Annotated in this window: 36 protein-coding genes and 2 pseudogenes; 12 read left to right on the top strand and 26 right to left on the bottom strand. The window is 36.6% G+C overall.

Annotation, left to right across the window (positions count from 1 at the left end; all coding sequences use genetic code 11):
- Positions 1–672 precede the first annotated feature (672 nt).
- The 4 genes and pseudogenes from AC2VNP_RS11595 to AC2VNP_RS11580 form a co-directional block, all read right to left on the bottom strand.
- Positions 673–1701 (bottom strand): GGDEF domain-containing protein, encoded by a 1029-nt coding sequence (locus tag AC2VNP_RS11595; RefSeq protein ID WP_486917476.1) that lies wholly within the window; start codon positions 1699–1701, stop codon positions 673–675.
- 148 nt (positions 1702–1849) lie between these two features.
- Entirely contained in the window at positions 1850–2050 is a 201-nt protein-coding gene (locus tag AC2VNP_RS11590; protein WP_486917475.1) for a hypothetical protein, read from the bottom strand.
- A 156-nt stretch (positions 2051–2206) separates the two neighbouring features.
- Positions 2207–4042 (bottom strand): annotated as a pseudogene (locus AC2VNP_RS11585) (putative bifunctional diguanylate cyclase/phosphodiesterase).
- Positions 4043–4164: 122 nt separating this feature from the next.
- A complete protein-coding gene (locus AC2VNP_RS11580) occupies positions 4165–4446 on the bottom strand; it encodes an MASE3 domain-containing protein (RefSeq protein ID WP_486917474.1) in 282 nt (93 codons plus the stop codon).
- A gap of 373 nt (positions 4447–4819) precedes the next feature.
- Between AC2VNP_RS11580 and cyoE the strand changes: the two genes are divergently transcribed.
- Together cyoE and AC2VNP_RS11570 are read left to right on the top strand one after the other, a co-directional pair.
- Complete coding sequence (gene cyoE, locus AC2VNP_RS11575; RefSeq protein ID WP_486917473.1) at positions 4820–5737, top strand: heme o synthase; 918 nt, start codon at positions 4820–4822, stop codon at positions 5735–5737.
- A gap of 165 nt (positions 5738–5902) precedes the next feature.
- On the top strand, positions 5903–6109 hold the full coding sequence (locus AC2VNP_RS11570) for a heavy-metal-associated domain-containing protein (protein WP_486917472.1): 207 nt from the start codon (positions 5903–5905) through the stop codon (positions 6107–6109).
- A gap of 64 nt (positions 6110–6173) precedes the next feature.
- Here the strand turns inward: AC2VNP_RS11570 and cysI are convergent, their stop codons facing one another.
- The 3 genes from cysI to AC2VNP_RS11555 all read right to left on the bottom strand — a co-directional run bounded on the left by cysI (position 6174) and on the right by AC2VNP_RS11555 (position 11222).
- Positions 6174–7895, bottom strand: a complete 1722-nt coding sequence (gene cysI, locus AC2VNP_RS11565) for an assimilatory sulfite reductase (NADPH) hemoprotein subunit (RefSeq protein ID WP_486917471.1) — start codon at positions 7893–7895, stop codon at positions 6174–6176.
- A gap of 24 nt (positions 7896–7919) precedes the next feature.
- A complete protein-coding gene (locus tag AC2VNP_RS11560) occupies positions 7920–9749 on the bottom strand; it encodes an assimilatory sulfite reductase (NADPH) flavoprotein subunit (RefSeq protein ID WP_486917470.1) in 1830 nt (609 codons plus the stop codon).
- 381 nt (positions 9750–10130) lie between these two features.
- Complete coding sequence (locus AC2VNP_RS11555) at positions 10131–11222, bottom strand: citrate/2-methylcitrate synthase (RefSeq protein WP_486917469.1); 1092 nt, start codon at positions 11220–11222, stop codon at positions 10131–10133.
- Positions 11223–11334: 112 nt separating this feature from the next.
- Between AC2VNP_RS11555 and AC2VNP_RS11550 the strand changes: the two genes are divergently transcribed.
- Positions 11335–12213, top strand: a complete 879-nt coding sequence (locus AC2VNP_RS11550) for a LysR family transcriptional regulator (RefSeq protein ID WP_486917468.1) — start codon at positions 11335–11337, stop codon at positions 12211–12213.
- A gap of 180 nt (positions 12214–12393) precedes the next feature.
- The gene (locus AC2VNP_RS11545; protein ID WP_486917467.1) at positions 12394–12789 is read left to right on the top strand and encodes an SET domain-containing protein; all 396 of its coding nucleotides are present in this window, start codon (positions 12394–12396) and stop codon (positions 12787–12789) included.
- A 159-nt stretch (positions 12790–12948) separates the two neighbouring features.
- On the opposite strand, the gene AC2VNP_RS11540 is transcribed toward AC2VNP_RS11545, so the two are convergent.
- Entirely contained in the window at positions 12949–13953 is a 1005-nt protein-coding gene (locus tag AC2VNP_RS11540; protein ID WP_486917466.1) for a helix-turn-helix transcriptional regulator, read from the bottom strand.
- A 153-nt stretch (positions 13954–14106) separates the two neighbouring features.
- Between AC2VNP_RS11540 and AC2VNP_RS11535 the strand changes: the two genes are divergently transcribed.
- Entirely contained in the window at positions 14107–15171 is a 1065-nt protein-coding gene (locus AC2VNP_RS11535) for a DmpA family aminopeptidase (protein ID WP_486917465.1), read from the top strand.
- 130 nt (positions 15172–15301) lie between these two features.
- Entirely contained in the window at positions 15302–15676 is a 375-nt protein-coding gene (locus AC2VNP_RS11530; RefSeq protein ID WP_486917464.1) for a hypothetical protein, read from the top strand.
- A gap of 66 nt (positions 15677–15742) precedes the next feature.
- Here AC2VNP_RS11530 and AC2VNP_RS11525 read toward each other — a convergent pair whose 3' ends face one another.
- From AC2VNP_RS11525 to AC2VNP_RS11475, 11 genes and pseudogenes are all read right to left on the bottom strand, one after another.
- On the bottom strand, positions 15743–16870 hold the full coding sequence (locus tag AC2VNP_RS11525; protein ID WP_486917463.1) for a DNA adenine methylase: 1128 nt from the start codon (positions 16868–16870) through the stop codon (positions 15743–15745).
- Positions 16871–16981: 111 nt separating this feature from the next.
- The gene (locus tag AC2VNP_RS11520) at positions 16982–18157 is read right to left on the bottom strand and encodes a TraB/GumN family protein (RefSeq protein WP_486917462.1); all 1176 of its coding nucleotides are present in this window, start codon (positions 18155–18157) and stop codon (positions 16982–16984) included.
- Positions 18158–18475: 318 nt separating this feature from the next.
- Entirely contained in the window at positions 18476–19387 is a 912-nt protein-coding gene (locus AC2VNP_RS11515) for a dihydrodipicolinate synthase family protein (RefSeq protein ID WP_486917461.1), read from the bottom strand.
- Between the two features lie 9 nt (positions 19388–19396).
- A complete protein-coding gene (locus AC2VNP_RS11510) occupies positions 19397–20392 on the bottom strand; it encodes a C-terminal binding protein (protein WP_486917460.1) in 996 nt (331 codons plus the stop codon).
- A 126-nt stretch (positions 20393–20518) separates the two neighbouring features.
- On the bottom strand, positions 20519–20839 hold the full coding sequence (locus AC2VNP_RS11505) for a DUF3870 domain-containing protein (protein ID WP_486917459.1): 321 nt from the start codon (positions 20837–20839) through the stop codon (positions 20519–20521).
- A 186-nt stretch (positions 20840–21025) separates the two neighbouring features.
- Positions 21026–22243 carry an acyl-CoA dehydrogenase family protein gene (locus AC2VNP_RS11500; RefSeq protein ID WP_486917458.1) on the bottom strand — a complete coding sequence of 406 codons (1218 nt, stop codon included), beginning with the start codon at positions 22241–22243 and terminating at the stop codon, positions 21026–21028.
- Between the two features lie 12 nt (positions 22244–22255).
- Positions 22256–23436, bottom strand: a pseudogene (locus tag AC2VNP_RS11495) (CaiB/BaiF CoA transferase family protein).
- Between the two features lie 334 nt (positions 23437–23770).
- The gene (locus tag AC2VNP_RS11490; protein WP_486917457.1) at positions 23771–24610 is read right to left on the bottom strand and encodes an ABC transporter permease; all 840 of its coding nucleotides are present in this window, start codon (positions 24608–24610) and stop codon (positions 23771–23773) included.
- On the bottom strand, positions 24610–25590 hold the full coding sequence (locus tag AC2VNP_RS11485) for an ATP-binding cassette domain-containing protein (RefSeq protein ID WP_486917456.1): 981 nt from the start codon (positions 25588–25590) through the stop codon (positions 24610–24612). The genes AC2VNP_RS11490 and AC2VNP_RS11485 overlap by 1 nt, the downstream gene beginning before the upstream one ends.
- A gap of 251 nt (positions 25591–25841) precedes the next feature.
- On the bottom strand, positions 25842–26816 hold the full coding sequence (locus AC2VNP_RS11480) for an MBL fold metallo-hydrolase (RefSeq protein WP_486917455.1): 975 nt from the start codon (positions 26814–26816) through the stop codon (positions 25842–25844).
- Positions 26817–26909: 93 nt separating this feature from the next.
- The gene (locus AC2VNP_RS11475; RefSeq protein ID WP_486917454.1) at positions 26910–27986 is read right to left on the bottom strand and encodes a M42 family metallopeptidase; all 1077 of its coding nucleotides are present in this window, start codon (positions 27984–27986) and stop codon (positions 26910–26912) included.
- A 142-nt stretch (positions 27987–28128) separates the two neighbouring features.
- On the opposite strand from AC2VNP_RS11475, the gene AC2VNP_RS11470 reads away from it, so the two are divergent.
- The 3 genes from AC2VNP_RS11470 (at position 28129) to AC2VNP_RS11460 (ending at position 30710) form a co-directional block, all read left to right on the top strand.
- A complete protein-coding gene (locus AC2VNP_RS11470) occupies positions 28129–29295 on the top strand; it encodes a M20 family metallopeptidase (protein WP_486917453.1) in 1167 nt (388 codons plus the stop codon).
- A 184-nt stretch (positions 29296–29479) separates the two neighbouring features.
- Positions 29480–29983 carry a MarR family winged helix-turn-helix transcriptional regulator gene (locus AC2VNP_RS11465; RefSeq protein ID WP_486917452.1) on the top strand — a complete coding sequence of 168 codons (504 nt, stop codon included), beginning with the start codon at positions 29480–29482 and terminating at the stop codon, positions 29981–29983.
- Positions 29984–30188: 205 nt separating this feature from the next.
- A complete protein-coding gene (locus AC2VNP_RS11460; RefSeq protein WP_486917451.1) occupies positions 30189–30710 on the top strand; it encodes a CBO0543 family protein in 522 nt (173 codons plus the stop codon).
- A 205-nt stretch (positions 30711–30915) separates the two neighbouring features.
- Here AC2VNP_RS11460 and AC2VNP_RS11455 read toward each other — a convergent pair whose 3' ends face one another.
- From AC2VNP_RS11455 to AC2VNP_RS11445, 3 genes are read right to left on the bottom strand one after another with little or no spacing between them, the layout of a single operon-like run.
- Positions 30916–31974: a phosphotransferase family protein gene (locus AC2VNP_RS11455; protein WP_486917450.1), complete on the bottom strand. Its 1059-nt coding sequence runs from the start codon at positions 31972–31974 to the stop codon at positions 30916–30918.
- Positions 31975–31991: 17 nt separating this feature from the next.
- Positions 31992–32972, bottom strand: a complete 981-nt coding sequence (locus AC2VNP_RS11450) for an NADPH:quinone oxidoreductase family protein (RefSeq protein ID WP_486917449.1) — start codon at positions 32970–32972, stop codon at positions 31992–31994.
- Positions 32973–32999: 27 nt separating this feature from the next.
- Entirely contained in the window at positions 33000–34166 is a 1167-nt protein-coding gene (locus AC2VNP_RS11445; protein WP_486917448.1) for a CaiB/BaiF CoA transferase family protein, read from the bottom strand.
- A gap of 344 nt (positions 34167–34510) precedes the next feature.
- Between AC2VNP_RS11445 and AC2VNP_RS11440 the strand changes: the two genes are divergently transcribed.
- Entirely contained in the window at positions 34511–35098 is a 588-nt protein-coding gene (locus tag AC2VNP_RS11440) for a TetR/AcrR family transcriptional regulator (RefSeq protein WP_486917447.1), read from the top strand.
- A 75-nt stretch (positions 35099–35173) separates the two neighbouring features.
- Here the strand turns inward: AC2VNP_RS11440 and AC2VNP_RS11435 are convergent, their stop codons facing one another.
- The 4 genes from AC2VNP_RS11435 to AC2VNP_RS11420 form a co-directional block, all read right to left on the bottom strand.
- Entirely contained in the window at positions 35174–38248 is a 3075-nt protein-coding gene (locus tag AC2VNP_RS11435; RefSeq protein WP_486917446.1) for a PAS domain S-box protein, read from the bottom strand.
- Positions 38249–38284: 36 nt separating this feature from the next.
- Positions 38285–39280: a diguanylate cyclase gene (locus AC2VNP_RS11430; protein WP_486917445.1), complete on the bottom strand. Its 996-nt coding sequence runs from the start codon at positions 39278–39280 to the stop codon at positions 38285–38287.
- A gap of 125 nt (positions 39281–39405) precedes the next feature.
- Positions 39406–39708 (bottom strand): hypothetical protein, encoded by a 303-nt coding sequence (locus AC2VNP_RS11425; RefSeq protein ID WP_486917444.1) that lies wholly within the window; start codon positions 39706–39708, stop codon positions 39406–39408.
- 298 nt (positions 39709–40006) lie between these two features.
- Positions 40007–40738 (bottom strand): MerR family transcriptional regulator, encoded by a 732-nt coding sequence (locus AC2VNP_RS11420; protein WP_486917443.1) that lies wholly within the window; start codon positions 40736–40738, stop codon positions 40007–40009.
- A 370-nt stretch (positions 40739–41108) separates the two neighbouring features.
- On the opposite strand from AC2VNP_RS11420, the gene pepF reads away from it, so the two are divergent.
- A complete protein-coding gene (pepF, locus tag AC2VNP_RS11415; RefSeq protein WP_486917477.1) occupies positions 41109–42899 on the top strand; it encodes an oligoendopeptidase F in 1791 nt (596 codons plus the stop codon).
- 217 nt (positions 42900–43116) lie between these two features.
- The gene (locus AC2VNP_RS11410) at positions 43117–43482 is read left to right on the top strand and encodes a hypothetical protein (protein ID WP_486917442.1); all 366 of its coding nucleotides are present in this window, start codon (positions 43117–43119) and stop codon (positions 43480–43482) included.
- The last annotated feature ends 841 nt before the right edge of the window (positions 43483–44323 follow it).

The raw sequence follows: 44323 nt of genomic DNA, 5'->3' as shown, positions 1-44323 counted from the left end.
GGATCAAACTCTCCATAAAAGTGTTTGATATAGCTCACTTCCACAGGATGTGGTGGCTTCGATGTTGGCGATTGTCATCGCGTTCTTAATCGAAGATTTTTCATCACTGTGACGTTTTAAAACATTGACGAGATACCATGTATCTCATTTATTTCGCTTGGCTTTTTGTTCAGTTTTCAAAGAACTTTTTGTCATTGTCAGCGACAAGAATTATATCTTATCATACTAGAAACATTTAATCAATAACTAAATTTTGGTAAGTTATTTTTTGTCACACTTCTAAAAGCAACATTCACTAACTTAACACAAAAATCGACTTCAAGCAACATTTTTTCAATCACTTTCTATACGACTTATTCATTTAAATCAGCGCATCAATCAGAAGCGACAAGAAATAATATAACAGAATTAATCACAGTACGCAATACTTTTTCATTATTTTTTTCTATATCGTTTTAATTTATTTTAAAATAATTCTATATAATGCATTTATATATAAACTAACTACCTATATATTTTCAGTAAAACCCTTAATCTCAAGTAATAATTTTTCTCACCATTTAATGAAGAAATGTATTAAGCACAAAAAAATCACACAAATAAAAGCTACCGCAAACAAAGCGTAGGGTAGCTTATTACTTCTTTAATATCTTACGTTATAAACAAAGATATCTAGTTTCGTTTATTTTCATTTTGATAAAAACAATACTGATTTTTCCCCTTTGCTTTCGAACAATACAACGCGGTATCTGCATTTTTATATAGTTCTGCGGGGGTTGTACCATGTTCTGGCGCATGTGCTATCCCTATACTCACGGTTACTCGTTCCCCATCAAGTTCTATTTCTTCACAGATATCTCGAACAGCTGCAATCATCTGATCTGCGACCGTTTTTATTTCTTTTAGGTTGGCCGAACGAATGATCATTGCAAACTCGTCTCCACCGAGCCTAGCCGATACATCCTTTGCACCAGTAAAAGTTTTTAACGTCCTAGCTACGTCTTTTAATAACATATCTCCTTTATCATGACCGTGATAATCGTTCACTAACTTAAAATTATCTAAGTCAAGCATCACTAATGACAATTCATCGTTCTTTTCATGTAAAGCAGAACGCAATAACTCATCAAATGCTGCCCTGTTTTTTAAACCTGTTAAACTATCATGAATAGCTAAGTACATCAGCTTAGCTAACCACCTTTCAATAAGTAGTGCAATGACGACAGCAACCATCAAGATAACAAACAACTGTATATAGAACGTTCTCTTATTCCGGGTTAAAACATCCTGTAAGTTTTTCTCATTGTACACAATTTCTATGACCTTGTTCTTGGTTATCCCTCCATCATATTCTGATATATATGGGATGTATCGGTAAATAGCAGTTTCTCCATTAAATTCTCCTCTCAACTCCGTCCTCCCCTGCGTTGAAAGCGCCTGTTCAAATGCACCTCTTCTTTCACCTGTCAAGTGCATTTCCTCAATTGGGACTCCTAACAAATTCCCACCAATATTAAGAACATTAATATTATCTACGGAAGGATACCGTTTTTCTAAATTCTCGATCGTGTCTAAGAAATTAAACTCCTGAAAAATAACCCCATCTTGGAGTGAATACCCAAGTTGTATCATGTAGTTTTTATCAGATGTCGCCATGTAACTGTACTTTTTTACTAATCCAGTTTGTTGTTCAATATCCATCCCATCATCATAGAAGTTTCCAGATTGTCTTCTATCTTCTAAAACACTAGCGAGTTTCCGACAACAAGCCGTAAAATCAAGTCCGATGTCCTTCTGAAAACTACTATGTGTAATGACAAAATCTTCATTAATAATTTATATTCAAACTCTAACATTTTTTTAACTCTTGAAAGTCCCATTGATCAAAATTAGGTTGTTCTCCATACTTAATCATCAGTAATTCTGAACTCGCTTTCATTTTTGACGCAGTCTCGGCTTCAAATAAAAAATACGCTTTTTCTATTGTATTAAGAGCATATTCAACTATATTTTCAATTTGCTCTATCTGAAATTGTTCATTCTTTTTCAATTCTTTTTTTTAGCGTTGATGGTCAATTAAAGTAATTACAAACGAAATTAATATTGCGAATACTATCATAATTATAGATAATTTTAGTCTAAATCCATACTTCACTTTCCCACTCCTCTTTAAAATCCGATTTGTTTGTGAAGTTACTTTTTATTCTCACAAAGTTTCTCCACTTTCTTTTGCAAATTGCTGTTCAATTTGTTGAATCTTCCCTATTATTTCTTCTGGTTTTAAAGGCTGACTAAACAAATATCCTTGAATGTGATAACACTCTTTTTCATTTAACAACTCAACCTGACCTAAAGTTTCCACTCCTTCAGCTATTACTCTCATATGTAAAAATCGTGCCATAGAAAGAATCATAGAAATAATAGTCAAATCACTGTGATTTGTAGCATCGAGATTTTTAATATACGAACGATCAATCTTAATCAAGTCAAAAGGTAAATCTTTTAAATAACTTAGCTAACAATAGCCAGTTCCAAAGTCATCAATAGCTATTTGAATTCCTAGTTCTTTCAATTTGTGAAGAACCCTGATGGAATGTTTGAGATTAACCATCGCCATACTTTCAGTAATTTCCAATTTCAAGAAATGGGCAGGAACATCATGTTTCCGGAGTATACTTTCAACCGATTCTACTAAATTCTCTTGGTAAAATTGCCGTGTTGAAAGGTTAACAGAGACAGCTAAATCCAAACATCCTTGTTCATGCCATGTTTTTAATTGCTTACATGCAGTATTCAATACCCATCCCCCAATTGAAATAATAAGACCACTTTTTTCTGCAATGGGAATGAACTCAGCTGGTGATATAAGACCTCGTGTCGGGTGTTCCCAGCGAATTAGCGCCTCCACTGCAAACACCTTACCTGTTTTACTATCTACTTGAGGCTGGTAGACCAAGTAGAATTCTTCCTTAGAAAGGGCCTTATGCATATCACTTTCTAACACTATTTGATCTAATATTTTTTCTGAAAGTACAGCATCGTAAATTATACAACTTTTTGATAAATCCTCTGCTTGGTACATTGCAGTATAAGCATTTTTCATCAAATCATCGACCTGTTTAGCATGTTGCGGATAAAATGACACTCCAACGTTAGCCGAGACTTTTAATAGTAGATCTTCAACTTGAATTGTTTTTTCCAATGCGGTATGTATTTGTTTGCACACCTCTGAGTACTCTTTTTCATCTGACACAGGAGATAATAAAATAGCAAATACATCTCGATCGATCCTTGAAAAAAGGGTCCTCTTTGAAATGAACTGATGGAGCTTTTGAGTAAAAGTTAACACAAGTTTGTCTGCGACGACTTGCCCAAATGCTTCATTTATATTTTTCATTCCATCGATTTCAAACAACAAAACCGCTATTTTCTCCTCAGGGTTATTAGCTATTTGCTGCTTCACCTTTCGCTTGAAATAACGATTGTTTGGCAACCCTGTAAGCTCATCGTTATAAGCCATATATTCGATTTTCTTTTTATCTTTTCTTTGCTGACTAATATCACGAAAAACTATGATGTTCCCAACTACCATTCCACCGTCTTCATTAGGGGTAATGGTAATTGAAACCGGAACTGAACTTCCATCTTTCCTTATAAACCAATCCTCTTTTACTCTCCGGCTTTGTTTTTCAAATAGGTTTGTCTCTAGAAAATCTTGAGTTGACTTTTCGCTTCTTACTCCTTTTAACTTAACAAACCCAAGAAATTCCTCACCCTGGATCTCCTCGCTCTTCCACTGCAAAATGGCCTCTGCTTCTTGATTGATAAGTGTCACTTGCCCATAGCGGTCTAAAACAACAACACCTTCGCCCATATTAGACATAACTGTATTAAGGAACCTTTCTTTTCTCTTTACATCTTCTTCAGCTTTTCTCTTAAAAATAAAGGGTTCCTCTACCGCTGTATAATAGAGCGCTCGTAAAAGATAATAAAACCTAAATATTTGAAATATATGACCTAAAAAGTTTTCAAAGCCAAACACACATTAATATAGGAAGTAAACATGACATCACTAAATATCATGTAAAGTGATGCAAGCACGAGCGTGATATAAAATACTTCTCTTAACAGTTTCCTATAAACCATTACAAAAATACCTAAGGCTTAAATAAACAAAGCTGCATATTGCAAACCATTCTTTAGTGATGTTGTACCTACCCCTTCAATTACAAGATCAGGCAACAACTGAACAGGAGCATAAACAACCACTAGAATTACAAAAGAAATGAATAACCCTGTTCCATAAGCTAGAAATCTCCTAATTACAGGCATTTTCCTTTCCTTCATTAGTACGAGAGCAAGTACCCCTAATGCCAGAAACAATCTACTAATCATATAGAACCACGTAGCTTGATAAGGTGAACTCTCTACAAAGAAAAATGGCATCCCTTTTCCCCTAATCCCCACACTACTAGTCCCATCTAGCCTCTTTTTAGTTCATTCTAACTAAAACTTTAGGATCAATCTATAGATACCTTACAATTTTCACCAATCTTTCATGAATTCCATTTGGCTCTTTTACGCTGTGCGTGAGGGGTTAAAAATAAACTGCAATTAATTAACCATTCAACTCCTTTTAATATAAGAACATTACTCGACATCTCTTGACAATTACGCCAGAAATCACTAATATTCCCTATAGTATATAAATTCCTACTAGAGTCCAAATGTGTTATGATTTGTATTGGAATCTCTTTCATATATCAGCCAATGATGTAAGGTCGCTTGAGATCATCTAGTAAAAGGGAAGAGGGAAATAATGCAAGGGGAACAAAACTTAACAACTCCGAAACAGAGCCTATCAACTAATTTAGCTCTCACTGTCAAAACTGGTATCATTAAATCCAATCTTGTTACGATGTTTGCTGGGTTAACGTTGGCTCTGTACACATACCAATATAGTCTTTTTGATAAAATACCGGAAATTATTTTTGCTTTAGTAGGATCCATTCTTGTTATGGGTGCTGCTGGCTCATTTAATAATTTATACGATCGGGATATTGACTCCATTATGGAGAGAACGAAAAACAGGCCAACTGTTACTGGTGAAATTAAGCCTACTACTGTTTTATGGCTTGGGATTGTAATGTCAATCTCCGGGGTCCTCGTGCTCGCTCTAGCTACGCCTTTAGCTGCACTCCTAGGGTTTCTAGGATTGTTTTTTTATGTCGTACCATATACGATGTGGAGTAAAAGAAGGACTATCTACAATACAGAGATTGGCAGTATATCTGGGGCTATGCCACCTCTTATCGGTTGGGCTGCCATATATCCAGACATTACCCATCCTGCTATTCTCGGCCTTTTTGTTATAGCTGTTGTATGGCAAATGCCGCATTTCTATGCGATCGCTATACGAAAACACGAAGAATATAAGGCAGCTAAAGTTCCAATGCTTCCTGTCGTAAAAGGCATTAGAAGAACGTATCTACAGACAAATGTTTATTTAGTCATTTTAATTGCTACAAGTTTCCTGCTCGGGTCACTGAGCCTTGGTCTTATGTTAGTCGCAATTCTTTTAGGTGTTATATGGCTGATCTTAAGTATTTATGGCTATAAAAAGATGGATCCAGAAAAATGGGCAAAATCACTGTTTATTTTCTCTCTTATTCATATGACAGTCCTATTTTCAACTGTAATCATCTATTCAGTTATCGGGATTCTGTTTAAACTGTAATTAAATGCATCAACGATAAAAAAGCCATTCAACCATCCCTGATTGTTTGGCTTTTTATTATCTCAACTTAGTGTTCAACCTCCATTTTCCAATCCACTCAAGCTTTTTCTTGTATAAAATTAACCCCTTTGCTTTAAACTGATGAAAAAAGGTGTGGTGACCAAGATGAAGCACGTCTCTCTTCAAGTTGAAAAAATGAGTTGTGGAAACTGTCTCTCAACCGTAGAAAAAGCATTAACTCAAACGGAAGGAGTCAATCGAGCGAAAGCTAGTCTTGAAGATAAAAAAGTTGATGTCGAATATGACGAAACGAAAGCTGAAGTTTATGACTTGGCAGAAGCTGTGAGAAAAGCCGGCTACATAGTGCTATAAATAATCTAAACTCAAATACCAAAAGAGACAGGGACATAAAGCCCTGTCTCTTTCAACTGCTTTTTTAATTGTGAAAATTTGTACCGTCTGTTGTTTCTTTTATAATACCAGCACGGATGACAAAATCACCAAAGTGTTCGCCTTCTCTTCGCTCTTTAGCGTAGCGCGGAAGTAGAACACGAAGCTCGTTTAGGATTTCTTCTTCTCCGATGTTTTCGCGGTACATTTTGCTTAGACGGCTTCCATCAAACGCTGCACCGAGGTACATGTTGTACTTACCGGGGGCTTTACCGATAAAACCAATTTCAGCAAGTGCATGACGTGCACAACCATTAGGACAGCCTGTCATACGAATTGTTATCTCTTTATCATGTAAACCACTCTCATCAACAATTTCATCAATTTTATCGATAAGTACTGGTAAATAACGCTCTGCTTCAGCCATCGCAAGCCCACATGTTGGTAAAGCAACACAGGCTAATGAACTACGACGAATAGCCGAATACTGCTTTCCATCTGTTAAGCCAAATTGCTCAATTAATTCAGTAATTTGTTTCTTCTTCTGACTCGTAACATTTGCAATCACTAGGTTTTGGTTAGCTGTTAAACGAAAATCTCCTGTGTGGATTTTTGCAATTTCCCTTAAACCTGTCATCAATTTATAGTCTTCGAGTTCGGTAATACGTCCACCTTCAACGAATAATGTAAAATGCCATCTCCCTTTTGCACCTTTCACCCAGCCGTAACGATCACCATTATGGTCAAAGTGGTATGTTTTTGCTTCTTCAAGGCTCCAGCCAAGGCGAGCTTCAAGTTCAGCTACAACCGTATCTAACCCTAGTCGGTCAACAGTATATTTAAAACGTGCATTTTTTCGTTCGGAACGATTTCCATAATCACGCTGGATCATGATGATCTTTTCAGCTACGTCATAAATTTGCTCAGGTTTACAGAACCCAATAACCTTTGCAACTTGAGGATACGTTTCTTTATCTCCATGACTCATCCCCATTCCGCCACCAATTACAACGTTAAATCCAAGCAGTTTACCATCTTCTACAATAGCAATATAGCCAAGGTCTTGCGAGAAGATATCCACATCATTCGATGGTGGTACAGCAATACCAATTTTAAATTTTCTCGGTAAATAAAGCGGTCCGTACATTGGTTCAACTTCTTCAACATCAGGTGTACCTGCTACCATTTCTTCATCTAACCACAACTCATGGTACGCTCTTGTACGCGGTAGTAGGTCATCACTTAATAGTTTTGACCACTTAAATACTTCCTCATGAACTTCTGATTGATCAGGGTTTGGGTTACACATCACGTTACGGTTAACGTCCCCGCACGCAGCAATTGTATCTAATAAAGACGCATGAATCTCTTGGATTGTTTTTTTCATATTCCATTTTAAAATACCGTGCATCTGGAACGCTTGGCGTGTTGTCAATTTCAATGTACTGTTCCCGTATTTTTGAGCTAGGTCATCCATCACTAGCCATTGTTCAGGAGTAGCTACCCCACCTGGTGTACGCACCCGTAACATAAATTGATACGCGGGCTCTAATTTTTGTTTTTGACGCTCATTACGTAGATCACGGTCATCTTGTAAATAACTTCCGTGGAATTTCATGAGGCGATTATCATCGTCTGAGATCCCTGCGCTAATTCGATCTAACATTGTTTCTTTTAATGTACCGCGTAAGTAATTACTATCTTCTTTAATGCGTTCAACGTCACTCGGCGGTCCTTCTGGTGCTTTTAATAAAGTCTTATTCACCATGTTTATATACTCCTTTCAATCCAATCAATATACATCGCGTTGATATCGTTTTTGTTGTTGCATATTTGCTAAGTAAGCTTCTGCTTCTTCACGACTCAGGTTGCCTTCTTTTTCAATAATATCAAGAAGTGTGTTGTGAACGTCATGCGCCATATGTTTTTCATCACCACATATATAAACAATTGCTCCCTCTTGTAGCCATTCGAACAATTCTTTACTATTTTCAAGCATGCGGTGCTGTACATAAACCTTTTCTTCTGTGTCACGAGAAAACGCCACGTCCATCTTCGTTAGGACACCGTCTTTCAGCCATTTTTGCCATTCGGTTTGATAGAGGAAGTCTGTTACAAAATGCTGATCTCCAAAGAACATCCACGACTTACCTTCTGCAGCCAGTTCTTCACGTTCTTGCATGAAAGCACGGAACGGAGCAACTCCTGTACCTGGTCCGACCATAATAATCGGTGTTTCAGCGTTTTCAGGCAGCTTAAAGTTTTGGTTATTTTGGATAAAGATTGGTAATGTGTCTCCAGATTGTAAACGGTCTGCACAGAAAATGGAACATACACCATTTCGTTCTCTTCCATGTGCTTCATATCGAACTGCACCGATTGTTAAATGAACTTCGTCAGGATTTGCCGATAAGCTGCTTGCAATTGAATAAAGGCGTGGCGGCATTTTTCTAAGAACTGAAACGAATTCCTGTGCTGATGTTCCCCAAGGACCATAATCACGAACTACATCTAATAAGTCACGACCTTTAATATATTCCTTTAACTTTGCTTCACTTCCTGGTAATACTAACTCATGTAACTCACTGTTTTTTGACAACTTCGCAATCTGCTCAAGAAGCGGCTTTGTTACAACAGTAATTTCAAATTGTGTGCTTAGCGCTTCCTTAAGAGCGCGAGTTGTTCCATGTTTATTTACAGTTACACTCTCATTCGGATCAAACTTAATTTCTTTTAATAATAATTCAACTAATTCAGGGTCATTTTCTGGATAAATACCTAAACTGTCACCTGGCTCATATGTAAGGCCAGACCCTTCTAGTGAAATCTCAAGATGACGTGTTTCTTTGTTAGAGCCACGACCATTTAAATTTAAATTCTCTAGAACTTCCGCTTTAAACGGATTTGTACGAGTATATTCGGTTGTTTCAGCTTGTGGTGCAGAAGTTCCAGAAGGTTCTGAGACTGTTCCCTCTTGTGCTTCACTTAGACCACCAATAACTCCCTTCACCCATTCCGCTGCCGGCTCTTCGAAGTCAAGGTCGCAATCCACACGTGCATAAAGCCTTGTACCACCTAATTCCTCTAACTTTTGATCAAATTCTTTCCCTGTTTGACAGAAAAATTCATATGAGCTATCCCCAAGCGATAATACAGAAAATCTTAAATGATCAAGCTTCGGTGCACGTCTGCCATGAAGAAACTCATGGAACGATAACGCATTATCCGGTGGTTCACCTTCACCGTGTGTACTAACAACAATTAGTAAATTTTCTACCTTTTTCAATTGATTAGGTTTAAAATCACTCATTGAAGAAACGGTTACTTTAAATCCTTGTTTTTCAAGCGTCTTACCCGTACTCTCTGCAAGTCTTTGAGCGTTTCCTGTCTGTGAACCGTAAAGAACAGTTACATCTTTAGAAATTGCCTTTGCTGTCGAACTTGGAGCTGTCACTACTGTTGGCTGTGTTTCTACTACGCCTGGAGCTGGAGCAACAGACGGAGTAGCTGCTAAATAACCGCATAACCAAACTTTTTGTGAATCTGTTAACGTTGGCAGAAGGCGGTTAAGGAGTTCTGCCTGCTCCTCATTAAACGGACTATTCATAACTTGTAATTGCAACAAAATCCACCTCACAAAATATAAAACTAATAAATGAATAATTTTATCGTACTACATTATTCCTATAAGTCAAATTGGTTTTAATTATTTTTACAATTTAAATTACTAATTATTGAAATAGGATTCGTTTATTATGGGTCGAATATGTTGCCATATTTGGTCGAAATAAAGGAAAACGATAAATTTTATTTATACTAAAAGCTTTTACACTTTGGTCTTTTTGGAGCACTTTTGTAAGTTAATTTAAATAAATTACGATTTGTTTTTAATTAGCCTCACATTTGTTTTGAAGAGCCATGCACGCGCTTGGCTTACGATTCATAAGCTCTTTCTTACCTTGTAAAAAGACGCTTTCTTAGAAAAAAAGCGCCCATTGAAACATTACATTTTTGCCATCGTACCTACATATTCAGATTGTGGCCTAAAGATTGTATTATCGTCTGCTTGTTCGAGCACATGAGCGCTCCAACCGACGATACGGCTCGCGGTAAAAGTTGGAGTAAACAGCTCTGGAGCCAGGTTAATCGATTTCATAATAGCTGCTGCATAAAATTCTACATTCGTGTATAAAGCCCTACCAGGTTTTAATTCATTTAATAATTTAACCGCTACATTTTCAACATGAACAGCAAGGTCCAGCCAACGGTCTTCACCGCTCAACTCTAATAATTTTTTTCTTAACGCGGTCGCTCTAGGATCATGGGCTTTGTAGACACGATGCCCAAACCCCATCAATTTTTCACCATTCATAAGTTTTTTTCGTATGACGTCTTCTGCTTTTTCTACAGTTCCAATCTCATCTAACAAATCGATAACGCCAGATGGTGCACCGCCATGAAGAGGACCTTTCATTGTTCCGATTGCAGAAGTAATTGCAGATATGATATCTGATTCAGTAGAAGCCGTTACTCTTGCCGAGAATGTGGATGCATTCATTCCGTGTTCCAAAGTTAGGATCATATACGTTTCAAGTGCCTCAACTTGTGCTTTTAATGGTCTACGCCCATTCAACATATATAAATAATTCTCAACATGGCTTAATGTTTCTATCGGTTCATTACCTATTTCGCCATTGATCTTATTATACCAATACGCGATAATGGTCGGCATAACACCAGTCAATTTTATCGCTTGAGAAATAGTCGGTTTCCACCTATAGTCAATCGTACCCTCTGCAGAAACAACGGTTCGAATGACACTCATAATATCCATATTTGAAGGAAGATGATCCATAACAGCTTTCATTGTTTCAGTTAAACACCTGTTACTTACTAATTCTGTATTTAATTTATCTAATTCTGTCACTGTCGGCAAATGTCCAAACCATAATAGAAAAGCAACTTCTTCAAATGAATGTTCAGCTGTTAGATTACGAATTTCATATCCTCTATAAATAAGCTTGCCCTCTTTCCCATCAATGTGACTAATTGACGTTTCCGCTGCTATGACACCTTTTAACCCCTTGCTAATCATTACAATCACTCCTTCCTTTTATTACAAAAATTGTATAATATATAACTAATTAATAAAATTAAATATTATTAAATAAAATGATTAATAAATTTAATAAGGAGCTAGCTTTTTAATGGAGTTACATTGGATTAAAACATTTATTACCGCAGCGGAAAATGGGAACTTCCGTAAGACAGCGGATCAACTATTTATTTCACAACCAACGGTCACCGTTCACATTAAGCAACTGGAGAAGGAACTTGGAGTATTACTTTTTGAAAGAGATGGTAGAAAAATTAAGCTAACCGAGGGCGGCAGAAGATATTTACAGCATGCAAAACAAATCATAGCTGTTTACGATAACGGATTAGAGGACCTGCAAACATTCACGCAAGGCTACACAACAAAACTAACGCTTGCAATCTCTCCCTTAATTGCTGATACTATATTACCTTTTGTTCTAAAACAATACATCAAAAAACATCCAGAGGTTGAGATCTCTATTGAAATCATTGAATCAAAAGACATTGAAAATGCTGTATTGACGGAAAAGGTTGATATTGGGCTTTCATGTTTACAAAGCCTCCATCCAGACCTTGAAAGCACTTTACTTTACAAAGATAAAATTTGTTTAGTGACACCACATGATGGAAGAGATTTTGAGTCAGCTTTTCCACTTGAAGAAGAGGAGATTTTATCATCGAACCGCCTACTAACACATAATCACCCTGGTTATTGGGATGACTTATGTCAAACAGTAAAGCTATTTTACCCTTCCGTCCGAATGATGAAAGTCTCACAAATTCATATCACCAAACGGTTTATTATGGAAGGACTCGGAGTGTCGTACCTGCCTTCATCAACCATTCGTAGAGAATTACTTGAAGGAAGGTTACTTGAAGTAGATTCTCACTCATTTCCTCTTCCTGAAGCCAACACATACGCAATTCTAAAATACCATCACCAAGCACAGGATGAATTTTTAAGCTTCCTATCAAAGTATCGAATATAAAAATGTTCTGTATAACTGAGCTGTTTTTACAGCTTATCTCCTTAGTAACTGTAGTCTTATTGTAAAAAACTTATTAATTTTACACAGTTGATTTACTATAATTTAATTGTCCTGTCTACAATAGAATGGTACAGTCATAGAGGAGAAAAGATAAAAAAGCAGATTGTGAAGGTGACTAACATGATTGAGGTAAGAAACTCTTCAATAAGTGAAGGTGAATTCAACCGAGGAGTATTTGCAACACAAGACATAAAAAAAGGGCAGCTCTTCCATGAAGCTCCCGTTGTTCCTGTTCCTAATGAGCAACACGAATTTTTAGATCAAACGATTTTGGGTGATTATGTGTATGAGTATGGTATTAACCATACCGCAATCGTCTTAGGATATGGAATGCTGTTCAACCATTCGTATGACCCGAATGCAACCTATGAAATTAATTTTGACAACCACACTTTTGATTACTATGCATACAAGGATATAAAAAAGGGTGAAGAAGTATTTATCAACTATAATGGTGAAGTAGATAATAATGATCCACTTTGGTTTAATAAGGAAAATAATTCAGATAACGATTAAATTAGAAGCTCTAGACTTTAGATGTCACTATAGCTGATGGCGATTTTTGCAGCTCTTTTCTGAAGTTCTATCCTAAACCATATAGAAAGGGCGTTTAAACTGGATCAGTTCAACGCCCTCTTCTTTTATTCTAAATAAAAAAGTGATTACTTACCGTATCTACCTTATGTAGTGCTTCAACATCTTCTGAATTTCCACTTCAATCTCTTCAACTAAAGAAGATGGCGAAAGGACTTTTACTTTACTGCCCCAAGACAAAATCCAACCTTTAAACCCTTCACTAATTTTTGCTTTTGCTTTTAGTATGAAGGTCGCTTTTTCTGTTGGTCTAATGTCCGCCTCAATCCCAAACTTATCAATTATACCATTTAGGACGTTCTGTTCTAATTTAAATTCAAGTGTCACCCATTCGTCTTGACCACCGAACATATGAAAGGAATTTTGTACATATGTACTCAGATCTCTTGATTTTTTCGTAAAACGTTCATCGGTAATCGTGACATCCCGCATGCGATCTAGACGATAATTCCTCGGGTTTTTAGTGTTATCGTATTTAATATCTTCACCGATTAAGTAATAAAAATTTGATTCCCAGATTAAAGCATGCGGTTCAACCTGGTACAAAGCCCCTCCATGTCTCAATTGAAATTCTTTATTATAATTAAAATCACCATATTGAAACGTAATTCTTTTTTGCTCGTAGATCGCAGTATGTATCGTATCTATATGTAATTTTATTAGTTGATAATTACTATTTATCGACTGCTGATACACAATTGGGTCTGGCAATGATTTGGCCGTATGTTTACTTGTCAACTTTTTTAAGTTGTTTACTAATTGTTTCTTTTCCTCTTCTGTTATAAATCTTGCAGAAAGAATCGGATCAATTAAGAGTCTAAGCTGATAATTTTCAAACAATCGGTCTTGATGACTGTAAAAAATCTCTCCATACTTCTCAATGTTTTCAATGATATCAAAGCCCGTCGCCTGTAAGGTTTTAATATATCTTTTCACAGCCTTTTGCTCTACATTCCCCCCCGGTCCAAGCTCCATTTTTAATTTTTCTACTAGGTCCTTTATCGATAATTGATGGTGCTCGTCTGTATCCCTCAGAAAGATACCTTTTAACAAAAGCAGCCTGACTCCAGTCTTAACTTCACTCACTGCCACACCTCTTTTTTCCACTCGTTTCCTTTTAATTGTATCAAAATTGATTTCTAACTTATACCAAAACTGTTGTCTTTACAGAAACAGTTCTTGATCGTAGGTACGCACTTTGCGAAAATAAAGATTGTACATACGAAAGGGTGGTAGTTCATGCTTGGTCAAAAAAGAATTAGGGATTACGGTGTAGAAATAGGAGAATTAAAAACAGGGCAGTATAACGCAATTACTGATGTTGCAGGTGTTACAGTAGGTCATCTAACTTTAAGTAAGGCTAACATTCAAACAGGCGTGACTGCTATACTCCCCCATCAAGGTAATCTTTTCAAAGAAAAGCTAATTGCATCGACTCATGTCATTAATGGGTTTGGAAAAACAACGGGGACGATCCAAGTCAATGAATTAGGGACGATAGAAACACCTATTATACTAACAAATACCTTAAGCGTCGGAACTGCTACAGATGCACTTATTGAATATATGCTAGATCAAAATCCAGAAATCGGACGAACGACAGGAACTGTTAATCCTATTATTGGCGAATGTAATGATATGATTTTAAACGATATCCGAGCTAGAGCAGTTTTAAAAGAGCACGTTTTCCAAGCGTTAGAAAATACAGCCTCAGAATTCAAAGAAGGAGCAGTTGGAGCAGGAACAGGAATGGTTTGTTATTCTTTAAAGGGCGGGCTCGGAACTGCTTCACGGTTAATCCCCCTTGACCACGGGACATACACGATGGGTGTATTAGTCTTGTCTAACTTTGGAAAATTGAGTGATTTGACGATTAATGAGAAGGCAATAGGAAGAACATTAGATGAAACAATGACTAATACACATGAACAAAAAGACAAAGGATCAATCATTTTTATCGTCGGAACCGACCTTCCTGTATCTGAGAGACAACTCAACCGGATTATTAAACGTACAGTCGTAGGATTAACACGAACCGGTTCGATCATTTCAAATGGAAGTGGCGACATCGCGATTGGATTTTCTACCGCCACAAAAATCCCTCACGAAAAACCAGCTAAATGTCTAACCATTCCAACCATACACGAAGAAGACATTGATCTGGCCTTCCGAGCCGTTGGTGAAGCTACTGAAGAAGCTATCCTGAATTCGTTAATTACGGCTACTCATGTGAATGGAAGAGACGGTAATGAAAGGCCCGCACTAGCGGAATTACTGCATGAATACGGAATAGCTCTAAATTAAATAAACACATACTTTAACATTAGACTTATCTTTTATACGATTTATTCTTTCGCCTAATTTCGTTAAGGATAAGCTCTTTTCCAAGGTGTCATCAATAAAATAGGTTATATCTTGAAGGAGGTGAATGTACATGTATACAACTTCATTTCAAGGTATATACCCAACTGTACCTACTCATTTCAGATCTAGCCATGTAAATAGCCAATTTTGGCCATACTCTAGTATGTTTCAGGGTCATTATGGATATTATCCTTACTCATATCCTTATTACGGGAACTTTGGAAACTTTCAATCGAGTGTGAATCCTAATTACGGACACCTCACTCCATATCAATCTAAATTAAAAACTCATAATACAAAGCAAGTAAAAGCCAAACAAATCACAAAAGCGCAACACAACAAAATGAAATCACCAATAAAAAACCACGAATACCATTGGCACCATGGGTTCCCTTATGGACAAGGATCAGGCTTATTCCCTGATTATTACCAATCAAATTATTAAGTAGTGTAAATAAAAGAGAATAAATCTCCTTGATTTATTCTCTTTTCACGATGTTTACTTGTTGTTTTAATAATTTTTAATAACGATATGCTCTACTTTACGATCATTACGGTCCATAAAACTAACACTATATTGTTTATTAAAACCAATAATATCAATACCTGGTCGATTATAAAGGTTAAAGATGAAGTCTGTATTTTTAATAACTAACATAAATCGGCATTTACATTCGTCTACTAAATAATTAGCTAAACGCTCCTGATCCTTATTTGCAAATGTTTGGTTCGCATACGTTGAAAAATCACTGTCATAAGGAGGATCTAGAAAGATAAAATCTTCCTCTCGTATCGGAATTCTTCGTAAAAAGGTTTCAAAGTCAAGATTAAATATGTGCGTATTACTTAAGGCTTCTTGCAGCTCTTCTTTCCATATGTATTCAATTTTGTGGTGAAACGCTTTCGAATTGTAAGAAGCCCCACCGTATGGGACATTAAAATGCCCGCTCTTATTGTAGCGAAACATTGAAGAATAACAAAACTCTCGCAAAAAGAAAAATAACGCCGTATGCAGTTCCTTATTAAGATTGTACTTTAACCTTTCATTGTACAAATAACGATAGTACGTATAAACACTGGCTCGAATACTAGCCTCAAAATTTTTCCGGTAATCCTTTACTGGCATATTTCCCTTGCGCAGCTCATTATTTTTTATGTTTACAAACTTAGAATAGATCGAGCGGTTCAACTCCTCCACTAATCTTTCAAAGTTAATATTGAGGTTTTGATGGACTCCAGATCTCATCTCATTCCTTCTATTTCTAATAAATTCATATATTACTAACTTAAGTTCATCTTTATCTACTTCATTCATTTTATACTTCTTATAAAAGTGAAGAAGTGTTTCATAATACTCATTGGCTAACATCCCAAAGAATGTCCACACTTCCCACATCTCATGTAAATAATGGTAGAAGAGTTCATCCCTATCTCTTATGAATAGGTATAAAGAGATGAGTTCCGATGAAAAATCATTCACGTAAGCCTGTTCATACATCTCTTTTTTTAGCGAGAGAAAACAAGCGCCGCCTCCTAAGAAAGGTTCAATATAATGCTTCATCGTCTGTGGCATATGTTGATGTATCATTTTTAATTCAGTCGATTTGCCTCCTGGCCACTTCACAAACGGCTTTACCACCTTAGAATTCCTCCTGCTATTTATTATAAAAAAAGAAGCAGCACCTATATTAGATGCTACTTCTTTTAAATGAAGGCAACTTATAGCGCTTCATCTGTCTGAACTTCGTATTTAAGCACCTAAAATATTCTGGATAAACAGTCGGATGACATCTGCTCCTCCTATAAATGTTCCTAAAGCACTTCCTAAGTTCGTTAAGACAACGACTAATAATATACGGGTTACCATATTACTCCAGAAGCCCTTAACAGTGAAAACATCTTCAGACAAATTTTCAAAGTCTCCTACTTTTGGTTTTCGTAAATAGGCTTCTACAAATCCAGCAAACCAACCAGCAGCTAGTAGAGGGTTTAGAGAACTTAACGGTGCTACAATAAATGCCGTTAAAATACTTAAAGGATGCCCAAAAGCAATCGCCGCTCCAAGCGCAGCAAAAGAACCATTCCATAAAATCCAACTTAATGTAAGGTCAAGGCCAACCGAAGGGTTCATAAAAAAGGTATAACCGATAATGCTAAGAATGATAATCGGAACCATCCATGCAATGATAGTAGGCGCTTTTGATTTTGGCGGTCGTTTTGATATGGCTTTTAAATCATTTTCATTATGTATTTCATTTTTAATCCCTGGAACATGTGCAGCACCTAAAACGGCAACGACCTTATTACCTGGTGCTTCTTTAATTTTTTGTGCCAAGTACTGATCGCGCTCATCGATTAATGGTACCTTCAACTTTGGAAACGAAACGGTAAATTCATGAAGCATGGAGTCTAGCATATCCTGTTCTTTCATTTTTTCCAAGTCTGCTTCTGAGATTTCTTCTTTGTTAAATATACTACCGAAAATCTCCATGAGAAGCTTGGCCTTTCCCCAGAAACCGATATTGTACCAAATACGTGCAAAAGTAATTTGGATATTCCGGTCCGCTAAAACCAGCTCCGCACCTACTTCCTCTGCCGATTCAATACCTTGAATCATTTCTTGTCCTGGTTTAATGCCAAACTGCTTGGCCATTCGTTTCTGGAAAGAAGAAATAACAAGATTCATTAATAGAAGAGTAGCCTTTTTCTCTTTAATGACTTTAAATATATTCATGTCCTTCCATTTATCACTATCCATAATCGATTGATAACGTTGTTCATCCAATTCAACACAAACTGAATCCGGACGCTCCGCTTCAATTACTTCCTTTACTTGTTCAGCACTTTGCTTCGAAACATGGGCAGTTCCAATTAGAATAAGTTCCTTCCCATTCAAGTTTATTCTCGTAATATTTTGCTCCGACATATACTACCTACCTTCTAGTGTTCTTTTTACACATGGATAATCTAAATCGAGCTATTAGTTATACAATATCCATTATGGCAAATAAACAAAATAACTACAATAATTACTTGTTTAATCTTTGATAAAACAGGGTCCTAAATATATTGAATTTCTAGAGATAACCTTCCTAATATTTATATCACTGGATCTCCTAAAACCCTTTAAACTGCACATAATACTTCCTTAATAAAAAATGCACGGTACCTAAAAAAGTACCATGCTAAGTGAGCTGATTTCATCTTTTTCATTATTACAACAGTAACATTATTCTAACCACACCTAAACTAATCTTGCTTTTTGTAAAATAACCTTCAACTCTTGTTTCTTCTCTTCACTTAGTGGTCTTGCTGGCGGTAACACAAAGGTAGAGATGTCCTGTCCTCTCATAAGAATCGCCTCTTTTATGACATTAACAAATGGCGAATCGAGCTTATACATTAACGGAAGATAGGCTAAACGTTGATGCAGTTCAAACCCTGTTTTCATGTCATTGTTTAGAACAGCATTATAAATTCCCACTGTTAGTTCAGGGGCGAAATTGCCACTTGCTGAAATGACACCGTCACCGCCTAAAGCTAGTGTATTGAATAAATGATCGTCAAATCCACATAAGACACTAAAATCTGGATGCTTCTCTTTTACTTTTAAAACCATTTCGCGAATATGCCCAGCTGTATCGACGGTTTCTTTAATCCCTACTATATGTGAATACTCGTTTACTAACTTAAGTACAAAATCAGGGGCTAGATCCTGACCGGTTAACCCAGGAAAGTTATATAAAAGAATCGGTAAATCCACACTTTCTGCAATCTCAGCATAATGTTGAAAAAGATGCTCCTCGGATAATGGCCAATAGTACGGATTGATGACAACCACTCCATCTGCACCAACCTCTTTGCTATGAAGGTTTAATTCAATAACTTCTCTAGTACTTGAACTCCCTGTACCTATTAAAACTGGAACTCTTCCACCAACATAGTCCACTGCAAATTGTGCGACCTTTTTTCTTTCCGCCATGGTCATTTGACTAAACTCTCCACCGGTACCAAGAAAAAATAATCCATCTACTTTGGACTTGATGAGATAATCGATTAACTTCCCCATCCCTAATTCGTCTAACTTACCTCCGTTAGTAAAGATTGTCGATACTGGTGGAATGACACCTTTAAAGCGAGCTGTAAGATTCATCATTTCTCTCCTTTACTTCTCTTGTAAGCTAACCTTAGCTTTAACATCCCGATTAACTAAGTATGTAGGATAGTAACCTAATAATACATCTGCAACGTTTTGTGCAGTTTTTCGCTTCAATTCTAATTGTGCCTCTTCTGAATACCAAGCAACATGAGGATTTAAAATGACGTTGTCCATTTGTAGTAATGGATTATCACTTTGTACAGGCTCTTCCTCAAGAACGTCTAAGCCTGCTCCAGCAATTTTTCCTTCTTGCAATGCCACGATTAATGCTTTTTCATCAATTACAGGTCCACGTGCAGTATTAATAATGAAAGCTTCTTTCTTCATTACATTGAATTGTTCGGTACTAACCATCCCGCGTGTACTTTCTATTAATGGGGCATGTACTGAAATGAAATCTGCTGCCTTACATAACTCATTCAACTCTAAAAGTTCTACATTTAATGAAGCCGCTACATCTTTCGGTACAAACGGATCGTAAGCAACCACCTTTATGCCAAACGCTTGTGCTTTTACAGCTAAAGTTTGCGGAATCTTCCCTAACCCAATTAGCCCTAACACTCGGCCGCGCAAACGAAAAATGGGTACACCTACCTTGAAATCCCAATTGCCACTTTTCACTGCAGAATTCAATGGAACCACTTTTCTTACACAGGCCATTAATAAAGCAAATGCATGATCGGAAACTTCATCCATACAATAATCCGTAACATTACCGACGATAATTCCTTTTTCCGTAGCTGCCTTTATATCGATTGTATTGACTCCAACTCCATACCGAGAAACGACTTTACATTTTTCTAGAGCTTCAATGACTTTACGAGATATAGGTGCATATTGATTAATTAACCCATCAGCATCACGTGCCGCCCGTATAACTTCTTCCTCTGTACGACACTGAACGGGAACAAATTCAACCCCATCTACTTGATTTAACACTTCTATTTCTGGTGCCAATGTTTCAAATTCATAATCCGTAACAACGACTTTAAATTTGCTCACTGTTTCACTCTCCTTATTCATACAAATAAACACACCTAACAAGTAGTGTGTGTTTATTTACAGGGATTATGAACAATAAGGTCGAAAATTTACCGATTGTGAAAACAACTACTTAATGCTTAGTATTTAATCTTCATTAATCTGTTTATATTGTAAATGAAGATCCTTAAAGGCTGCGATAATAGCATTTGTTGCTTTTCCACGGTATTGCAATTGTATACTTTTAATTGGCTCCTCAATGCCATCTTTTAAACTATACCCTTTTAAAAGGTCTCTAATATACTGACGACCATGTTCAGTTGCTAATGTGCAGGATGCATTAAGGATTACCCCATATTTATAATCGACCTCGACAGTAACGGTTAAAGTATCAAACACACTCTTAGCTGCCATTCCTTGAGGTAATCGTGAGTGTCCAGCTATAAATAAAGTCTTCGGATGAAACATGATAATCTTGCTCCTCTCAAACACACAAAATATTTAATACCTATTTCCCTTTTTTCGAGGAGTTTCCTTCTAAAAAATCGATAACATTAATAAAAGCACTAAAACCTTGAGGAATTTAACTTCCCCAAGGTTTTACTAATGAGTACTTTTAATTCTTTTCTAAAAGAATTTGTTAAAAAACAGTATTTAGTTAACCGCCTCTTCTCTTTGTTTTTCAAATGGCCAAGCTGGTAATGTTTTCGAAAGTGGCTTATCTTCACGATACCCAAGAACATATTCTCCTTGCATAATCGTATGAATTTCTCTTGTACCTTCATAAATCACAGGTGCTTTTGCATTCCGTAAAAAGCGCTCTACTGGATATTCATTTGAAAAACCATAAGCTCCATGAATTTGCACTGCATCATTTGCCGCTTCTAAAGCGAAATCACATGACTGCCATTTTGCTAATGACGTTTCTCGCGTATTTCTAATGCCTTCGTTTTTCAAATAGCCTGCACGATACACTAAAAGTCTAGACATTTGAAGGCCTGCTTCCATCTTTGCAATCATTTGTTGAACTAATTGATGTTTTCCAATCTCTTTACCAAATGTACTGCGTTCATGGCAGTATTTTACACTTTCCTCAAGACACGCCATAATGGTTCCACAAGCACCAGCTGCAACAGTAAAACGCCCATTATCTAAAGCTGACATTGCAATCTTAAAGCCTTCTCCTTCCTGACCTACTAAGTTTTCTTTAGGTACTCTTACATTATCAAGATAGATCTCTCCAGTATTCCCAGCACGTATACCTAATTTTCCTTTAATCGCTTTCGATGAAAAGCCCGGCATATCTCGTTCTACAATAAAAGCAGAAATTCCTTTATGTTTTTTCGACTTATCTGTATAGGCAAATACGAGGAAGTTGTCAGCAACATCACATAAAGATATCCAGGTCTTCGATCCGTTTAAAATATAATCGTCTCCATCTTTCACTGCTGTCGTTTGAAGGGCTGCTACATCTGAACCTGCATTTGGTTCTGTTAATCCAAATGCTCCTACTTTCAATCCTTTAGCTTGTGGAACTAAGTATTTTTGTTTTTGTTCTTCTGAGCCCCATTGCAAAAGGGTCATACTATTTAATCCTGTATGGACAGATACTGCTGTACGAAATGCAGTATCGCCTCTTTCTAGCTCCTCACATACAATTGCCAAAGAATTATAGTCCATTCCACTGCCACCGTACTCTTCGGGAATACAAACACCCATTAAGTCTAAATCAGCTAAACGCCCCATGATACTTCTTTCAAAGTATTGTTGTTCATCCCACTCTTGAATATATGGGTTTATTTCTTTATCAACAAAACTACGAACCATCCTCCTTAACATTATTTGCTCTTCTGAAAACGAAAAATTCATCATTAATATTTCCCCCTAAATCAAATTATTTTCCTTTAAAGCTAGTATCCTGTCAGTTGAATACCCTAATTCTACTAAAACTTCATCAGTATGTTCTCCTACAACTGGTGGATGTGAATGAATTTCTACAGGTGTACGTGAAAGCTTTAGCGGGCTGCCCACTAAGTGAACGTTCCCTGCAGTTGGATGTTTCATCTCAACGATCATATTTCTTTCCCTTACTTGTGGATCATTGAAAACTTGCTCCATATTTTGAATAGTCCAGCAGGGATTCCATACTCATTAAGTAATAGTAACCACTCCTTTGATGTCCTAGTTTTCATTTTTTTAGTAAGTATTTTTACTAACTCCTCCCGATTTTCTAATCGTTTTGAGTTCGTCGTAAACTTGTCGTCTGTTGATAGGGTTTCTAATTCAAGCAATGTACACAATTTCTTAAATTGCCCATCATTCCCAACCGCAACGACCATCTCCCCGTCCAGTGTCGGGAATGGCTGGTACGGGACAATATTTGGATGTTGATTTCTTAATAGCCCTGGAATGTTACGCGAAATCAAATAATTACTTGCTACATTCGCCAATGCACTAATTTGAGAGTCAAATAAGGAAATATCAATACTTTGTCCTTCTCCTAATCGAGTTCTTTCTTGTAGTGCAGCTAAAACACCAATATTTGCATAAAGACCGGTAATAATATCGGATATTGCAACACCTACCTTCATAGGACCTGATTGGTCACTTCCGGTTATACTCATTAATCCGGACATTGCTTGAATAATAAAATCATAGCCAGGTAGGTTTTTGTAGGGTCCTTCTTGTCCGAAACCTGTAATAGAACAATGAATAATCTCTTTGTTAATGGTTTTCATCTCATCATAACCAAGACCCCATTTTTCCATCGTACCGCTTTTAAAATTTTCAACAATGACATCAGATCGTTTAATAAGCTTCTTTAAAACTTCCCTTCCCTCTTCCAATTTTAAATTTAATGTAATGGCGCGTTTATTTCGGTTGGCACATAAATAGTACGCACTTTCTGTACCTTTGAAGGGTGGGCCCCAATACCTAGTAGCATCACTTCCACCAGGCGCTTCTACCTTTATAATTTCCGCCCCTAAATCACCTAAAATCATCGTAGAATAGGGGCCGGCTAACACTCTCGTTAAATCTAAAACTTTAATTCCGTTCAGGTGCACCCATCTAACACTCCCTCCTCTTCTTTCATTCTTAGGTAATTAATCGTAAAGAGTCATTAAAACAAAAATAGCCAACTGCATTATGAATAAACATAATACAGCTGGCTATTATTACCTCACTGCTCTACGTTAATAGAGTCATAGTAAATTCTCAGCTATTGTATAAGTATTATAATATGATCACTTATTAGTACTTACGATTTTGAAAGAGCTGATCTAACAAAGGTAAGTAGTTTGGAAGTTAATTCAAATTATAAGAGTAGTTAACAAGAAAGTCAATCAGTTTTCAGAATTTTTAAAACTAAAGAACTTTGTACTTTAGTTTATAAAAAAATTACTTCCTATTGCGATACAAATATATCGTAAGCGGTGCAAAAATGACGACGATAACAAATGACGCAATTAACACAGTAGCTATTTGATTAAACGTTACCGTTCCTTGCATCAAACCACGCACTGCCGTTACTAGTAATGTAATTGGATTTACTTCAACAAATGCCTGAAGCCAAGACGGCATCGTTTGAGGATCGACAAAAACGTTGCTAGCAAATGTCAGTGGAAAAAGCACGACCATGCTGACTCCCATAACCGCATTAGGGGTTCGCATAACTAACCCTAGTGTCGTGAAGATCCATGACAAACTAAAAGCAAAAACGAGTAACAGCATCACACCTAATAAAACACCTATTGCTCCACCTTCTGGGCGAAACCCTAAAATTAAGCCAAGGACTATGACAATAGAGGAAGCAATTGAATATCGAATGGTGTCTGCTAATAAAGCTCCAACAAGAGGAGACGGCCCCCATATTGGTAATGAACGAAATCGGTCAAAAATCCCCTTAGAAATGTCAGTATTTAATGCCGTACCTGTATAAATAGATGTAAAGACGACTGTTTGCACTAATATTCCTGGTAATAAAAACTGCAAATATTCACTCGTAGAACCAGCAATCGCACCACCAAACAGATACGTAAACATAAGCGTAAACATAATGGGGAACATCGTTACATCTAGTAACTGCTCAGGTACGTATTTAATTTTTAATATCGCTCTCCAGCCGAAAACGATTGAAGATGTTAAGCCACTTGCTTTTTCAGGACGATTTCCAGGAGCCAATGCCTTACGTAAAGCGTCATCAACTTCCGGCTTAGGAGGAGTACTTGTTGTATTCATTACCGGGCCTCCTCTTTAGTAGTGTTACCTTCAGCTAGCCTTCCGGTTAATGTCAAAAACACTTCATCAAGGCTTGGTTGACCTAGCGAAAAATCTGCAAAAGCAATATTTGCCTTTGAAAGTTCACCAAGTGCATAAGCTACCCGCTCTGTATCAGAAACACGAGCTGACAGCGCTGCTGGATCTGAAGCAAGTTGAATTGACGCATCTAATATATTGGTAAGAATTTTTTCAGCTTGAGGTCTCAATTCTGGATCTAGGACTCTAACATGCAATGTTCCTGAACCAACTGATGCTTTTAGTTCACCACTCGTACCCTCAGCGATTACTTTCCCACGATCAATGACTGCAATTCGATCAGCCAATTGATCCGCTTCATCAAGGTATTGTGTCGTCAATAATACCGTTGTTCCAGTACTCACCAAAACACGTACGATATCCCAAACTTGATTACGACTGCGTGGGTCAAGTCCTGTTGTTGGTTCATCTAAGAATAAAAGTTCTGGTGTTACAACAATGCTTGCTGCAATATCAATACGGCGGCGCATTCCTCCAGAATACTTTTTAACTTGGCGCTTTGCTGCTTCCTCCAATCCAAAAGCACGTAATAATTCAATCGCTCTTTCTTTTGCTCCTTTTCTTGAGTAACCCATAAGCCGTGCGATCATCACGAGGTTTTCCATTCCTGATAAGTCTTCGTCAATAGAAGCAAACTGTCCGGTTAAGCTGACTTTGCGACGAACTTCATTCGCTTCATTCGATAGATCATGCCCTAAAATGGTTGCCGCGCCGCCGTCCGGTTTTAATAACGTAGCAAGCATCCGAATGGTCGTTGTCTTCCCTGCCCCATTTGGACCTAAAATCCCATATACCGTACCTTTAGGCACCTTCAAATTCACCCCATCAACCGCTCGATTTTTACCAAATACCTTGACTAAACCTGTTGCTTCAATTGCATATTCAGATCGATTTATTGTCATTCACCTCACCCTTTCCCATCCTATTCTATTTGTGAATGTTACCTGATAAAACAAATTTTACGCTATTTTAATAAACTATCATCAAGCCTGGGGCTGATATCCTCCCCTTTTGCAAGAGGATTTTACATGAAAAAACCTTCATGGATTGAGGTCCAAGAAGGTCAAGATTTTCAGCTTTTTTTAATTATCTAGTTCGTATAAATCACCGAAGATGTGAGCTTAGATTATAACCGTTTAACAAAACAATACTCCTATATGGCATAATAATACCCTACTCCACTTTTCATCCTTTTTTCAATTTGGCCTTCTGCCTCTAATGCATCCAAATGGCCGGTGATTTCTGACATGACTAGCGGGAACTGCTTTTCATAATGGCGATCGTACAGGTGTTGTGCCAGTTCACTACCAGTTGATATTCCTGCTTTAATTAATTCCTTTATTCTTTGGGATTTTTTCGCCATTTTTTCTAATCTAGCTTCAATTAGTTGCTTTGAATTGTCGATAAGTTCACCGTGACCAGAAAAGACTAGATCAACATTTAGGTCTTTGAAGGCTGTTAAAGACTTTTTGTAATCGATTAGGGACTGAATTCGGTTTCCCTCTAAGTCAGGTTCTACTATTGCATTACTTGATATGTGTTTGATTAGTTGGTCACCAGCAAAACACCATTTTCTAACTTCATCTACAAAGGCTATTTGATCTGGTGCATGACCAGGCACTTCGATGATAGAGAAGTCAAACAGTCTCATTTCTCCCTCAATAGGTGTAATGTCTGCTGCTAGCTTTTGATTATCATTCTTTTCAAGTGAAGCTTTTAAATATTGAACTTGTTTTTCACCTTGGTTACCGCAATCCATTTCACGATATAACTGTTCAAAAAAATCGACTCTCATTTTAAGAAACTCATTATCCCTTTTCAATCTCGGAATCGATAAGGGGTGCGCATAGACAGGCACCGAATGCTTTTCTGTAATTTGATTTACTAATCCAACATGATCAATATGATGATGTGTTAGCAAGATTTCAGTTATGTCATGCAAGTGAAAGTTGTTCTTTTCTAACACTTCCATCAATCCTTCCCAACTGCTTTTGTCGGGCATTCCTGCATCAATGAGTGTCAGCCTTTCACCTTGCTTAAGAAGATAAAAATTACATGTCTCTAAACCATAACCAGCTGGTACTACAACTGGATAGACTATATGTCCATCACGTTCAACTATTTGCATTACCCACACAATCCTTTCGTGGTGCCAGGCACCTTTATCCATTTACCGCACTAAAGGTGCCTGGCACCCTCTTTCTCTTTCTTGTCTCTATGATTAGAGAAACTCCATGCTCCCCCACTGATCTTGGTTTCGGATGATTTCTTTGAGAAGGACAAAGCCTTGCTCAAAGTCATTTAAATTAGCGACTTCGACTGGTGAGTGGGAGTAACGGCGTGCAAAGGTAATTGCCCCGCCTAATATTCCTTCTCGTTCTAAATGAACAGCAGCAAGATCGGTTGTCGCTCCAGACATTACAGCTAGCTGATAAGGGATATCAAGCTCATCTGCAAATTTGATGATCATTTGTTTCATCTGTCTTGACATCATATTTCCTCTGACTCCACCACCAGCTAAGGCCGGTATGACTGGCCCTTGTCCAATACCTATTGGATAACCGCTTCCAAGACTATCTGGCGTATCTGCACAAGGAATGGTATCTAAAACAAATGCATAATCCGGGTTAATTTTATACGTAGCCACTTTCGCACCTCTTAATCCTACTTCCTCTTGCACTGCAATCATACCGACTAGTGTCCCGTTAAAATCATCTTGTTCTAAAGTTTTAAACAGTTCTAGCAATAACACACAGCAACTTCGATTATCGATCGCTTTTCCACAAATTAAATCTCCATCCGAAAAACGGTCTAAATCACTAATGTATGTAATTGGATCCCCAACTTGAATGCCCATCTCTCTCACTTGTTGTTTGGAGGTTGCTCCAATGTCTACATACAAATCATAAATCGAAGGTACTTTTTTTCGCTCTTCAGGTGTCTGTAAATGACCAGCCTTTACCCCGATCACACCAAAATGATCGTTTACTTGGACTTTACGACCGATCATTAAAGCTTCTAGCATTCCTCCCGTTCGTTCTACTCGCAGGAAACCTCGCTCATCAATATCCCGGACAACACAACCGATTTCATCAGAATGAGCGGATACCATGATGGTTCGACCTGGTTGCTTTCCATATTTATAAGCAAATATGTTGCCCATATGATCTACTTCAACTTTATCACTGTAAGGCTTGAACCACTCCACTAGCTGCTTAACCACTTTTTGTTCATTCCCTGGCCCTCCTTGTATTGAGGCCAGTTCTTTCAGTTCTTTAAAAAATACTTCTTTGAACATTATTATAATCTCCTCCTATTGACTTTTCTTTATTTTCTCACAAATACATTTACTTCGCAAAACGAAATATTTATATTAAACTAGGAGAATAACAATCATGTTACAATAGCTGTGCACAATAGGATTTAATGGAGGATTCCAAATGAAAAATAACATCAATCAAGAAATTGAACAACTACGAGAGTCTTTTTATAAGATAAGTCAATTTATTGGAGAGAACCCTGAGTTAGGTCATGAAGAATTTAAAGCATCAAAACGATTATCTGAGGAACTTCAAAAACACGACTTTCAAGTCCAAATGGGTACGGCTGGACTTCCAACTGCATTTGAAGCTGTTTACGACAGTGGAATGCCTGGCCCTACGATAGGGTTTATGGCAGAGTATGACGCACTTCCTGAACTTGGTCATGCTTGCGGCCACAATCTAATTGGGACGATGGCAATTGCGGCAGGGATTGGCTTAAGTAAAGTATTAAAAAGTTGTGGTGGAAAAATATACGTGTATGGAACACCAGCTGAGGAAACACGTGGCGGGAAAGTAACAATGGCAGATCAAGGGATTTTTAATCATCTCGACGTCGCGATGATGGTTCACCCATACCATCGACACGAAAAGAGTGGTTCGTCGTTAGCCATGGATGCTATTCAGTTTGAATTTTTTGGCAAAGCAGCTCATGCCGCAGCCTCTCCACATGAAGGAATCAATGCTTTAGACGCAGTCATTCAAACTTTCAATTCAATTAATGCACTTAGACAGCACGTAACTTCAGATGTTCGAATTCATGGCATTATTCCTGAAGGTGGGAAAGCAGCAAATATCGTACCTGACCATGCCATTGCACAGTTTTATGTACGGGCTGCTAATCGTAGTTACTTGAATGAAGTAGTTGAAAAAGTAAAAGCTTGTGCCCAAGCAGCTGCACTCGCCACAGGTGCCAAACTCGATACTTCTTTCTATGAATTTTCATATGACGATATGAGAACGAATGAAGCGCTATCCACAACTTTTACAGATAACCTTGTTCAACTAGGCATAAACGAAGCAAGCATTCATGAAAAAGGCTCAGGAGGTTCACTAGATATGGGGAATGTAAGTCATGTTGTCCCTTCTATTCACCCATATATTAAAATTTGTAATGAACCGTATGCTTGTCATACCCACGAATTTCGTGAGGCTGCAATGAGTGATCAAGGCTTTGAAGGACTAATTCTGGCAGCTAAATGTATGGCAAATACAGCTTATGACATAATGTCAAAACCAGAATTATTAAGTACTATTAAGGATGAATTCGAAAATACAAACAAATAAAACATATTTTAAAAAAGCCTTTAATATTCATTGTGAACATTAAAGGCTTTTTATTAAAATCCATTGTTTAAAGACCCCTTAGCTGGTAATAATATAAAATACAATTGCTATAAAATGGAAATATATACAAATAGCCTTGTATAAAGTTTTAATAATAAACAGTACAACTTAACAGGGGGTTGCTATGAGCAAAGAACAACTTGCAAAAAGTTATGAAGTTTATGCTTATACGAGAGGATTAAATTCGTTTATTGAAAATGATTTAGCTCAGAGCTTAAAAAAGCACGAAATAACTCTACCAAGTTTCCGCACGCTTTGGATCTTATATTTCGAAAAAAAAATGACGATGACTGACCTTAACTACATAGCACAAACTAATTTTTCTAATGCATTTCGACAAGTAACAAAATTGAAAGAGGAAGGTTTAATCGAAATCGAGATTGAAAAAGACTCACGAATGAAGTTATTAACACTCACAGAAGCTGGCAGACAAATCGTACGCAATTTTATCGAGGAACATATTCTTCAATCCGACTTACAAATTCTAAAAACAATAGAAAAAATTCCTCAACAGGATCTTGCTATATTTATTAAGGTAGCCTCGCAATTAAGCTCAGAATTAATCGGCTCGCCTTATACCGAGTGGGTAATAAAATCAACAAAATCTTTATTAGAAGATATAAAATAACCGTCGGCAACTAAGACTTTTCGTTGCTCGACGTTTTTTTATTTGCATTCGCAAATAATTAGTAATGAACTGTGCAATACTAGGGTTAAATTATACTAGCGCTCTTAAATTGACACTCTTAATTCTGTGAATTCTTATGAAATCACATTTCTAAAATTTTACTAATCCGAAATAATATCACGTTCCAAGGATGGGGTTAAGCAAAATGGCTAAATATACAGTGGAAAAAAGTATCTCTTTATCTTCAACCATTTTGACAATTTTATTGTTAATTCTCCTAATCCCGAAAGATAAGATACGTCAAGCACTTATTCCGTTTCTTTTTCATCAAGTCCTCACATGGTTTTTCGGTTTAATCGTCGTGGAAAAGGGGCTTATAAGATATCCATTTCGTTATTACTTTAGCCGGTCTAATAAATCAAGCTTTATATTTGAATATTTAATTTTCCCTGCATTTGCTGTATTCTTTATCCTTTTTTATCCTGCAAAGCGAAGCCTTCTTATGAAAAATATTCACTATCTATTTTTTACGTCGATTATTACTTTTTTTGAAACAATAGCTGTTAAGTACACTAAGCTAATAGAATACAAAAGATGGACTTGGTATTGGAGCTTTATTACGATTTGGATTTCTTATTTTATAACCAATTTATTTTATAGGTGGTATTTTAAACAACAACAGGATATTGATGAGGGTCAGTGCTTAATCAACAATTCATCAGTTTAAACACTTCCTAACGGTTATCCCCCTAATTGAGATTGGGAAAATATAGCTTTATGTAAATTAAAAGGCTCCACCATAACAGGAGGAGCACTTTCTTTGTGCTTAATTAGAACACGTGAGAACTTTATAAGACCCGATGTTAATTCTTCGATCGGTTATAAGATTTAAGAGAGAGTATCTCCATATGCTCTATGGAAATCATACACCATTATTTTAAAAATTCCTGCCTTTGTGCAAGCGATGCCTTTTCAATTAAGTGACGAACTCCAATTATTAACGTTTCAAATCTTGCATCATTTGCCTTCCCAATTTTCCAGCGATAATAAATTTGTTGTAAGATAACAGCAATCTTATAAAAAGCAAACGTTAGATAGTAATCAAAATTATCTAAATCTCTCCCACTCTTTGCGGCGTAGTTGTCTAGCAGCTCTTTACGTGAATAGAAACCTGGTTCACTTGTCACTGAAGGCAAACCTGAATATGACTCTCCTTGTGCTGTCCAGTAGGCTACCGCCGAACCTAAATCAGTTAGAGGATCACCGATGGTACACATTTCCCAATCAAACACACCGACTACTTTTCCGGGATCGGTTCTACTATACATCATATTATTTAATTTAAAATCATTGTGAACAATTGTTGGAGCTGGTGATGTCGGGATATTTTCCATTAACCATTTCTCAACGTGTTCTACATTAGGGATTTCATCGGTTTTCGCATTCTGATAACGTTTAATCCATCCATGGACTTGACGTTCAAGATAACCTTCCGGGCGTCCAATCGTATCTAATCCTGTTTCTTTAAGGTCTATATCGTGTAACTTGACTAGTGTGTCTACAAAAGCTTCAGAAACTAACTGTCCTGTTCGTTCTGACCGTTCATAGACTTCAGGTAGATCATGATCTAAAACAACACCGTTTTTCTTTTCCATAATATAAAAATGTCTTTCCATAATATCAGGATTTTCACAAAACAATAATGGTTTCGGCGCTAAAGAAAAAACAGGATACATTTTATCTAGTATCTTAAACTCCCTTTCCATGTCGTGAGCTTTTGGAGGAATAGGACCAAATGGCGGTCGCCTTAATACAGCTTGCCAGCCTCCAATTTCGATAAGGTACGTAAGGTTTGAATACCCATTTGAGAATGCTTTTGATTTCATTTTTTCTTCACTCAAATTTGGTACTTCTCTACGAAGATAGGTCTCTACTTTCTCCCAATCAATTTCTTGGGTGGTGGTTTCTACTGAATTATTTTTTTTAATCATATTCAACACCCTCTCAGTCACACTTTAACAACTAATTTTCCCCAAGTTTTACGCTCACCGAGCAAGTTTAATGCTTCAACAACTTCTTCAAACTCAAACTCCCGATAAATTAATGGATCGATTTTACCCTCTTCATATAGCTTCATTAGTTCACTATGATTTTGTTGAACCCCTTCAGGATTTAATTTAGCAAACAGTCCCCAATGAACTCCGACAACAGAGTAATTTTTTACGAGCATATGATTTGTTGGTGCATTCGGAATCGTTCCACCAGCAAAACCAATAACTAAAATTCTTCCATCAAATGCAATACATTTTCTAGAACGGTCAAAAACATCGCCACCGACAGAGTCATAAATGATGTCAGCACCTTTTCCGTCTGTCTTTTCTTTGACGATTTGAACAAAGTCTTCCGTTAAATAATCAATTACGACATCGGCACCAAGACTTCTACACACTTTCGTCTTCTCTGTTCCACCTGCGGTTGCAATCACATATGCACCAGCAGCTTTACCTAGCTGAATGGCTGCTGACCCTACTCCACCTGCACCTGCATGAACTAACAAGACTTCTCCAGCTTGAATATTCGCACGATGATGTAGAGCGTAATAAGAAGTATGGTAGGTAATAAACATCGACGCTGCCTTATTTGAGGGCATTGACTTCGGAATAGGGTAGATGGAACGTTCATCGACAGCAACATATTCAGTGAGGCCACCGGCTGGAAGTTTAGGCAGCGCTATGACACGTTGTCCAACATCAAACTTACTTCCTTCGTTAATAGCTACAATTTTTCCAGATAACTCAGCCCCTATTGTGAAAGGAAATGACGGCTTTTCTTGATACTTTCCTTGACATAGTAAAATATCAAAAAAATTCAAGGCAACAGCATCGACTTCTATTAATACTTGATTTCTTTCAATAGTTGGTTTTGACACTTCCTCTATGCGTAGTACATCACTAGGCTCACCGTTTTCTTTTATTAACCAACTTCTCAATATACACACCCCTTTTATATAAATATCTTATAATTTTAGTTCTTTGATTTCTTGTGCCGAGTAACCTAATTCAGCTAATATATCCTGATTATGTTGACCAAGCGCTGGAGCTTGAAAGCGAATTTGCCCTGGCGTATTTGAAAGATTAATAGGTATTCCAATTTGTTGCACTTTTCCTAAATTCGGATCATATATGTCCTTAATGAGTTGACGATGAACGACTTGAGGATTTTCAATAACCTCTTCAAAGTTAAGAATAGGAGCGACACATGCATCTACCCCTTCAAAAAGATCTACCCACTCTTGTAACGTTCTTTGTTGAATGATAGATTGTATTTCAACCTTCATCCTATTCTGTTGTTGTAACGGGGCTTCCAAGTGAGCAATTAGGTCCTCTCTGTCAATAGTTTTACAAAACTCAACCCAAAACTTAGGCTCCAAGGCACCAACAGATAAAAAACGCTTATCTTTCGTTTCATATACTTCGTAACATGCACGTCCTCCGTTTAAAACAGAATGTCCTCTATCAGGATGCTCCTTTGTTGCTAGGTAATTAGGCAACAATGTCTGCAGCCAAGAAAGTGAACCATCTAACATCGAAATATCGACAAATTGTCCTTGACCCGATTTAGACCTTTCAAGTAGTGCTAGCAGGATCCCATTTGTCGCCATTTGGGCTCCACCACCAATATCAGCAATTTGCACAGCCGAAGAAACCGGCTTTCCCTCTTGTTCGCCTTGTTGCCCTAACACACCCGCATAGCTTAAATAATTGATATCATGGCCTGGATATTGTGAGTACGGACCCGTTTGTCCATACCCTGTAATTGCACAATAAATTAATTGGGGATTAATTTCTTTTAACGCTTCGTACCCTAGACCAAGTCGATCCATAACCCCCGGACGAAAAGACTCTACTAATATATCTGCGGTCTCTACTAATAGTTTAAATAGCTTTTTCCCTTTTTCAGATTTCAAGTCTAGAGTTACGCTTCTTTTGTTACGATTTAACGAAAGAAACATTGGACTTTGACCGTTCACCGTTGGTTCCATCCAACGTGAATAATCCCCTACATTAGGGTCTTCTACTTTTATTACATCAGCACCGAAATCTGCAAGAGTAAGTGTGCAAAATGGTCCAGGAAGTAAACGACTTAAATCTAAAACACGAATATCTTCTAATGGTAATGACAAAAAATACACCTCATTTCTGTTCTTTTTCAACACATAAAAAACGGCAATTACTACATATACATAATATGGTTATGTAAGTGCTTACATTATTTTCTTAATAATAACAATAGTCAGTTATTTTTACAACTATTTACTTTTTGAATATATGTTTAAAATTAACTTTTTATTAATCGATTTTATGAGCATAATAAACCTGCCTCACTTCTCTTATTTCGTACAAATCTATTGTTATATTCAATGGAGATAAAGAATTATTTGTATAATGGCTATTAGTACATATGATAGAATATTATAGATTGGTTGTTATTGACTCAGGTGTTTTATGAGATAAGGAGGGGAGAGCCATGTCGTTAAGAAAGAAAAAAATTGAAAAAAAGAAAGAAGAAATATTAAGATCAGCGGCAGAGGTTTTAAACGAGAAAGGCTATCACGGTGCGACGATGGAGGATATCGCAACAAAACTTTTAATGACTAAAGGATCTATGTACTATTACTTTAAAAATAAAGAGGACCTTTATTTTCAGTGCCATAAGATGATGATCGATAAAAGCAGTGAAAAAATAGAGGAAATTATCAAGAGCGAGAACTCTGCCCTTGAAAAATTAAAGTTGGCCATCATTTCACATATTCAATTAGCGACGACTGAAAAGCCGATGTTCAGCTTAATGGACAAGCCTGAACAAAAGTTTACTGGTGACTATTTAGCAGACGTTTTACAACAACGATCGGATTATGAGAAGTATTTTGATCAAATTATAATAGAGGGAATTGAAACAGGAGAATTTGCTTCTGTGGATGTAAAACTATTACGTTTACTCATATTAGGTTCATTAAACTGGGTTTTAGAATGGTATTCTCCAGACGGTGAGAAAACAAAGGATGAGATTTCTGAAGTCTTTTCCGAGTATTTATTACGAATTGTAAAATCTTAATGTGCTTTATACGATTTTATGGTAAAGGCTGACGAGTTTATAAAACTGTCAGCCTATTAATTAACATACAAAATTCTACTGTATAGGGTGGTTGAATTTTTCACAATAAAAATCAATCGTTTCAATTATGCGTTTTTTCGTAATTGGCTTCGTCAAGTACCCATCACATCCAGATTGATAACTTTTTTGTTTATCTTTGTTAAGAGCATGTGCGGTTAAAGCGACGATCGGGGTTCGTTTTTTAGTATGTTCCGCTTCCCATTCTCTCATCAAACGTGTTGCTTCATATCCATCCATTACTGGCATTTGTATATCCATAAATACAAAATCATATGAGGTTTTCTTAAATAACCGAATTGCTTCAAGACCGTTTTCAGCAACATCTAAAGTAATCAATTCTTTTTTTAGAAATGCTTTCATTAAGACTTGATTATCATAAGAGTCTTCCACAAGTAAGATTCGTCTCCCGGCAATTGAGATGTCTTTATCTTTTTCTCCTAACTGTTTTTCTTTATCACGTTTTTCTGAATGACCTCTTTTTAACTGTAATGTAAAAGTGAACGTACTACCCTTTCCTAGCTCACTCTTAACCTGTATCGTTCCACCCATTCTTTCAATGAAGCTGCGAACGATCGTAAGTCCTAATCCTGTTCCACCGAAGCGGCGAGTTGTTGAAATATCGACTTGTGTAAATTGATCGAATATCGTTGAAAGTTTATCTTTAGGAATCCCGATTCCGGTATCAATGACCTGACATTCAAGAATAAAAGTATTTTTTTCAATTAGATCTTTTTGCTTTAGTTTTATACAGACTTGACCATGTTCAGTAAACTTGATTGCATTTCCGATTAAGTTCGTGAAGATCTGTCTTAAACGCGCTTGGTCAGTTACTACAACTGCAGATAGGCTATGATCATAATGATAGCTTAATTGAATTCCTTTCTTATCAGCTTCAAAGGAGAACACTTGAATAACTTCATCAACCAAATTTTTTAAATCAAACTCTTCCTCCACAATGGAAACATGTCCTGCTTCCACCTTTGATAAATCTAGAACATCATTAATGATGCGGAGCAAATTTTCAGCTGAATTTTTAGTGATTGTAACATATTGGTGTTGTTCAATGTTCAGCTCTGTGTCTAATAGTAGATCTGACATTCCAATAATAGCATTCATAGGCGTCCTAATTTCATGACTTACCATTGCTAAAAAATCAGATTTTGCTTGTGAAGCAACAAGCGCTTGGTCTCTGAGACCTTTCAACTCTTCTTCAAACCACTTTCGTTCAGTAATATCCATGGCTATGCCTAAAATCCGCTGACCATCGCTCGTTTGTAAAGGAAGCTTCACTTGATAATACCATCTTAATTCCCCGGTGACTGGATGCCGTATCGGTTGCTCTTGCACGTATACCGCTTTACCTGACTCTAATACTTCCATTTCAATTGTTCTTACATCCTCAGCTTTTTCAGCAATCGAAAAGTCAGAATATGTCTTTCCAATTATCTCTTCATCTGAAGTATTAAATAACTCTGTTGTCGCTCGATTAACTAACAAATATTTTCCTGCCGAATTTTTCACAAATATGGGATGAGGGATTGTATCAATAATATTAGAAAGTAATTGATCTTTTTCTTTTACTTTTTGTTGAGCTTTCTTCACTTCACTAATATCTTGTCCAATTCCTAATAAACCGATCATATGACCGTTATAATCAATTAAGCGCGTAATATGAATTTCTACTGGGAAAGTGGAACCATTTTTTCTATAGTAAAGTACTTCCCCAACGTACTCTTCCTCACCGTCAAGTAAATCTCTAATAAAGTATTGAATCGCACCTTCTACGTTGACATTATACTTTGTTATATATGGTTCTAAATCTTTTTTATCATGAAAAAGAAACGGTGTTTTCTTTCCGATTACTTCCTGAGCCTTATAACCCAGCTGTTGTTCAGCTGCTTTATTAAAGGTTTGAATAATCCCCTCTTCATCCGTTGTAATAATTAAATTATTGGTACTTTCTAGTATCGCTTGACGTACATTGTTTACTTTGCTTAACTCTTTAGTTATGTCATTAGCTAACATTTCTGCATGCTGTCTCATATGGGCAAGCGACCTTAAAACAAAAAATACAAGAAGTGTTATAATAAGACCAGTAATTAAAATGATATTCGGTATTTCTTGCTGTAAGCCAGCAAAAAAATACGGTGAGCTTTCAAAATAGATCGTCCACTCTTGGTCTACAAAAGGAAACGAAACACTTTGAACAAAATCATAATTGGACGTAAAAATCCTGTCTTGCGGTGCACTAACCCATTCGTATATTAACTGTTGCGGCTTTAATTCATTGATAGAAGAAACATTAGATTGTTCATATATTCTAAAATTAAGATCTGAATTGATGTAACTAGATAAAGTGGCTTCAACAACTTCTTTTAAATATAACGCTATTAAAACATGACCATACCAGTTACTTTCGTGCTCTCCATTTAAACTACCAACATTTTCATCCCAATAAGAGTAAACCGGTGCATAAAGAATGTAGCCTGGACCGCTGTCTCCCTTGTCAGTGATAAGGGTAATTTTCGAAGTTGCAGTATATTCTCCAGTTTCTCTAGCCTTTTGCATCGCTAATCGGCGATTTCCCTCTGTAAAATGGTCAAAACCTACCCCGATTTCAATATGTGTTGATGGTGAAACAAATTGATTAATTAAATATTCATCTTCGTTACTTTCAGGCCAAACCTTATACTTACCTTCATAGGTTATTTGTAAGCCTTCTTTAAAGTCTAGTAAAGATTGCTGACCATGAACATACTTTGCAAATGAAATGACATGAATGCCTGGATAATTTTGAAAAGGTTGAAATTGTTCCTCGTAATTTTTCCATTTTATATAATCGATTGTTACGGGATCACTTGCTGTGAAAAAGCTTTGATAAGCATTTAAAACTTCAACATACGTTTTTACCGATTTATTAAGTTCAACAATGATCTGTTCAGTGTCATGAGAAAACTTCTCTTCAGCCCTTTCATAAAGTATGTTATTCGCCATTCTTGAAAACAAAATGGTAACAACGATAAGACTGACTATAATAATTAAAATCGTAAAGCGATGACTTAGAAGCTCTTTAATCTTAGTAATTTTCATGGAAATCTCCTCAGAACTCTATGACGTGCAAACTAGTTATACTTCTTCTAGTAAACATATATCAAAACACTCTACTTGGTTCCGTCCTGAATTCTTTGCCTCGTATAAAGCTTTATCTGCCATATCTATTAGTGTTTCAATGGATTGAATACTTTCACAGCCATGAAAAGAAGATACACCTAAACTTATTGTTACTACATTACTTACTGTTGAGCTTGCATGCGGAATTTGACTATTTTCAATATTTCTTCTCATCGATTCAGCAATGTGTATTGCCCCATCCAGATCTGTATCAGGTAAAACGACAGCAAATTCCTCACCGCCGTAACGGGCTACTAAATCCGTCGCTCGATTAATCGTACTTTGAAGAACCTTTGCTACTTTCTTTAAACACTCATCGCCTTCTAGATGACCGTATGTATCGTTATATAATTTAAACTTATCGATATCTAAAAGGATGAGAGACAAATTTGACTTTTGGCGTTGCGCTCGTTTCCATTCCAATTCAATATAACTATTAAATCTTCGACGATTTGGAATACCCGTTAGCCCGTCCAAGGAGGATAACTGTTCAAGTACTTCATTTAATTGATGTAATTTTTCATTAGCTATAACGAGTTCTGCTTCCCGTTGGATTCGTTTATCCATTTCATCCTTTAATCGAAGTACAGAAGCGATACGAGCATTTAACTCAACAAAGTGAAAAGGCTTTTTGACATAATCACTCGCTCCTGCAATAAATGCTTGTTCAAGCACTTTGACATTACTTAATCCTGTTACCATAATAATTGGGATATCTTTTACAGCTTCAAGTTCCTTTATTTGAATACATACCTCAATTCCGTCCATTCCAGGCATAATCACATCTAATAAAATTAAGTCGATTTCATTTCCTTGCCTTTTTAGAATCTCAAACGTCTGGTCAGCAGACTCAGCCATTATAATATCCTTATATCCCGCTTTATTCAATAACCTTCCTAGTAGATTACGACTATCGATACAGTCATCCACTACTAAAATCTTTCTCCCCATGATAATCCCCCTAAAATACTCGTTAAGAACATTCAAAAAACTTGCTTTTCTATATTTACTTACGTTTAATCCCTAATTTCGCTATTTAATTACTGGAACAGTGTGAGTTGACAGATGCACCTCAATTATTCAAAACATATTTCAATGTGATCTAAGTAATTGATTAAAGCAGTAATAGCATCTTGAATTTTCAGTTTATCTTCTTCTTTTGCTGCTTCTTCTAGATGTTTTCCTAATTCTGTAATAAATTCGAATCCATATCCTGCCCCAAAGCCTTTCATACGATGACCAATCATACGAACCTGCCCAAAATCCTCATGTGATAAAGCGAATTTCATTGTTTCTATATCTTTTTTTCTATTCTCCATAAATCCGGGAATTAGATCCTCTAAATCTTTATCAATTGAAATCTGTATGGTTTTACTCATGTTTACTCCCCCAGAACTTTGTTTTCCTTAATATAATTGCCATTCTTTAGTTAATTTTAAAATTTAACATAGGTGAATTCAATTAGGTTTTAAGAATAAATGTGTCTTTTTTACTACATTAAGTAATATCTTCGTGATAGTTCCACATTATTATCAGTTCTTTGATACTACTTTAAAATCTCTAAACTATCTAATCTCGGTTTATTGCAATAAAAAAATCAGATAGATTTCGAAAATCTACCTGATTCATTCATAATATCTAATAACATTGAATATATTTTTACAAGCCTTCAACAGATTAATAATGTGGTTTAATAGAATCTTCTTTCTTTTCTTTAGTGAATTGACTTAACCACTTTGACACCTTAGTCTTAATGGATTGTTCTTGTTTTGAAGCAGCTGTTTCTCTAAAGTGTTGGACAAATTCTTGGAAATGAACTTCTCGTTCTTCTAATTTTTGATGGATAAACAGTTTTTCTTCACTTTCCTGTTCTATTTCTTGTCTCAATCTTTGCAGTTCATCCTTTGTTTGATCCGAGGTATCCAACAACATTTGAGAATACGATTGTACGAGCGATGTTGTTTTATTATGACCAAGATTAATTTCTTTTTTTACTTCATTTTTAATTTCTTCTTTCGTCTCTTGAAGCACTTCATCCTTAAAAGAAAAAATTGAATTTGTTAATTTCTCAACACTTTCTACTGTTTCTTGTTGCATTGAAATCATCATTTCATACTGGTTATACTCTTCACTCTCTTCTTTTTCATCTGACTCATCATTGTATTCCACTTGAATATTCGTTTCAAGTATATACTTTACATCCTCATCTTTTATATTTTTATCTTTTAATAATTTAATTTTCTTTAATGTATCAATTTCATAGTCAGTATATAATCTAGCCCCCGTTTTCGTTCTTTGAACATATAACATTCCTTCAAATGTCCGTTCCCATTTTCTCAAATTACCTACAGGAATTTTTAATAACCTCGATACTTCTTTCGTAGAGTACTTTTGTATAACGTTTCCCATCCAAAATCTCTCCTTTCTATTTTTCCAGTCATAATGGCTCTTAATATCACTATTAGATATACCTATATGTTTTTTCCTTCAAGGTGACAAAACTTCTAATAACATTCTATTTTTCTGCAATACTTTCACAATAAAAAAAAGATTCGCGATTACGCTCGGAATGTACATATCCTACTCGTAAGATCGACTACTTCTTTCACTTTCACTATCTAAATTCGTAGAGAAAGGTCATTTTTTGGGATGAATCATCTATAAAAATACTTATTATTAATAGCGAAAATTTCAGTTTTCATATATAATAAATATAATTTCGTATTACGAAATAAAATTTTTCTTTCATTGAGAGGAGACGATCTATTTGTCTAAAATAATGACTCGTGCTGAAGTTCCTGACCATTTAAAGTGGGATTTAAAAGATTTGTTTCAAACGAGTGATGCTTGGGAGAAAGAATTACAAGACGTACAGTCAGATGTAAAAACAGTCACTCAGTACAAAGGAACTCTTGCAGAAGGTTCAAAACAATTACTCAACTGTCTAACAGCTCTAGAGGATATTCAAAAGCGTTTAACGTATGTTGCAACTTATGCAAACCTACGTCTGTCAGAGGAAGGTTCTAATTCAGAAAGCCAAGCTAACTCAGCTCGAGTTGCTTCGATGCTTTCTAGTGTTGAAGCAGAACTTTCATTTGTAGAAACAGAAATTCTCGCTCTTCCTGATGGAACAATTGAAAAATACATAGAAAATGAGCCTGCTCTCGAATCTTTTGAGAAAAACCTAAAAGAGCGATTAGAAAAAAAGCCACACACCCTTTCTCCGGATACAGAGTTGGCTTTAGCATCACTTGGTGAAGTACTAGCATCTCCTTACAAAACGTATCAATTAAGTAAATCTTCAGATATGGTCTTTTCTTCTTTTAAAGATGAGAACGGTAACGACATTCCGTTATCATTTGCTTCATTTGAAGATCGTTATGAATTGTCAGCTAATACGACCATCCGAAGAAATGCTTATCAATCATTTACTAATACATTAAAGCAATACGAAAATACTTTTGCTTCCACCTATTCAACAGAAATTAAAAAGCAAGTAGCGCTCTCCCGTTTAAGAAATTACAATTCTGTAACTGAAATGTTATTACAGCCACAACAAGTGACAGAAAAAATGTATAACAATCAATTGGATATCATTCAAGAAGAGTTGGCTCCCCATATGCGTCGATTTGCCAAATTAAAACAACGAGTTCTTGGGCTGGATAACATGATGTTTTGTGATTTAAAAGCACCACTTGATCCGGACTTTAACCCACCAACAACAATTGCCGAAGCTTCTAAAGTAATTCAAGAAGCTTTACAAATTCTTGGACCTGAATACAGTGAAATTATGGAAAAAGGATTAAGCGAAGGTTGGATTGATTACGCTGAAAATTATGGAAAATCAACGGGTGCTTTTTGTGCAAGCCCTTATGGTGTTCATCCTTATATTTTAATTACGTGGACTGACACGATGCGCGGAGCGTTTATTTTAGCACACGAACTCGGACATGCGGGACACTTCTATTTAGCTGGTGAAAATCAACGCTTAACGAACACTCGCCCATCGCTATATTTTATTGAAGCACCTTCAACAATGAATGAATTAATTCTCGGTAAGCACCTATTAGCCAGTACAGAAGATAAACGAATGAAACGTTGGGTACTCCTTCAGTTCTTAGGTACGTATTATCATAATTTCGTTACACATTTATTGGAGGGTGAGCTGCAACGACGTATTTATCGTATCGCTGAATCCGGACAACCGATCACAGCAAATATTCTTAGTAAAACGAAAGGAGAAATTCTTTCTAACTTCTGGGGAGATGCTGTAGAAATGGATGAAGGAGCAAGCCTCACTTGGATGCGTCAACCGCATTATTACATGGGACTTTATCCATACACCTATTCTGCTGGACTAACAGCTTCAACAGCTGTTGCACAATTAATTGAAGAAGAAGGACAACCAGCTATTGACCGCTGGATTGAAGTATTGAAGATGGGTGGTACGAAAAAGCCACTAGACTTACTGAAGCACGCTGGAGTCGACATGTCCACTCCAGACCCAATTAGAAAGGCCGTTGCTTTTGTAGGCTCCCTTGTAGATGAACTAGAAAAGAGTTACGAATAATAAAAACAAACCGGACGTTATAGCTGACTTAAAATTCACCTCTCACCTTTTTTTATATTGCCAGGAGTTTTTCGAGTATGGGTTGGGATTGAAAATTAAGTCGGCTTTTTCTAATTAAAATATTCATCAATAATTCAATAAAAAATTACATACATCAACCTCCTTTTGCGAAACTTATCTTTGTAATTTAAATTACTATTATTAGGAGGTTTTTATTATGTATCAACAATTTACTCAAATGAACTCGCAACAACCAGTCGGAAGCCAGATTCAACAAACACTTGGACAAATGCAGCAGATGGAGCAACAAAACGCTACCGAATTAAGAAAAATCGCTAACCAAATTCAAGATTTAAGCCAGCACGAGTCTATGGCAACAAGACAAGTTCAGCAACTACAACAACTTTGCCAACAATTAATCCAAGAAAATCAACGTATGCACCAAATGGTTCAACAACAATCTTCTCAACAAACATTTATGCCGTACCAAAGCCAAGGCCAAACACACTCACCTCAGCTTCAACAATCACACTATTCACCACAAAGCCAACAGTCACACTATTCATCTAATCAATATCAATAATATTTGAGCATCTTTAGAAGCACTAACGTAATAGACAGATGCTATGTTCCTACATATTGTATTTTGTATATATAACGTAGAAATTAGCTTAATTCTATTACTGGCTCATACCTACTGAGACCCTTAACAATGGGATGTTACATGTATTGTAACATCCCTTATTTGTCTGTACCTAGTGGAGATACAAGCCATGGAAGGGTCAACGAACCGTTTATTAAATCGGCTGCCGATATCCGGTGAAACCTGACTCATTTGTTTTACATACTTAAAAGCACAACCGATTTGGATTGTGCTTCATGCCTAGCGACATCCCTCCAAACCTTTTTAACTACGGGGATGTGATCCATGAAGCCTCACCTTCGCTGCCCCTCATGTTGTTCTACGAAAAGAAAGGTTTCCTCTCACAGGGGGGCATTCATCGCTTCGAACTTCTGACAGTTTTAACTAAGTACTTTTGCTTCTGATGACGTTTCGTGTATTATAATGTTCGTCTATTGTTTCACGGACTGAGAGGCTCTTATATATATAAAAACTAACGTTTTAAAGGCTTACGAGGACTGAGAGGCTCTTATTTACATAAAATCACGTGAAATTACGAAATTTTCATACAATAGGGGCTTGTGAGTCCGCTAAATGAATCAAAAGGGCATTTGGTCCCAAATAAGGGCTTCTGAGTCCTCTTAATCCGTAAAGGAGTATCTACTCAGCCCTTTGAAAAGAAATTTTATAACAATGATAAACAAATGAATCTAAAAAAGCACAACCCATTTGGATTGTGCTTTATGCCTAGCGACGTCCTACTCTCACAGGGGGAAGCCCCCAACTACCATCGGCGCTGAAG

Source organism: Alkalihalobacterium sp. TH-98 (genome assembly GCF_057473385.1).
The sequence above is the reverse complement of the archived record's forward strand: the minus strand, read 5'-3'. Positions and strand labels throughout refer to the sequence as shown.

What these genes read in the sequence shown, in the direction of transcription:
- AC2VNP_RS11595 (WP_486917476.1), bottom strand. Translation starts at nt 1,701, where the DNA reads ATGGATATTGAACAACAAACTGGATTAGTAAAAAAGTACAGTTACATG.
- AC2VNP_RS11580 (WP_486917474.1), bottom strand. Translation starts at nt 4,446, where the DNA reads ATGCCATTTTTCTTTGTAGAGAGTTCACCTTATCAAGCTACGTGGTTC.
- cyoE (WP_486917473.1), top strand. Translation starts at nt 4,820, where the DNA reads ATGCAAGGGGAACAAAACTTAACAACTCCGAAACAGAGCCTATCAACT.
- AC2VNP_RS11570 (WP_486917472.1), top strand. Translation starts at nt 5,903, where the DNA reads ATGAAGCACGTCTCTCTTCAAGTTGAAAAAATGAGTTGTGGAAACTGT.
- cysI (WP_486917471.1), bottom strand. Translation starts at nt 7,895, where the DNA reads ATGGTGAATAAGACTTTATTAAAAGCACCAGAAGGACCGCCGAGTGAC.
- AC2VNP_RS11555 (WP_486917469.1), bottom strand. Translation starts at nt 11,222, where the DNA reads ATGATTAGCAAGGGGTTAAAAGGTGTCATAGCAGCGGAAACGTCAATT.
- AC2VNP_RS11550 (WP_486917468.1), top strand. Translation starts at nt 11,335, where the DNA reads ATGGAGTTACATTGGATTAAAACATTTATTACCGCAGCGGAAAATGGG.
- AC2VNP_RS11545 (WP_486917467.1), top strand. Translation starts at nt 12,394, where the DNA reads ATGATTGAGGTAAGAAACTCTTCAATAAGTGAAGGTGAATTCAACCGA.
- AC2VNP_RS11535 (WP_486917465.1), top strand. Translation starts at nt 14,107, where the DNA reads ATGCTTGGTCAAAAAAGAATTAGGGATTACGGTGTAGAAATAGGAGAA.
- AC2VNP_RS11530 (WP_486917464.1), top strand. Translation starts at nt 15,302, where the DNA reads ATGTATACAACTTCATTTCAAGGTATATACCCAACTGTACCTACTCAT.
- AC2VNP_RS11520 (WP_486917462.1), bottom strand. Translation starts at nt 18,157, where the DNA reads ATGTCGGAGCAAAATATTACGAGAATAAACTTGAATGGGAAGGAACTT.
- AC2VNP_RS11515 (WP_486917461.1), bottom strand. Translation starts at nt 19,387, where the DNA reads ATGATGAATCTTACAGCTCGCTTTAAAGGTGTCATTCCACCAGTATCG.
- AC2VNP_RS11505 (WP_486917459.1), bottom strand. Translation starts at nt 20,839, where the DNA reads ATGTTTCATCCGAAGACTTTATTTATAGCTGGACACTCACGATTACCT.
- AC2VNP_RS11500 (WP_486917458.1), bottom strand. Translation starts at nt 22,243, where the DNA reads ATGATGAATTTTTCGTTTTCAGAAGAGCAAATAATGTTAAGGAGGATG.
- AC2VNP_RS11490 (WP_486917457.1), bottom strand. Translation starts at nt 24,610, where the DNA reads ATGAATACAACAAGTACTCCTCCTAAGCCGGAAGTTGATGACGCTTTA.
- AC2VNP_RS11485 (WP_486917456.1), bottom strand. Translation starts at nt 25,590, where the DNA reads ATGACAATAAATCGATCTGAATATGCAATTGAAGCAACAGGTTTAGTC.
- AC2VNP_RS11480 (WP_486917455.1), bottom strand. Translation starts at nt 26,816, where the DNA reads ATGCAAATAGTTGAACGTGATGGACATATAGTCTATCCAGTTGTAGTA.
- AC2VNP_RS11475 (WP_486917454.1), bottom strand. Translation starts at nt 27,986, where the DNA reads ATGTTCAAAGAAGTATTTTTTAAAGAACTGAAAGAACTGGCCTCAATA.
- AC2VNP_RS11470 (WP_486917453.1), top strand. Translation starts at nt 28,129, where the DNA reads ATGAAAAATAACATCAATCAAGAAATTGAACAACTACGAGAGTCTTTT.
- AC2VNP_RS11465 (WP_486917452.1), top strand. Translation starts at nt 29,480, where the DNA reads ATGAGCAAAGAACAACTTGCAAAAAGTTATGAAGTTTATGCTTATACG.
- AC2VNP_RS11460 (WP_486917451.1), top strand. Translation starts at nt 30,189, where the DNA reads ATGGCTAAATATACAGTGGAAAAAAGTATCTCTTTATCTTCAACCATT.
- AC2VNP_RS11455 (WP_486917450.1), bottom strand. Translation starts at nt 31,974, where the DNA reads ATGATTAAAAAAAATAATTCAGTAGAAACCACCACCCAAGAAATTGAT.
- AC2VNP_RS11440 (WP_486917447.1), top strand. Translation starts at nt 34,511, where the DNA reads ATGTCGTTAAGAAAGAAAAAAATTGAAAAAAAGAAAGAAGAAATATTA.
- AC2VNP_RS11435 (WP_486917446.1), bottom strand. Translation starts at nt 38,248, where the DNA reads ATGAAAATTACTAAGATTAAAGAGCTTCTAAGTCATCGCTTTACGATT.
- AC2VNP_RS11430 (WP_486917445.1), bottom strand. Translation starts at nt 39,280, where the DNA reads ATGGGGAGAAAGATTTTAGTAGTGGATGACTGTATCGATAGTCGTAAT.
- AC2VNP_RS11425 (WP_486917444.1), bottom strand. Translation starts at nt 39,708, where the DNA reads ATGAGTAAAACCATACAGATTTCAATTGATAAAGATTTAGAGGATCTA.
- AC2VNP_RS11420 (WP_486917443.1), bottom strand. Translation starts at nt 40,738, where the DNA reads ATGGGAAACGTTATACAAAAGTACTCTACGAAAGAAGTATCGAGGTTA.
- pepF (WP_486917477.1), top strand. Translation starts at nt 41,109, where the DNA reads ATGACTCGTGCTGAAGTTCCTGACCATTTAAAGTGGGATTTAAAAGAT.
- AC2VNP_RS11410 (WP_486917442.1), top strand. Translation starts at nt 43,117, where the DNA reads ATGTATCAACAATTTACTCAAATGAACTCGCAACAACCAGTCGGAAGC.